The 56150-nt window shown below is 70.1% G+C and carries 51 protein-coding genes and 2 pseudogenes (1 of these 53 running past the window's edge); 18 read left to right on the top strand and 35 right to left on the bottom strand.

What is annotated here, in order from left to right:
* Both F3J10_RS11625 and F3J10_RS11620 read left to right on the top strand, forming a co-directional pair.
* Positions 1–587 (top strand): annotated as a pseudogene (locus F3J10_RS11625) (cobalamin biosynthesis protein CobT) (its annotated part extends 370 nt beyond the left edge of the window); the annotation flags it as partial.
* Positions 588–993: 406 nt separating this feature from the next.
* Positions 994–1278, top strand: a complete 285-nt coding sequence (locus F3J10_RS11620) for a hypothetical protein (protein WP_166916382.1) — start codon at positions 994–996, stop codon at positions 1276–1278.
* 149 nt (positions 1279–1427) lie between these two features.
* Here the strand turns inward: F3J10_RS11620 and F3J10_RS11615 are convergent, their stop codons facing one another.
* From F3J10_RS11615 to F3J10_RS11605, 3 genes are all read right to left on the bottom strand, one after another.
* The gene (locus F3J10_RS11615) at positions 1428–2690 is read right to left on the bottom strand and encodes a Zn-dependent hydrolase (protein WP_025100685.1); all 1263 of its coding nucleotides are present in this window, start codon (positions 2688–2690) and stop codon (positions 1428–1430) included.
* Positions 2680–3228, bottom strand: coding sequence for an L-2-amino-thiazoline-4-carboxylic acid hydrolase (locus F3J10_RS11610; RefSeq protein WP_167242140.1), 549 nt, complete (start codon positions 3226–3228; stop codon positions 2680–2682). The genes F3J10_RS11615 and F3J10_RS11610 overlap by 11 nt, the downstream gene beginning before the upstream one ends.
* A gap of 187 nt (positions 3229–3415) precedes the next feature.
* Entirely contained in the window at positions 3416–4618 is a 1203-nt protein-coding gene (locus F3J10_RS11605; protein ID WP_167242139.1) for a branched-chain amino acid ABC transporter substrate-binding protein, read from the bottom strand.
* Positions 4619–4798: 180 nt separating this feature from the next.
* Here F3J10_RS11605 and F3J10_RS11600 point away from each other — a divergent pair, with 180 nt between their 5' ends.
* Positions 4799–5740, top strand: a complete 942-nt coding sequence (locus F3J10_RS11600) for a LysR substrate-binding domain-containing protein (protein ID WP_025100688.1) — start codon at positions 4799–4801, stop codon at positions 5738–5740.
* Positions 5741–5918: 178 nt separating this feature from the next.
* On the opposite strand, the gene F3J10_RS11595 is transcribed toward F3J10_RS11600, so the two are convergent.
* A complete protein-coding gene (locus tag F3J10_RS11595; RefSeq protein WP_166916390.1) occupies positions 5919–6794 on the bottom strand; it encodes an alpha/beta hydrolase in 876 nt (291 codons plus the stop codon).
* A gap of 536 nt (positions 6795–7330) precedes the next feature.
* Between F3J10_RS11595 and F3J10_RS11590 the strand changes: the two genes are divergently transcribed.
* Both F3J10_RS11590 and F3J10_RS11585 read left to right on the top strand, forming a co-directional pair.
* Positions 7331–9139 (top strand): nitrite/sulfite reductase, encoded by a 1809-nt coding sequence (locus tag F3J10_RS11590; RefSeq protein ID WP_167242138.1) that lies wholly within the window; start codon positions 7331–7333, stop codon positions 9137–9139.
* A complete protein-coding gene (locus tag F3J10_RS11585; protein WP_167242137.1) occupies positions 9136–9591 on the top strand; it encodes a DUF934 domain-containing protein in 456 nt (151 codons plus the stop codon). Before F3J10_RS11590 ends, F3J10_RS11585 begins: the two co-directional genes overlap by 4 nt.
* Positions 9592–9625: 34 nt before the next feature.
* Here the strand turns inward: F3J10_RS11585 and F3J10_RS11580 are convergent, their stop codons facing one another.
* From F3J10_RS11580 to F3J10_RS11540, 9 genes are all read right to left on the bottom strand, one after another.
* The gene (locus F3J10_RS11580; protein WP_166916304.1) at positions 9626–10726 is read right to left on the bottom strand and encodes an alpha/beta hydrolase; all 1101 of its coding nucleotides are present in this window, start codon (positions 10724–10726) and stop codon (positions 9626–9628) included.
* Positions 10727–10863: 137 nt separating this feature from the next.
* Positions 10864–12186, bottom strand: a complete 1323-nt coding sequence (locus F3J10_RS11575; protein WP_167242136.1) for an MSMEG_0569 family flavin-dependent oxidoreductase — start codon at positions 12184–12186, stop codon at positions 10864–10866.
* Between the two features lie 51 nt (positions 12187–12237).
* Positions 12238–12522, bottom strand: a complete 285-nt coding sequence (locus F3J10_RS11570) for an MSMEG_0570 family nitrogen starvation response protein (protein WP_167234056.1) — start codon at positions 12520–12522, stop codon at positions 12238–12240.
* Between the two features lie 2 nt (positions 12523–12524).
* Positions 12525–13763, bottom strand: coding sequence for an MSMEG_0565 family glycosyltransferase (locus tag F3J10_RS11565; RefSeq protein WP_167242135.1), 1239 nt, complete (start codon positions 13761–13763; stop codon positions 12525–12527).
* Entirely contained in the window at positions 13760–14746 is a 987-nt protein-coding gene (locus F3J10_RS11560; protein WP_167242134.1) for a sll0787 family AIR synthase-like protein, read from the bottom strand. The genes F3J10_RS11565 and F3J10_RS11560 overlap by 4 nt, the downstream gene beginning before the upstream one ends.
* Positions 14743–15303 carry an MSMEG_0567/Sll0786 family nitrogen starvation N-acetyltransferase gene (locus F3J10_RS11555; protein ID WP_167242133.1) on the bottom strand — a complete coding sequence of 187 codons (561 nt, stop codon included), beginning with the start codon at positions 15301–15303 and terminating at the stop codon, positions 14743–14745. Before F3J10_RS11555 ends, F3J10_RS11560 begins: the two co-directional genes overlap by 4 nt.
* A gap of 2 nt (positions 15304–15305) precedes the next feature.
* Entirely contained in the window at positions 15306–16418 is a 1113-nt protein-coding gene (locus F3J10_RS11550) for an MSMEG_0568 family radical SAM protein (protein ID WP_017921106.1), read from the bottom strand.
* Complete coding sequence (locus F3J10_RS11545; RefSeq protein WP_167242132.1) at positions 16369–17382, bottom strand: Nit6803 family nitrilase; 1014 nt, start codon at positions 17380–17382, stop codon at positions 16369–16371. Before F3J10_RS11545 ends, F3J10_RS11550 begins: the two co-directional genes overlap by 50 nt.
* Positions 17383–17401: 19 nt before the next feature.
* Entirely contained in the window at positions 17402–17884 is a 483-nt protein-coding gene (locus F3J10_RS11540; protein WP_013689249.1) for an MSMEG_0572/Sll0783 family nitrogen starvation response protein, read from the bottom strand.
* Positions 17885–18263: 379 nt separating this feature from the next.
* On the opposite strand from F3J10_RS11540, the gene F3J10_RS11535 reads away from it, so the two are divergent.
* Positions 18264–19655 carry a PLP-dependent aminotransferase family protein gene (locus F3J10_RS11535; RefSeq protein ID WP_167242131.1) on the top strand — a complete coding sequence of 464 codons (1392 nt, stop codon included), beginning with the start codon at positions 18264–18266 and terminating at the stop codon, positions 19653–19655.
* Between the two features lie 78 nt (positions 19656–19733).
* On the opposite strand, the gene cyoD is transcribed toward F3J10_RS11535, so the two are convergent.
* From cyoD to cyoA, 4 genes are read right to left on the bottom strand one after another with little or no spacing between them, the layout of a single operon-like run.
* Positions 19734–20114 (bottom strand): cytochrome o ubiquinol oxidase subunit IV, encoded by a 381-nt coding sequence (cyoD, locus tag F3J10_RS11530; protein WP_166913544.1) that lies wholly within the window; start codon positions 20112–20114, stop codon positions 19734–19736.
* Positions 20111–20716, bottom strand: coding sequence for a cytochrome o ubiquinol oxidase subunit III (gene cyoC, locus F3J10_RS11525; protein ID WP_013689246.1), 606 nt, complete (start codon positions 20714–20716; stop codon positions 20111–20113). Before cyoC ends, cyoD begins: the two co-directional genes overlap by 4 nt.
* Entirely contained in the window at positions 20713–22722 is a 2010-nt protein-coding gene (cyoB, locus tag F3J10_RS11520; RefSeq protein WP_167232748.1) for a cytochrome o ubiquinol oxidase subunit I, read from the bottom strand. The genes cyoC and cyoB overlap by 4 nt, the downstream gene beginning before the upstream one ends.
* A 5-nt stretch (positions 22723–22727) precedes the next feature.
* The gene (gene cyoA / locus F3J10_RS11515; protein ID WP_167242130.1) at positions 22728–23825 is read right to left on the bottom strand and encodes a ubiquinol oxidase subunit II; all 1098 of its coding nucleotides are present in this window, start codon (positions 23823–23825) and stop codon (positions 22728–22730) included.
* A 176-nt stretch (positions 23826–24001) separates the two neighbouring features.
* On the opposite strand from cyoA, the gene F3J10_RS11510 reads away from it, so the two are divergent.
* A complete protein-coding gene (locus F3J10_RS11510; protein ID WP_167242129.1) occupies positions 24002–25393 on the top strand; it encodes a PLP-dependent aminotransferase family protein in 1392 nt (463 codons plus the stop codon).
* 141 nt (positions 25394–25534) lie between these two features.
* On the opposite strand, the gene F3J10_RS11505 is transcribed toward F3J10_RS11510, so the two are convergent.
* Positions 25535–25741 carry a hypothetical protein gene (locus F3J10_RS11505; protein WP_240154753.1) on the bottom strand — a complete coding sequence of 69 codons (207 nt, stop codon included), beginning with the start codon at positions 25739–25741 and terminating at the stop codon, positions 25535–25537.
* A 251-nt stretch (positions 25742–25992) separates the two neighbouring features.
* On the opposite strand from F3J10_RS11505, the gene vapB reads away from it, so the two are divergent.
* Both vapB and F3J10_RS11495 read left to right on the top strand, forming a co-directional pair.
* Positions 25993–26268 (top strand): type II toxin-antitoxin system VapB family antitoxin, encoded by a 276-nt coding sequence (gene vapB, locus F3J10_RS11500; RefSeq protein ID WP_052142853.1) that lies wholly within the window; start codon positions 25993–25995, stop codon positions 26266–26268.
* Positions 26265–26693, top strand: a complete 429-nt coding sequence (locus F3J10_RS11495) for a type II toxin-antitoxin system VapC family toxin (RefSeq protein WP_025102224.1) — start codon at positions 26265–26267, stop codon at positions 26691–26693. Before vapB ends, F3J10_RS11495 begins: the two co-directional genes overlap by 4 nt.
* Before the next feature lie 72 nt (positions 26694–26765).
* On the opposite strand, the gene F3J10_RS11490 is transcribed toward F3J10_RS11495, so the two are convergent.
* Positions 26766–27662: a LysR family transcriptional regulator gene (locus tag F3J10_RS11490; protein ID WP_167242128.1), complete on the bottom strand. Its 897-nt coding sequence runs from the start codon at positions 27660–27662 to the stop codon at positions 26766–26768.
* A gap of 137 nt (positions 27663–27799) precedes the next feature.
* On the opposite strand from F3J10_RS11490, the gene F3J10_RS11485 reads away from it, so the two are divergent.
* The 3 genes from F3J10_RS11485 (at position 27800) to F3J10_RS11475 (ending at position 32227) form a co-directional block, all read left to right on the top strand.
* Positions 27800–29272 (top strand): M20 family metallopeptidase, encoded by a 1473-nt coding sequence (locus F3J10_RS11485; protein WP_167242127.1) that lies wholly within the window; start codon positions 27800–27802, stop codon positions 29270–29272.
* Between the two features lie 97 nt (positions 29273–29369).
* Positions 29370–30671: an MFS transporter gene (locus tag F3J10_RS11480; RefSeq protein WP_167232738.1), complete on the top strand. Its 1302-nt coding sequence runs from the start codon at positions 29370–29372 to the stop codon at positions 30669–30671.
* A 446-nt stretch (positions 30672–31117) separates the two neighbouring features.
* Positions 31118–32227, top strand: coding sequence for an aromatic ring-hydroxylating dioxygenase subunit alpha (locus F3J10_RS11475; protein ID WP_013689234.1), 1110 nt, complete (start codon positions 31118–31120; stop codon positions 32225–32227).
* Positions 32228–32295: 68 nt separating this feature from the next.
* On the opposite strand, the gene F3J10_RS11470 is transcribed toward F3J10_RS11475, so the two are convergent.
* The 5 genes from F3J10_RS11470 to F3J10_RS11450 all read right to left on the bottom strand — a co-directional run bounded on the left by F3J10_RS11470 (position 32296) and on the right by F3J10_RS11450 (position 37923).
* On the bottom strand, positions 32296–33309 hold the full coding sequence (locus tag F3J10_RS11470) for a homoserine dehydrogenase (protein WP_025098275.1): 1014 nt from the start codon (positions 33307–33309) through the stop codon (positions 32296–32298).
* A 48-nt stretch (positions 33310–33357) separates the two neighbouring features.
* Positions 33358–33792 (bottom strand): VOC family protein, encoded by a 435-nt coding sequence (locus tag F3J10_RS11465; RefSeq protein ID WP_013689232.1) that lies wholly within the window; start codon positions 33790–33792, stop codon positions 33358–33360.
* Between the two features lie 142 nt (positions 33793–33934).
* Positions 33935–35485: an amino acid racemase gene (locus F3J10_RS11460; protein ID WP_167242126.1), complete on the bottom strand. Its 1551-nt coding sequence runs from the start codon at positions 35483–35485 to the stop codon at positions 33935–33937.
* Positions 35482–36795, bottom strand: coding sequence for a dicarboxylate/amino acid:cation symporter (locus tag F3J10_RS11455; protein ID WP_167242125.1), 1314 nt, complete (start codon positions 36793–36795; stop codon positions 35482–35484). Before F3J10_RS11455 ends, F3J10_RS11460 begins: the two co-directional genes overlap by 4 nt.
* A 225-nt stretch (positions 36796–37020) precedes the next feature.
* Positions 37021–37923, bottom strand: coding sequence for a LysR substrate-binding domain-containing protein (locus F3J10_RS11450; RefSeq protein ID WP_167232729.1), 903 nt, complete (start codon positions 37921–37923; stop codon positions 37021–37023).
* Positions 37924–38115: 192 nt separating this feature from the next.
* On the opposite strand from F3J10_RS11450, the gene F3J10_RS11445 reads away from it, so the two are divergent.
* Both F3J10_RS11445 and F3J10_RS11440 read left to right on the top strand, forming a co-directional pair.
* Positions 38116–38703: a TonB C-terminal domain-containing protein gene (locus F3J10_RS11445; protein WP_167242124.1), complete on the top strand. Its 588-nt coding sequence runs from the start codon at positions 38116–38118 to the stop codon at positions 38701–38703.
* A 351-nt stretch (positions 38704–39054) separates the two neighbouring features.
* The gene (locus tag F3J10_RS11440; protein WP_167242123.1) at positions 39055–40047 is read left to right on the top strand and encodes an alpha/beta hydrolase; all 993 of its coding nucleotides are present in this window, start codon (positions 39055–39057) and stop codon (positions 40045–40047) included.
* Between the two features lie 116 nt (positions 40048–40163).
* Here F3J10_RS11440 and F3J10_RS11435 read toward each other — a convergent pair whose 3' ends face one another.
* The 3 genes from F3J10_RS11435 to F3J10_RS11425 form a co-directional block, all read right to left on the bottom strand.
* Entirely contained in the window at positions 40164–41543 is a 1380-nt protein-coding gene (locus F3J10_RS11435; RefSeq protein WP_167242122.1) for a tripartite tricarboxylate transporter permease, read from the bottom strand.
* Positions 41540–42088: a hypothetical protein gene (locus F3J10_RS11430; RefSeq protein WP_240155526.1), complete on the bottom strand. Its 549-nt coding sequence runs from the start codon at positions 42086–42088 to the stop codon at positions 41540–41542. Before F3J10_RS11430 ends, F3J10_RS11435 begins: the two co-directional genes overlap by 4 nt.
* 97 nt (positions 42089–42185) lie before the next feature.
* Entirely contained in the window at positions 42186–43469 is a 1284-nt protein-coding gene (locus F3J10_RS11425) for a hydroxymethylglutaryl-CoA reductase, degradative (protein WP_025098267.1), read from the bottom strand.
* A 168-nt stretch (positions 43470–43637) separates the two neighbouring features.
* Between F3J10_RS11425 and F3J10_RS11420 the strand changes: the two genes are divergently transcribed.
* On the top strand, positions 43638–45050 hold the full coding sequence (locus F3J10_RS11420) for a PLP-dependent aminotransferase family protein (RefSeq protein ID WP_025098266.1): 1413 nt from the start codon (positions 43638–43640) through the stop codon (positions 45048–45050).
* 7 nt (positions 45051–45057) lie between these two features.
* On the opposite strand, the gene F3J10_RS11415 is transcribed toward F3J10_RS11420, so the two are convergent.
* On the bottom strand, positions 45058–45972 hold the full coding sequence (locus F3J10_RS11415; protein ID WP_167233319.1) for a helix-turn-helix transcriptional regulator: 915 nt from the start codon (positions 45970–45972) through the stop codon (positions 45058–45060).
* Positions 45973–46138: 166 nt separating this feature from the next.
* Here F3J10_RS11415 and F3J10_RS11410 point away from each other — a divergent pair, with 166 nt between their 5' ends.
* Positions 46139–46474 carry a hypothetical protein gene (locus F3J10_RS11410; RefSeq protein WP_167242121.1) on the top strand — a complete coding sequence of 112 codons (336 nt, stop codon included), beginning with the start codon at positions 46139–46141 and terminating at the stop codon, positions 46472–46474.
* Positions 46475–46507: 33 nt separating this feature from the next.
* Positions 46508–47887: an SLC13 family permease gene (locus F3J10_RS11405; RefSeq protein ID WP_167242120.1), complete on the top strand. Its 1380-nt coding sequence runs from the start codon at positions 46508–46510 to the stop codon at positions 47885–47887.
* 753 nt (positions 47888–48640) lie between these two features.
* Here F3J10_RS11405 and F3J10_RS11400 read toward each other — a convergent pair.
* The 5 genes from F3J10_RS11400 to F3J10_RS11380 form a co-directional block, all read right to left on the bottom strand.
* Positions 48641–49504, bottom strand: a complete 864-nt coding sequence (locus F3J10_RS11400) for a DMT family transporter (protein WP_167242119.1) — start codon at positions 49502–49504, stop codon at positions 48641–48643.
* A 290-nt stretch (positions 49505–49794) separates the two neighbouring features.
* Positions 49795–50709 carry an anti-sigma factor gene (locus F3J10_RS11395; protein ID WP_166913529.1) on the bottom strand — a complete coding sequence of 305 codons (915 nt, stop codon included), beginning with the start codon at positions 50707–50709 and terminating at the stop codon, positions 49795–49797.
* 265 nt (positions 50710–50974) lie between these two features.
* On the bottom strand, positions 50975–52042 hold the full coding sequence (locus F3J10_RS11390; RefSeq protein WP_167242118.1) for a catalase family peroxidase: 1068 nt from the start codon (positions 52040–52042) through the stop codon (positions 50975–50977).
* 120 nt (positions 52043–52162) lie between these two features.
* Positions 52163–53119, bottom strand: a complete 957-nt coding sequence (locus F3J10_RS11385; protein WP_167242117.1) for an anti-sigma factor — start codon at positions 53117–53119, stop codon at positions 52163–52165.
* Positions 53116–53667 (bottom strand): RNA polymerase sigma factor, encoded by a 552-nt coding sequence (locus F3J10_RS11380; protein ID WP_013689217.1) that lies wholly within the window; start codon positions 53665–53667, stop codon positions 53116–53118. Before F3J10_RS11380 ends, F3J10_RS11385 begins: the two co-directional genes overlap by 4 nt.
* A 459-nt stretch (positions 53668–54126) precedes the next feature.
* Here F3J10_RS11380 and tssA point away from each other — a divergent pair, with 459 nt between their 5' ends.
* Positions 54127–55194: a type VI secretion system protein TssA gene (gene tssA, locus F3J10_RS11375; protein ID WP_025098258.1), complete on the top strand. Its 1068-nt coding sequence runs from the start codon at positions 54127–54129 to the stop codon at positions 55192–55194.
* Positions 55195–55254: 60 nt separating this feature from the next.
* On the opposite strand, the gene F3J10_RS11370 is transcribed toward tssA, so the two are convergent.
* Together F3J10_RS11370 and F3J10_RS11365 are read right to left on the bottom strand one after the other, a co-directional pair.
* Positions 55255–55653 carry a hypothetical protein gene (locus tag F3J10_RS11370; RefSeq protein WP_167242116.1) on the bottom strand — a complete coding sequence of 133 codons (399 nt, stop codon included), beginning with the start codon at positions 55651–55653 and terminating at the stop codon, positions 55255–55257.
* 161 nt (positions 55654–55814) lie between these two features.
* Positions 55815–56150, bottom strand: a pseudogene (locus tag F3J10_RS11365) (serine/threonine protein kinase); the annotation flags it as partial.

The following is a 56150-nucleotide window of genomic DNA, read 5'->3' as shown; positions in this document are numbered from 1 at the left end:
TCGAGCTGGCGCGGCTCTGCGCGGCGGCGCTGTGCGATGCGCTGATGCAGCTCGGCTTCGCCTGCGAGGCGCTCGGCTACAGCTCGGTCGACGATCCCGCGATGCGCGCCTGGCGCGATCGCTGGCTGGCGCAGGGCCACTCGCCGCGCGGCTACAACCGTTTCGTCGAGCGGCTCGACCTGGAGATCTACAAGCGCTTCGATTCGGACAATCCCAGCGGGCTGGCCCGCATCGACTGCGGCCACGAGAATCCCGACGGCGAGGCGCTGGGCTGGGCCGCCGAGCGCCTGCTAGCCCGCCGCGCCCGGCGGCGCATCCTGATGGTGTTGTCCGACGGCTACCCGGCCACCGGCGACGGCGACCCCGCCCTGCTGCGCGCCGACCTGCGCGCGCGCATCGCCGAGATCGGCGCGCGCGGCGTCGAATTGATCGGCGTCGGCATCCTCGACGACGCGGTCGAGACCTTCTACCCGACCAGCACCGTGGTCGAGCGGCTGCCGGACCTGCCGGCGGTCGCCTTCGAGACGCTGGGGCGGGCCCTGCTCGGCGAACGCGGGCGCGCCGCCTGGTCGGCCGGCTTCGCCTGAGCGAACTTCGGTGCCAGGCGACTGCACGACATGGCGCGACGAAGCCCCGTCGCCGCGCCCAGGGCCGGCATGGCGGCACGCGCCGCTCATGGCCATCTCGCGGCAAGCCGCCTCGACATGGCGCCGATCCGGTGCCCGACCCTCGAACGCTCCCCGCTCGATCGCGTCACGCTCGTTGACAAGCCCGCGCGTCCGAAACCCGCGCGAAACCCCGGCCAGCCAAGCCCGCCGGACCTGTCGCGGGCTTCCCCGTCCATCCCGATCGCCCGGCTTCGTCGCCCATTGTTCACACAACGGAAACGAACTGTTCGGCAAGCCGGCGATGATCGGATCGACGAATTCGCGGATACTTCCGCCATTCCCCGTGCAGCGCCCCGCGCTGCCGCCACCCAGCAAAGAACCCGCCATGTCTGCCAGAACCCCGTTCGTCGTCATGATCGCGGCCTGCCTGACGCTATGGCTCGGTGCATGCTCGAGCGTGTCCGAAGTCAGCGCGACCGACAAGCCGCACGTCTATACCGTCAACACCAGCGCCCACGGCGCCGTGCTGTCCTGGGCCGCCGCCCATCGCAAGGCGGTCAGCACCGCCGACGCCTATTGCGCGCAGCAAGGCATGCGCGCCAGCCCCGGCTTCGAGCACGTCTCCGAGCGCGAGGCCAAGCTCACCTTCGAGTGCCATCCGACGCTGTAAACGAAGAAGAGCCGGCTGCTCGCGCGTGCCGGCCCCTCGTTTCAAGCTCGCTGTCTTCCCCGCTGGTCCCGCCCGGGCAAGGTTTCCCGCTCGATGCCCGGATCGCCGCAATCCACGAGGCATCGACCGGCTCGCCCGAGCCGGCGGCTTCACACCTCGTCCGTCACCGGCTCCATCGCGCTGGCCAGCACCGCGTGCAGCAGCACGTTCGCGCCGGCTTCGGCCCAGGCGGGCGTGATCGCCTCGGCCTCGTTGTGGCTGAGCCCGTCGATGCAGGGCACGAAGATCATGCCGGTCGGCGCCACCCGCGCCAGGTAACAGGCATCGTGCCCCGCGCCCGAGACGATGTCCTGGTGCGAGAGGCCGAGCCCCGCCGCCGCCTCGCGAACCGCCTCGATGCAGCGCGGCGCGAACGGCACCGGCGCGTAGTCGAAGATCTGCTCGAGGCGCGCGCCCAGCCCGCTCTCGCCGGCGAGGCGCGCCACTTCCGCGCGCAGCTCGGCATCCATCTCGGCCAGCACCGCCGCGTCGGGATGGCGGAATTCCACCGTGAAGAAGCATTCGCCCGGCACCGTGTTGCGCGAGTTCGGCCGCGCCTCGATCATGCCGACCGTGGCACGCGCGTCGGGCGCGCGGCGCCGGCCCAGCGCGTCGACGAAGCCGATCACGCGTGCCGCGCCGACCAGCGCATCGCGGCGCGCGTCCATCGGCGTGGTGCCCGCATGCGCGTCGACGCCGCTGAAGCTCAGCTCGTACCAGCGCTGCCCCTGCCCCGCCGTGACCACGCCGATGGTGGTGCCGGCGCGTTCCAGGATCGGCCCCTGCTCGATATGCAGTTCATAGGCGGCATGCACGGCATGGCCGCCGACGGGCGCCTCGCCCGCGTAACCGATCGCGGCCAGCGCCTCGCCGAGGGTGGTGCCCTGCCGGTCCGCGCGGGACAGCCCGTAGTCGAGCGTGAACACGCCGGCGAACACGCCCGAGGCGACCATCGCCGGCGCGAAGCGCGAACCTTCCTCGTTGGTCCAGAGCACCACCTCGACGGGCCGCTCGGTCTCGATGCCGGCGTCGTTCAGCGCACGTACCACTTCCAGCCCGCCGAGCACGCCGTAGATGCCGTCGTAGCGGCCGCCGGTCGGCTGCGTGTCGGCGTGCGAGCCCGTCATCACCGGCGCCGCGTCGGCCACGCGCCCGGCGCGGCGCGCGAACACGTTGCCCATCCGATCGACGCGGATCGTGCAGCCCGCCTCGCGCGCCCAGGCCACGAACAGGTCGCGCGATTCGCGATCGAGCTCGCTCAGCGCGAGCCGGCAGACGCCGCCCTTGGGCGTCGCGCCGATCTCGGCCATCCGGTCGAGCGAATCCCACAGACGCGCGCCGTCGACGCGCAGGCTCCCGACTTCATTCGTCATGCTGGCTCTCCTGGTCAACGGCCGACGGGTTCCCGTCGCGCATTCGATAACGGAAATCGCAGCGCTTGCCGCCCTGCATGATGGTGCTGGTGCGCGTCAGCGCCACGCGCGGATCGTAGCCGCGGATGAAGTATTCGTCGCGCGCGCAACTGAGCAGATGGCCGATCTCGCCAAGCCCCATCGCGTGATACATCTCCGCGTAGGCGCAGCGATGCACGTCGTAGTCGTAATGCCCGGCATCCTCGCGCCGCACCTCGACGTCCAGCGCGTCGTCCTTCTCCCACAGCACCTGCAGGGCGACGAAGGAGGCGATGCTGGTGCCGCCGGGCTCCTGCGCGGCGAAGGACTGGCCGGCATCGACGGCCGCGCCGCGGATCGCCTCGGCGATCACGGCCTGCGCGCGCTCGATGCCGAACTCGCGCTTCATGATCTCGTAGATCGGCTTGATGATTTCCGCCTCGATCCTGCGTCGCGCGAGGATGCCCAGGCGATGGTCGGCCGCGTCGCTCGGCGCGGCCGATGGGTTCGGCTCGGTCATGGGAACTCCTGACTGGGGGTGATTCGTTATTTGTGTTCGATCCGGATATCGCGGGTGCCGCCTGCGCGCCGCCGGGAACACGGCGCGCCCGAATCCGCTGCGATCCGGCATGGCAAACGCGAACGGGCAGCCGCCGATCCTCGATCGGCCGCCGCCCGTTCGCCTTCATGCCAGCTTCATGCCGTGCTCAGTGCGCGGCTGGCGCGCCGGCGCCGGAACCGCCGCCGAGCACGTCCACCACGTTCCACTTGCCGCCCTGCACGCGATAGATCGTGTAGGCCGGATCCTTCAGGTTGCCCTGCTCGTCGAAGGCGATGCGCCCCGTCACGCCCTGGCGGTCGACCTTGTGCAGCGCCGTCACCAGCTTGGCCGGATCGGTCGACTTGCTCTGCTCGGCCACGGCGATCAGGGTCGCGGCGGCGTCGTAGGCGAACGGCGCGTGCAGCTCGATCGGCGCGTGATAGCGCGCGCGGTACTGCGCGTCGAAGGCCGGGCCGCCCGGCATCTTCGCCAGCGGCCGGCCCGGTTCGAGCGCGGTCACGCCCTCGCCGTCCTTGCCGGCCAGCGACAGGAAGGTCTGGCTGACGAAGCCGCCCGCGCCGAGCAGGGTCGCGTCGATGCCGAGCTGGTGCATGCGGCGCGCGATCGGCGCGGCCTGCGCGTCGAGCCCGCCGAAGAACACCAGGTCCGGGCGCTTGCTCTTGATGGCGGTCAGCACGCCGCTGAAATCGGTGGTCTTGTCGGTGACGTACTGGCGATCGACGATCGTGCCGCCGTTCGCCTCGACGCCCTTCACGAACTGGTCGGCCAGCCCCGAGCCGAACGAGGTGCGATCGTCGAGCACGGCGATGCGCCGGGCGTGCAGCGTCTTCACCGCGTAGGCGCCGGTATAGGCGCCGCCCGTGTCGTCGTGGCCCATGATGCGGAAGGCGGTGGCGTAACCCTGCTGCGTGTACTGGTGCCCCGTCGAGGCCGGCGCGATCTCGGGGATGCCGGCGTCGCGATAGACGCGCGCGGCCGGCACGCTGCAGCCGGTGTTCCAGTGGCCCACCACGCCGATCACATGCTGCTCGACCAGGTCCTGCGCGACCGTCACGGCCGTGCGCGGATCCGACTGATCGTCGACGGCCACCAGCTTGTAGACCACCGGCTTGCCGTTGATGGTGGGATGGCGGCGGTTCGCATCGTCGAGCGCGAGCTGCGCGCCGTTCTGCAGATCCTTGCCGATCCGCGCCGAGGGGCCGGTCAGCGGCGCGGCCAGGCCGATCAGCACGGTTTGCGGCGCATCGGCGGCCTGGGCGGCACGGGCGGCCGGCGCGGCGAACCACAGCGCGAGCGCCGCGGCGGAGACGGCGAACGCTGCGCCGGCGAGGGGGACGGTTTTCTTCATGGGAAAGGTAGCGTGTGGCGGACGATTAAAACATGAAAAATACTAAATAGTCACACCCTGACCGGCAAATATCCTTTGATTGAATACTTATGCGAACCAGGCCATATCGCTTAAAACTCTTTACCCACAAGGGATTCGAGCATTTTGCCGGCTCCAGGATTATTCGATAGAATTCAAAACATGAAAAATATCGAACAATTGCCGAACGATCCGCCGCTGCGCGCGGTACGCGCCTTCGAGGCCTTCGCGCGGCTGGGCTCGGTCACGGCGGCGGCGGCCGAGCTCGACATCACGCCCTCGGCGGTCAGCCACCAGCTGCAACTGCTGGACGCCTTCATCCTCACGCCGCTCACGGTGCGCGAGGGACGCACGCTGGCGCTGACCGACGAGGGCCGCGACTACTACCGCTCGATCAGCGCGGCGTTCTCGGTGCTGCGCAGCGCGACCGGCTTCGTGCGCGATCGCTCCTCGCTGCGGCAGATCACCATCAGCCTGATCCCGCTGTTCGGCATCGGCTGGTTCGTGCCGCGCCTGCATCGCTTCCTCGACCAGAACACCGATGTCGACGTCAACGTGCGCTACGCGAACCACCGCAACTATCGCAGCGACGCCTCGGATCTATCCATCCGCTTCGGCGCCGGCGCCGCCGACTGGCCCGGCTACCGCTGCGAGAAGCTGCTGCCCGGCGCGATGGTGCCGGTCTGCCATCCGGCGTTCCGGCGCCGCTTCGGGCCCTTGCGCAAGCCGGCCGACCTGGCGACGGTGCCGCTGGTGCACGACGAGGACCGCAGCACCTGGGTCAACTGGCTGCGCAATGCCGGCGTGCGCAACGTGCCGCCGGTGGTGGGGCCGATGTTCGAGGACGGGCAATTGACGCTGAGCGCGATCCGCGCCGGGCTCGGCGCGGGGCTGATGCGCGCGCCGCTGATCGAGGCCGAACTGGCCGGCGGCGAGCTGGTGCAGTTGTTCGACACCGCGCTCGACGACGGCCGCGACTACTACCTCTGCACGCGCGACGACCTGGACCTGCCCGACGGCGCGCGGCGGCTGGCGCAATGGCTGCGGGTGACGGCGGCCGAATCGATGCGGCGGCTGGCGGCCGCAGCGGCCACGCAACGCTGAGCGGCGAAGGCAGGCAAGGAAGGGGGGAGAAAGGAAAACGACGGCGAGCTGGACGCTCGCCGCCGTCGTGCCCGTCGTGCATTAGGCCGGTCAGGCCCGGCGATCAATCGCGCCGGCCGGGATCGATGGCCGATCCGAAGCCCGGGCCGGCCATCGCGAGCACCGGCCCGCAGCCGCCTCAGCGATCGCCGAGGAAGTGCTCGACCGCGAAATTGAAGGCCTCGGGATCCTGCAGCATCGCGAAGTGGCTGGTGTTCGGCAGGATCTGCAGGCCCGCGCCGGGAATCGTCGCGGCGATGTACTCGGTGTGCTCGCGCTTGATCGCCTCGTCGTGGTCGCCGTCCATCACCAGCACCGGCGTCCTGATCGACTTCAACTGCTCGTCGCTCCAGTTCGGCTGCGAGGCCCACATATGGCTGATCTGCTCGACGAAGGCATCGTATTCCTTCGGCGTGGGCGACAGGCGGCGGTATTCGTCGCCGCCGCGCTTGATGAAGGCGGCGAAGGTCGGGTTCTTCTCGACATCGGGCATCACGCCGTCGGTCTTGGTGTTCGCCGCGAAGGCCACCACCTTGCCGACCCGGTCGGGATGGCGGATCGCCATGTCGATGCCGATGATGGCGCCGTCGCTCCAGCCCACGATATCGGCGCGCGGCAGCTTCAGCTTGTCCATCAGCGCGACCACGTCGTCGGTCATCAGGTCGTAGCCGAAGGGCTGCTCGTTGCGCGAGCTGCGGCCGTGGCCGCGGCTGTCGAGCACGATCACCTTGTGGTGCTTCATCAGCGACTTGACCTGGTAGCCGAAATAATCGGAATTCGACAGGCCGCCATGCACCAGGATCACCGGCGAACCATGGCCGATGGTGGCGTAGTAGAGACGGATGCCGTTGACCTCGGCGATGCCGTGCTGCTCGCCCGCCACCGGCGCCGGGGTGGGCGGCAGCGTCTGCCAGCGCGGCTCGGCCGCCTGCGCGTGGGCGAGGGTGAAGGCCGCGACGGCGCCGAGGACGAATCGTTGCAGATGCAGCCAGCTGCGGTTCTGGAAGAGGGACATGGCGGAAGGCTTCGCGCTCGAAATGGGAAAACCATTATAGGAGCGGATGCGCCGGCATCTCTCACGAAATATCAGCAGACAGACATGTCCGTCGCGCCATCGCATCCCCGAGGCTGCTCAGGAATGCGATGCAATGCGTGGGCGTCACGAGCGGCGCGATGTGTCCATCGTCCGCGGCAATGAGGGCTCCGGCACCCAGGTGTCGGAGCGGTTGCCTGCCGCGCCACAGGCATGCGGCCGCAAGCTCTGCGGGTTTAGGGGTGATGACCCGGGCACTCGCGCAGTAATCCCGGCACGGCACCGGACGAAGGGGCGACACGGTGCCGTGCTCTGGAACGGATCATCGCGTGCCCCGCGCCACGCGTACAGCAGCAGCCGGAACCAAAACGAGCGCAGCAGTTCGGGGCGCGCCCACGCGTCGCGAACCATCGCAACTGCTGCGCCGTTTCGCGCGCGATCTGCTGCTTGTCCGGGCGCGGCGCGCCACGTAAGGTCGGCGCTTCAGGGCGCGCCAGCCCCGCTCTCCCCCACTCATCATGTATCGATACACCGAATTCGACCGCGCCTTCGTGCGCAGCCGCGCCGCGCAATTCCGCGACCAGCTCGAACGCTGGCAGGACGGCCGGCTCGACGAGGAAGCATTCCGCCCGCTGCGCCTGCAGAACGGCTGGTACGTGCAGCGCCACGCGCCGATGCTGCGCGTGGCCGTGCCCTATGGCGAGCTGTCGAGCGCCCAGCTGCGCGTGCTGGCCCGCATCGCGCGCGACTACGACGTGCCCGAGCCCGAGGTCTATCGGCGAGCGCTCGACGCGCAGCGCGCGCTCGGCACCACGCGCCTGCCGACGCGCCATGCGCACTTCACCACGCGCACCAACGTGCAGTTCAACTGGATCCCGCTCGCGCGCGCCGCCGATGTGATGGACCTGCTCGCCACGGTCGACATGCACGGCATCCAGACCAGCGGCAACTGCATCCGCAACATCTCCTGCGATGAGCGCGCCGGCGTCGCGCCCGACGAGATCGCCGATCCGCGCCCGTTCGCCGAGATCATGCGGCAGTGGACCACCCTGCATCCCGAGTTCGCCTTCCTGCCGCGCAAGTTCAAGATCGCCATCACGGGCGCGGCCGAGGATCGCGCCGCCACCGCCTGGCACGACGTCGGGCTGCGGCTGGTGCACGACGCGCGCGGCGAGCTGGGCTTTCGCGTCACGGCCGGCGGCGGCATGGGCCGCACGCCGCTGATCGGCACGCTGATGCGCGAGTTCCTGCCCTGGCGGCAGATCATGAACTACATCGAGGCGATCGTGCGCGTGTACAACCAGTACGGCCGTCGCGACAACAAGTACAAGGCGCGCATCAAGATCCTGGTGAAGGCCGAGGGGCAGCGCTTCATCGACGAGGTGGAAGCCGAGTTCCGGCAGATCGTCGAGCACGACGGCGGCCCGCACACGATTCCCGAGGCCGAGCTGGCGCGCGTGCAGGCCTCGTTCGTCACGCCCGCCTCGCTGGCGCGGCGCGCCGCCGATCCGGACGCGGCCGCGCGGCTGGCCGAGGCGGCCGCGCGCACGCCGGCGCTGGCCGGCTGGCTGGCGCGCAACGTCGCCGCGCATCGGGATCCGGCGCTGCGCATCGTCACGCTGTCCTTCAAGCGCACCCTGCAGGCGCCCGGCGACGCCTCGGCCGACCAGCTCGAACGCGTCGCAGGCCTGGTCGACCGTTTCTCCGCCGGCGAGGCGCGCGTCACGCACGCGCAGAACGTGGTGCTGCCCTGGGTGCACGCCGACGACCTGCTGGCGCTGTGGGAAGCGGCGCGCGCCGAGGGCCTGGCCAGCGCCAACGTGCACCTGCTGACCGACATGATCGCCTGCCCCGGCGGCGATTTCTGCGCGCTGGCCAATGCGCGCTCGCTGCCGATCGCCGATGCGATCGCCGAGCGCTACCAGGATCTCGACGAGCTGGAGGATCTCGGCGAGATCGACCTGCATATCAGCGGCTGCATCAATTCCTGCGGCCATCATCACAGCGGCCATATCGGCATCCTCGGCGTCGACAAGGACGGCCGCGAGTGGTACCAGCTCACACTGGGCGGCGCCGACGGCTCCGCGCGCGGCGGCCAGGCGCGCGCCGGCAAGGTGATCGGCCCGTCGTTCTCGGCGCGCGAGGTGCCGGACGTGATCGACGCGGTGCTGTCGGCCTATCTCGGGCTGCGCCTGCCAGGCGCGGCGGGCACCGGCAATGAAGGCCGCCGCGAAACCTTCGTCGAGACCGTCGCCCGCGTCGGCCTCGAACCGTTCAAGGCGGCGGCCGATGCCGCGCGCATCGTCGAGGAGGCACCTGCCGCATGAACGCACCCGATCCACTCCTGCTGCTGACGGCAGCGGAACACGCGGCCCAGGGCGGCGACGCAAACGGCGAGGTGCTCGCGCTGGCCAACGATGCCGACGTGATCGAGCAGGCCGAGGCGATCGCCAAGGCGAGCCGCGTGGAGCTGCATTTCCCGAGCTTCACCGATGGCCGCGCCTACAGCCAGGCCTATCTGCTGCGGCGCCGGCTCGGCTTTCGCGGCGACCTGCGCGCCACCGGCGAGGTGCTGGCCGACCAGTTGATGCTGATGCAGCGCACCGGTTTTTCCAGCGCGGTGCTGGCCGAGGGCGTCGCGCCCGAGGACGCGCGGCGCCAGTTGGCGCGCTTCCCGGCCTTCTACCAGGGCGATGCCAGGCGGGACGCGCCCTATCGGCGCGAGGGGGAAGACGGCACGGCGGCGGACGCGGCGGACGCGACGGCGCCATCCGCCTGACGCAAGCCGGGATGACCGTCCCGGCAATCGCGCTTCAACCCTGCCCGCCCATCGCCGGGCAGGAAGCCGGAATCGGCTGCCCCAGCAGGACCGCCCTGCCGCATTCGGAGGTGAACATGCGCAGGTTGTCGTGGCCGACGCCGGGCACCTCCACCAGCGTCTGCGCGAAGTCGGAAGGATGCCGCGCGCGCAGGTAGTCGAAATAAGCCAACCCGCGCGCGAGCCGGTTCGGTCCCTGGGCCATCGCCGCGCAGGAGCGATCGATGAAGTGCGTGGCGGGATCCGTGTCGGCCGTGCCGAGCAGGTAAACCACGTCGCGCGCCACGTAACGGCGCTCGAAATCGGCCTTGCCCTGCGCCGTCACATAGGGCGGCGCGCCGTCGAAGCCGTATTTCCAGCGGTTCACGCCTTCGCAATCCGCCGGCGGCGCCGACGCGGCAGCCGGCCGACGATCGTCGAAATAGAGGTAGCTGGACGGATTCGCCACCACGTAGCGAACCGCCACGCCCAGCCTGGCGAGCGCCTCGTCGCCATGGCCAACCACCGCGTAGCGCTGCAGCAGTTGCGCGCCGGCCGAATGCCCCGCCACCACCACGCTGCCCAGCGCCGGATAGCGCCGGCGATCGGCGAAACGCGCCAGCAGCGCGTCGAGCACGGCCATCGATCCGAGCGGCGCCGGCTGGCGCGCCGCCTCGCCGGCCTTCCAGCCGCGCTGGGACCAGGCCAGCGTCTGTGGCGGCAAGTCGAAGGCCCGCGCATCCGCGCGCGTCAGGAACTGCGGCGCGACCACCAGCACGTGCTTGCCGGCCTCTCCCGCCTGCGCGATCACCTGCTGCCCCGTGGCTTCATAGACGTCGGCATTCCTGAGCGTGCCGTGCAGCACGATCAGCACGCGCGTGACGTCGGGCGCGGGCGCCTCGAGATCGCGGTTCGCATAAACGGGCAGCTCGCCGCTGCCCTGGGCCGTGTCGATATGCAGCCGCTGCGGCGCGACGGCCTTGACCGGCGCATCGAGCCGGGTGGCCTGCCGGCGCGCCGACGCGTCGCCGGGCGGCTGCGCCAGCGCGGCGAGCGTGGCCGACACGAAAGCGACCACGAGACCGGCACGAAGACGATACGGGGAGGTTCGAAGCATCGGTGGTGGCCCTGGGAGCGCGATTGGAGGATTGAACACCGGATCGAAGCGAAACCCGTCGCCGAAAAATATTTCCTTCCGTTACAGCCCGCCGCCCCGCCTCGCCCACCCCGCCCCACCTCGCCCGCGCCGCCAACTCAGGCCGTCACGCCCTCGGCCACCACCCGCGCCGCGTCGGTCGCCGTGCCCGTCACCCCGGCGATCCGCTCCACCAGGTACTCCGCATCGCGCGCGATGCCCGAGAAGCGTCCCGATCCCCAGGTATGCAGCCAGGGCAGGCCGACGAAGTAGAGCCCCGGCGCCTCGGTCACGCCGCGCCGATGGGCCGGGTAGCCGCGGCCGTTGAACACCGGCACGTCGATCCAGCCGAAGTCGGGCGTGAAGCCTATGCACCAGACGATCGCGGCGATCCCGCTATCGGCCAGGTGCAGCGCCGCGCGCTCGGCGGCCGGGCGCCAGCTCGCTTCGTAGCGCGTCGGCGGCGGCGCGGCGATGCCCTGCTTGGCGATGAAGGCATCGATGCTGGCGTTGATGCCGTTGTAGGTCTCGTCGGCGCGATCCAGGCACTCGCCCAGGTTGGTCGCGAAACGCAGCGCGCCGTCGCGGTAGTCGTCGAGGCGGCCATACAGCTCCATACCCTCGGCCGCGAAACGGCGCAGGTCGATGTCGCGGCCGCCGTCGCGCCCCGTCACGTAGTGATTGGTGTTGTCGCGCACGCCCTCGCGCAGCGGATGCTTCTCGACCGGCATCTCGTAGTAGTGCATGTCGGCCAGCCAGTCGACCACGTCGCGACCGCGATAGAAGCGCGCGCAGCGCGGCGCGTCGCCCACCGCGAGCGTCACGCGCCGCCCGGCCAGGTGCAGGTCCTCGGCGATCTGCGCGCCCGACTGGCCCGAGCCGACCACCAGCACCCCGCCCTCGGGCAGCGCCGCCGCGTTGCGATAGGCCGAGGACTGGATCTGCGCGATCGAGGCCGGCAGCCGCTCGGCCAGGCGCGGCACGATCGGCGTGTGATAGCCGCCCGAGGCCACCACCACCTGGTCGGCCGTGTAGGCGCCGCGCGTGGTGAGCACCCGGTAGCGCCCGTCTTCCTCGCGCGTCACGCGCAGCACGCCGGTGTGCTCCAGCACCGGCGCGTCGACCATCGCGACGAAGCCGTCGAGGTAGTCGATGATCTCGTCGCGGGTCATGAAGCCGTGCGGATCGTCGCCGCGATAGGGATGGCCCGGCAGTTGGCACTGCCAGTTCGGCGTGACCAGGCAGAACGCGTCCCAGCGCTGCTGCCGCCAGCCGTGCGTGACGGTTTCCTTCTCGAACACCAGGTGCTCGATGCCTGCCTGCTTCAGGTAGTAGCTGATCGACAGCCCCGCCTGGCCGCCGCCGACGACCAGCACGGGGTAATGCGGAATCGCCTCGGGCGCGGCGGACGAGGCGTTATCGGAAATCGCGGAAGTCGACATGTTTGGGCTCCTGAAGATAGGCGGACCGGGTTCCGGGCACGGACGGCCGGTTCATTCGAGCGCGAGCACGGTCACGCTGGCCTCGGCCTGCTGACCGAAGCGCTCGGCCAGCGCCTCGATTCGGGCGAGCTCGTCCATCGCGGCCGAGCAGGCGAAGCCGAACTTGGCGCGCACCCGCTCCGAGGCGATCCCGAGCGATTCGCGCGAGCGCGCGACGAAGTCGGCGAGCGGGTACTCGCTGCCGGGCGTGAAGTAGTCGGCGACGACGGTGGACGGCGAATAGCAGCGCGTTTCCGTGGCATCGGGCCAGCGGACCCGGAAGTGCATGACGGGCATGATCAGGTTTCCTGTTGTGCGGTGATGAGGGGAGGATCGGCGAGTTCGACGGCCGGCTCGCGCTCGCGCGCTCGCAGCCAGTCCAGGTAGATCGCCAGATGGGCGGCCGCGCTGGCGGCCCAGCCGAAGCGCGCCAGCAGCGCCGGCACCGCCTCGCGGAAATCGGGCAGCCGCTGGCCGTCGAGCGCGTCGCGCAGCGCGGCGGCGATCGAGGCCGGCTCGCCGGGGTCGGCCCACACGGCGGTGCGCGCGTCGAGATGCTCGGTGAAGGGCGCGATGCGCGACACCACCACCGGCCGCCCCGCCGCCAGCGCCTCGAGCACCACCAGCCCGAAGCCCTCGTGCAGCGAGACCATCGACACCACGTCGGCCGCATGCAGCAGCGCGACGATCTGCGTGTCGTCGAGCGTACCCGTCGCCACCACCGCCTCGCCGGCGCCGATCTTCAAACCCAGTTCGGCAGCGCGCGCGACGAAGCCGCGTGTATAGGCATCGTGGTCGAGCAGGCTCGCGCCGCCGGCGATCACCAGCTGCATGCGCGGTTGCGCGCGCCGCAGCAGCGCGAAGGCTTCGAGCAGCGCGCGCGTGTTCTTGCGCGCCTCGATGCCGCCGATCGCCAGCACGATCGGCCCCGCCTCGCGCAGACCGAAGCGCCGGCGTATCGCATCGATATCGCCCCTGTTGGCGCTGCCGAAGCGCTCGACATCGACGCCATTGGCCACCTGCAAGGCCGCCACATCGTGTTCGTCGCGCATCCGCGCGGTCCATGCCGCGCTCACGCACAGCACGCGATCGGCATCGCGCCAGGCGCGCCGCTGCCAGGCGGCCAGGCGCGGATCGGCGAAGGTATCGAGATGATGGACGGTGCGCAGGAAACCCAGGATCGCGCCTTCGGCCTTCCATTCGGCCAGCGCGTTGCCGCTGATGCTGTCCTGCGCGTGCAGCACGTCGAAGCGGGCCAGCTCGCGGCGATCGAAGGCGGCACGGATCGCGGCGATCCGCGTGGCCACCATCGACACCGTATCGGCAGCCTTCGCCGGCGTGGGCGCCAGCACCACGCGATAGGCCTCGCCTTCGCCGTCGCGGCGGAACATCCGCTCGCCCGGTTCGGCCGGCGCCACCACGCTGACCTCGTGCCCGGCCGCGCCGAGCGCGCGCGCCAGTTCCAACGTATGGACCACGCCGCCGCGCGGATTCACCGAATGCGTGAACAGCCCGATCCGCAGGCGCGCCGCGCTCATCGCGCCGCTCCCGGCGCGGCGCCGATGAAGGGCGTCTCGCGCAGGTCCCACAGGCGCCCGGTTTCGCCGCCTTCGGCGAGCACCAGCTCGCGCGACGCATCGACCACGCCGATCGGCGCGCAGGCCAGGCCGCGCGCGACGAAGCGCTCGACCACCTGCGCCACCCGCGCCTCGTGCACCGACAGCAGGAAGCCGTAGCTGGGAAAGGCGCCGAGCCAGCGATCGAAATCGACGCCCTCGGGACGCGGCACCGCGTCCAGATCGATACGCGCGCCGACCTGCGAGGCCTCCAGCAACATCAGCGCGGTGCCCAGCAGGCCCGCCATGCTGATGTCCTTGGCGGCCTCGCACAGGCCGTCCTCGGCCAGCACCGGCAGCAGCTCCAGGTCGCCGCGCAGCCGCGCGCCCGGTGCACCCACCGAGGCGTTCCAGAACGGATAGGGATCCTCGAAGCGCCCACGCAGGTCGACGGCCATCAGCAGCCGGTCGCCGGGGCGCGCCGCGAAGCTCGACAGCAGCCGGCGCGCGCGGCCGAGCACCGCCACCGCGAGCTGCGCGCTGCCGGCGCGCGCGTTGCTGTGGCCGCCGACGATCGGCACGCCGTAGGCGGTCGAGGCGGCGGCCATGCCGTCGAGCACCGCGCGCGCGGCCTCGAGCCCCTCGCTCCACAGCGCGTCCACCACCGCGATCGGCCGGCCACCCATCGCATAAATATCGCTGAGGTTGACCATCACGCCGCTGTAGCCGGCGAACCAGGGCATGGCCTCGACGAAGTCGGCCACCAGCCCCTCGATCGCGAACAGCAGGTAGCCGTCGCCATCGGCGATCGCCGCGCAATCGTCGCCCACCGCGACCGCCTGCGCGAGATCGGCCGCGCCGTTCGGCAGGGCCCGCGCCAGCGCGCCGACCACGCCCGCGATATCGGTCTTGTGCGCGAAACCGCGGCTGGCGCGCAGCCCGGCGATCCGCTCGGCGAGGCTCATCGCGCGCCTCCCGCCGGCATCACGAAACCCGCGTATGGCGTGGCGCAGGGCGGGTAGTGAGCGAGATCGGCCAGCATGCGGTGATGCAGGCGCCCGTGCAGCATCTCCTCGCCGAGCGAGCGCCAGTGCAGGCGCTCGAACAGCGGCACGTTCTGCACCTGCACGTGCGCGTGGAACTCGCGGCAGCCCAGCGCGTGCGCGCTGCTCACCGCGAGCCCGATCAGGGTGGTGCCGATGCGGCCATGAGTGCGGAACGCGGCATGCACCGCCAGCCGCGAGCCGAGCCAGATGCCCGGCGCCGTTTCGTGGATGCGCACCGTGCCCACCACCTGGTCGGGCAGGCCGGCGCAGCCGCTCACGGCCACCAGCAACTGCGCGCGCTCGTCGGCCTCGTCGCGATCGTCGCCGACGAACACGCCCTGCTCGACGCAGAACACCGCGCGGCGCAGCCGGTAGGCTTCCCCGATCTCCCAGGGCAGCGCCGCCCACTTGATCCGGTATTCGGCGGGCCGGTAGGCCAGCGCCGCGCCGTTCTCCCACATCGCGTCGCAATCCATGCTCAGGCCTCGTAGGTCGACAGCGACGAGCAGGCGCCGCATTTCCCGCAGCCGGCCTTGATGTCGGCCGAGCGCAGCCCCGCCGCGCCCAGCATCGCGCCGAGGGGCGCCAGCACCTCGCGCATGAAGGCCGGCGACGGCGCGGGATGGCTCTCCAGCGGCGTGCCGCTGATCGGCACGAAGGGCACCACGAAGGGATAGACGCCGCGCGCGATCAGGTCCTCGGACATCGCCAGGATCGCCTCGGGCGTGTCGCCGAGCCCGGCCAGGATGTAGGTGCTGACCTGCCCGCGCCCGAACACCGCCACCGCCGCGTCGAAGGCGTCGAGGTAGCGCGACAGCGGCACGCTGGCCTTGCCCGGCATGATCCGCTCGCGCACCGCCGGCGTGACGGCCTCCAGGTGCATGCCGAGCGTGTCGATGCCGCTGGCCTTCATGCGCGCGAACCAGGCGTCGTCGTCGGGCGGCTCGCACTGGCCCTGGATCGGCAGGTCGACGGCGGCACGGATCGCGAAGGCGCTGTCGCACAGGATGCTGGCGCCGCGATCGCTCGCGGCCGGCGTGCCGGTGGTCAGCACCATGTGCTTCACGCCGTCGAGCAGCACCGCCGCGCGCGCCACTTCCGCCAGTTGCTCGGGCGTCTTGCGCGCGATGGTGCGTCCCGCCGCCAGTGACTGCCCGATCGAGCAGAACTGGCACATCTTGCGGCGGCTCTCGTAGCGGATGCAGGTCTGCAGCACCGTGGTGGCCAGCACGTCGGCGCCGTGCAGGGTGGCGATCTGCGAATAGGGCACGCCGTCGAGCGTCTGCAGCGCGTAGAAGCGCGGCTGCGCCGGAAAGCGGATCTCGGCGATCGGGATGCTGCCGCGCGTGAGCGTGCTGGCGCCGAGCGCGTCCGGCGCGCCCGCCACGTAGGGCGAATCCCAGGCGGTGCTGGTATGCACCGGCACCATCACGGTCACGCCGTCGACCGTCACGGCCTTGTGGTCCGAGGGCCCGGCGCCGCCGCGGCGGCTCGCGACGCCGGCCTTCGGGTCGACCAGGCGCAGCCCGACCGATTGCAGCTCAGTGATCAGTTGCCGGCTCTGCACCGACGGTTTCGCGATGGCGTTCATCGACAGCTCCTGCGGGGAAGGGATAGGCCGGCGCCATGACCGTGACGGGCATGGCGGGCCGGTCGTTGATGGCGAGGCTGAGCAGCTCGGGCCGCGCGTAGTGGCCGACCGAATCCATCATCCGCTTGCGCTTGGTGATCAGCGACAGGTCGAGGTCGGCGATCACCAGGCCCTCGCCCTCGCGCAGCGGCTCGGCCAGGTGCTGGCCCTCGGGCGAGACGATGGCGCTGTGGCAGCCGCCGCGCAGCGCCTTCTGCAGGCCCGGGTCGGGCGTGATCGACTCGATCTGCGCGTCGCTGAGCCAGCCGGTGGCATTGACCACGAAGCAGCCCGATTCGAGCGCGTGATGGCGGATCGTCACGTCGATCTGCTCGGCGAAGATCGGCCCGACCAGCGAACCCGGGAACTGCGCGCAGTGGATCTGCTCGTGCTGCGCCATCAGCGCGTAACGCGCCAGCGGGTTGTAGTGCTCCCAGCAGGCCAGCGCGCCGACGCGGCCGACCGCCGTGTCGACCACCCTGAGCCCGGCCGCGTCGCCCTGCCCCCAGATCATCCGCTCGTGGAAGGTGGGCGTGAGCTTGCGGCGCTTGAGCAGCAGGCTGCCGTCGGCGTCGAACACCAGCTGGGTGTTGTAGAGGCTGCCGTGGTCGCGCTCGTTGACGCCGAGCACCACCACCATGCCGTGCCGCCGCGCGCGCTCGGCCACCGCCTCGGTGACCGGCCCCGGCACCACCACCGCCTCCTCGTAGAGCCGCATGTGCTCGGCGCCGGAAGCCACCGGCGGGCGCACGAAGGAGAAATACGGGTAATACGGCACGAAGGTTTCCGGGAACACGATCAGCTGCACGCCCTTGGCGGCGGCCTCGTCGATCGCCGCGCAGACCTTGTCGAGCGTCGCGGCGGCGCGCGCCAGATCGGGAGCGATCTGGGCGGCGGCAGCGCGAATCACGGATTTGTCGCTCATGCTGGCTCCCGCGCGTGGCTCAGACGGTCCAGGTGTGGATGATCAGCGCGTCTTCCTTGCGATGGAGCAGCTGCAGGTCGAGCACGTCGAGCGGGTTGATCGGGCGGATGCCCTCGATCAGCGAGGCCTCGCCGTGGCCATAGAGGGCCTGCAGCGCGAAGCGGCATGCATAGACCTTGCCGCCCTCCTCCATGAACTTCAGCAGTTGCTTGTTGAAGTTCAGGTGGCCGGGGAAGGCCTCGTCGCCGAGCGTGGGGAAGCCGCGCTGCAGGCCCAGCGTCACGCCGGGGCCGTACAGCAGCACCGAGGTCTCGAAACCCTTGCGCTGCAGCCGCGTGGCCTGCAGCAGGTTGACGAAGCCGATCGAACCTTCGAAGGCGACCGTGTGGAAGGTCACCAGCGCCTTCTCGCCCGGCTCCGCCTTCACGTCCTCGAATACCTTCTCTTCGTAATCGACCAGCACATCGCCTTTCTGGTGTTGCGGGTGGTTGACGGCGGGCATCGTGTTCTCCAGGTGTCGGTGGGGTTTCGGGTGCTCGGGCGGCTGCCGCCCGCACGCCATGTCTCACGCAACCGCCATGCCGCCGGGCCGCGCGGCGATGCGATCAGCATCCGATCATCGAGCACGCGGCGTCGCGAAACGCGCGATCGTCCCCCGTGCCAGGCGCGCCGACGCGGTGCCCGAGCCCGCGCCGCGCGGCCGGCGCGCACCGCGCTGGCGCAGCGCGATGCGCCTCGCGCGTGCATGCCTGCATCAAAAACGATCTGTCACCCGATCAATGCGATCGGTTTCGATTCGGCATCCGATCGATTTTTTTTCGCGCGAATTCGCGTGTTAACGTCGGACGTATCGAGGTCAACCGCCCGCAGGGACGCCCGCCATGGATCACTCGCTCGCCCATTGGTCGAAACGGCTGGCCGAGAGCCGCCAGCCCGCCTATCTGCTGATTCCGGAATTGATCGAGGAGGACGTGGCGGTGGGCCGGCTCAAACCGCGCGACCGCATGCCGGGCCTGCGCGAGCTGGCCGACGCGCTGCGCCTGAACTACACCACGGTGGCGCGCGCCTACGCCGAGGCGCGCAAGCGCGGCCTGCTCGACAGCCGCGCCGGCAGCGGCACCTTCGTGCGCGGCCCGACCCAGACCTTGCCGCTGTCGGGCGGCGGCAGCGTCGAGATGTCGATGAACATGCCGCCCGAGCCGCCGGCGATGGCCGCGCGCCTGGCCGAATCGGCCGCCGCGCTGCATGCGCGCGCCGATCCCTACCAGTTGCTGCGCTACCAGGATTTCGGCGGCGCGCCCGCCGATCGCGCCGCCGGCCGTGCCTGGCTGGGCCGGCGGCTGCCGGGCTGCAACGGCGACGCAGTGCTGGTCTGCCCCGGCATCCACAGCGCGCTGGTGGCCCTGGTCTCGCTGCTGGCGCGCCCCGGCGACACGCTCGCGCTCGACGCGCTCGCCTATCCCGGCATCAAGGCGATCGCCTCGCAGCTCGGCGTGCGCCTGCAGGCGCTGCCGCGCGACGAGGACGGCCCGCTGCCGCATGCCTTCGAGTCGCTCTGCAAGAGCCACAAGCCGGCCGCGTTCTACTGCAACCCCACCCTGCAGAACCCCAGCACGCTGACCATCCCCTTCCACCGCCGCGAAGCGCTGGCCGACGTGGCGCTGCGCTACAACGTGCCGATCGTCGAGGACGACGCCTACGCGATGCTGCCGCAAGGCGCGCCGCCGCCGCTCGCCTTGCTCGCGCCGGAGCTGACCTACTACGTGACGGGCATGTCGAAGAACCTCGGCGCGGGGCTGCGCATCGCCTACCTGCTCGCGCCCTCGGCGCGGCAGGCGCAGCGCATCGCCGGCGCGCTGCGCGCCACCACGGTGATGCCGAGCCCCTACACGATGCTGCTGGCCACCCAGTGGGTCAACGACGGCACCGCGCTGGCGATGCTGGAGGCGATCCGCGCCGAGGGCGGCGCGCGCATGGCGATCGCCGCCCAGGTGCTGCGCGACTGGCGCTTCGACGCGCATCCGAACGGCTTCCACCTGTGGCTGCCGATCCCCGCCGACTGCCATCGCTTCGCACCCGAGCTGGCCCAGCAGTTGCGCAATCGCGGCGTGGCGGCGGTGGCGGGCGCGGCCTTCTCCACCGACGGCAACCCGCCCAACGCGATACGCCTCTGCCTGGGCGGCCCGCAAACGCCCGAGGACTGCCGCGAGGCGCTGCGCCTGGTGGCCGACGCGCTCGGCGATCCGCACCACCTGGCCACGCCGACCATCTGAGCGGCGCGTGCATGAAAAAAGGCGCAGTGCCCGGGGGCAAAGCGCCTTTGCAACGGCCGCCGTATCAGCGGCGACAACTCAGTCCTTCGCCATCGCGCGCTCGATCGTGATGTGCGTCGGCATCATGTTGACGTTGGCATTGTGGATCACCCACAGCGAGAGCCCGACGATCACCGCGATCAGGAAGCCCGTGCACAGGAAGATGCCCGTGTTGGCGCGCTGGCTGCGCGCCGTGCCGATATGCAGGAAGTAGAACAACTGCACGATCAGCTGTGCGATGCAGGCGATCACGATCGCGGCCAGGCCCCAGCCGCGCGGCACGATGTCGGTCATCACCGCGCCGAACGAGACGAAGGTCAGCAGTACCGACAGGATCATGCCGATCACATAACCCTTGAGCGTGCCGTGCGAGGCATCGTGCGCATGATGCGCGGCGGGCGCGTGGGACGTGGGCTTCATACGAACTCCCGCAGGTAGACGAAGGTAAACACGCAGATCCAGACCAGGTCCAGGAAGTGCCAGAACATGCTGAGGCAGGCCAGGCGACGCTGCACCATGCCGTTCAGGCCGAACTTCCAGACCTGGTGCATCATCACGCCGATCCACAGCAGGCCGCAGGTGACGTGCAGGCCGTGGGTGCCCACCAGCCCGAAGTAGGCCGACAGGAAGGCGCTGGTATGCGGGCCCGCGCCGTCGGCCACCAGCTTGGCGAACTCGTGCACTTCCATGCCGATGAAGCCGGCGCCGAACACGAAGGTGATCGCCAGCCAGGCGATCACCGCGCCGCGCCGGCCGGCGTTCATGGCCAGCATCGCCAGCCCGAAGGTGAAGCTGCTGACCAGCAGCAGCATGGTTTCGCCGAGCACGTAGTCGAGCTCGAACAGGCCCTGCCCGGTGGGGCCGCCGGCCGTGGCGTTGGCGAGCACCCCGAAGGTCGCGAACAGCGTCGCGAAGATCAGGCAGTCGCTCATCAGGTAGATCCAGAAGCCGACGGTGGTCTTGCCGCCGTCGTCGTGGTGGCCATCCTCATGGCCGTGCGCAAGGGTCTGGGCGCTCATCATGCGACCTCGGTTTCATTGAGCGGCACCACGGGAACGTGACGCTGCAGTTGCGCGAAACGCGCGTTCTCGATCCGCTCGACTTCGGCGGCGGGGACGTAGTAGTCGGTGTCGGTGTCGTAGCTGCGCGCGATGAAGGTGCCCACCATGCCGAGCAGGCCCAGCACCACGAACGGCCACATGTGCCAGACGAAGGCGAAGCCGAACACGGCGCTGAACGCGGCGATGATCACCCCCGCGCCGGTATTGCGCGGCATGTGGATGTCCTCGTACTGCGTCGGCTGGCGATAGGCGCGGCCGCTGTCCTTGTCGTCCCAGTGCTGCTCGACCGAGGTGATGGTCGGCACGATCGCGAAGTTGTAGAACGGCGCGGGCGAGGAAGTCGACCATTCGAGGCTGCGGCCGTTCCAGGGGTCGCCCGTCTCGTCGCGCAGTTCGTTGCGGCGGCGCACGCTCACATAGATCTGCACCAGCATCGCCAGGATGCCCATGCCGACGAACACCGCGCCGACCAGCGCGACCACCAGCCAAGGGTGCCATTGCGGCACCGAGTAGTGGTTCATGCGGCGCGTCATGCCCTCGAAGCCGAGCACGTAGAGCGGCGTGAAGGCCAGCCAGTAGCCGATCAGCCAGCACCAGAACGAGACCTTGCCCCAGAACTCGTCGAGCGTGAAGCCGAACACCTTGGGGAACCAGAAGCTGATGCCGGCCAGGCAGCCGAACACCACGCCGCCGATGATCACGTTATGGAAGTGCGCCACCAGGAACAGGCTGTTGTGCAGCACGAAGTCGGCGCCCGGCACGGCCAGCAGCACGCCGGTCATGCCGCCCACCGCGAAGGTGATCATGAAGCCGATGGTCCACAGGGTCGCGCTGTGATAGCGGATCCGGCCGCGGTACATGGTGAACAGCCAGTTGAACAGCTTCACGCCGGTGGGGATCGAGATGATGGTGGTCATGATCCCGAAGAAGGCGTTGACGTTCGCGCCCGAGCCCATCGTGAAGAAGTGGTGCAGCCAGACGAAGAAGGACAGCACGCCGATCGAGGCGGTGGCATAGACCATCGACTTGTAGCCGAACAGCGGCTTGCCCGAGAAGGTCGCGATGATCTCCGAGAAGGCGCCGAAGGCCGGCAGGATCAGGATGTACACCTCGGGGTGACCCCAGACCCAGATCAGGTTGATGTACATCATCGCGTTGCCGCCGAGCTCGTTCGTGAAGAAGTGCATGCCCAGGTAGCGGTCGGCGGTCAGCAGCGCGAGCGTGCCGGTCAGCACCGGGAACACGGCGACGATCAGGATGTTGGTGATCAGCGCGGTCCAGACGAACACCGGCATCTGCATCAGCTTCTGGGTCGGCGCGCGCATGCGCAGGATCGTGACGATGAAGTTGATGCCGGTCAGCGTGGTGCCGAGCCCCGATATCTGCAGGGACCAGATGTAGTAGTCCACCCCCACCGTCGGGCTGTAGCCGAGCTCCGAGAGCGGCGGATAGGCCACCCAGCCGGTGGCCGCGAAATCGCCGACGAACATCGAGACCATCACCAGCCCCGCGCCCACCACCGCGAACCAGAAGCTCAGCGAGTTCAGGAACGGATAGGCCACGTCGCGCGCGCCGATCTGCAGCGGCACCACCACGTTCATCAGGCCGATGATCAGCGGCGTCGCCACGAAGAAGATCATGATCACGCCGTGCGCGGTGAAGATCTGGTCGTAGTGATGCGGCGGCAGGTAGCCGGCCGCGTCGTTGTTGGCGACCGCCTGCTGCGCGCGCATCATGATCGCGTCCGCGAAGCCGCGCAGCAGCATCACGATCGCCATCACGATGTACATCACGCCGATCTTCTTGTGGTCGACCGAGGTGAACCATTCGCGCCACAGGTAGGTCCATTTGCCCGCGTAGGTGATCGCGCCGAGCAGGGCCGCGCCGAGCACGAGCACCACGGCCAGGGTGCCCATGATGATGGGTTCGTGCCAGGGAACGGCATCGAGTGTGAGCTTTCCAAACATGATGTTTACCGGGTAGCCAGGATCGGCGCCTTGGCGGCGCCGGGGGAAAGGGAGATCGCGCCGGCGCCGGCCGACTGGATGGTGGCCGGGATCACGCCCGGCGAGGCCGCCGTGCAGCTCGGGTTGGCCGAGCCTGCGCGCATCGCGGTGGCGACGATGTTGTCGAACAGGTCCGGCACCACGCTCGCGTAGAGCGTCGGCGCGTTCTTCTCGCTGGGCTGCGCGAGCCGCGCGTAGGCCGCCGCGTCGAGCGACACGCTCGCGGCCCTGGCGCGCGCGATCCAGGCATCGAATTCGCCGCGGCTGGTGGCGTAGGTCTTGAAGTGCATGTCCGAGAAGCCGGGGCCGCTGAAGGCCGCCGACTGGCCCAGGTAGGTGCCGGCTTCATCGGCGATCAGGTGCAGGCGCGTCTGCATGCTCGGCATCGCGTAGACCTGGGTGCCGAGCTGCGGGATGAAGAAGGAGTTCATCAGCGATTCGGCGGTCAGGCGGAAATCGACCGGCGTGCCGACCGGCACCGCCAGTTCGTTGACCGAGGCGACGCCGTAGTCGGGATAGATGAACAGCCACTTCCAGTTCAGCGCGATCACCTCGACGCGCACCGGCTTCTCGCCCGACTCGATCGGCTTGTAGGGATCGAGGCTCAGCGTGGTGCGCCAGATCAGCCCCGCGAGGATCACCACGATCACGCAGGGGATCGACCACACCACCACCTCGATCGCGGTCGAATGCGACCAGCGCGGCGCGTAGGTGGCGCTGCGGTTCGAGGCGCGATAGCGCCAGGCGAACCACAGCGTCAGCGCGATCACCGGGATCACGACCAGCAGCATCAGGCCCAGCGCGATCAGGATCAGCTGCTTTTCCTGCACGCCGATGTCGCCTTTCGGGTTCATCAGCACGCTGCTGCAGCCGCCGAGTAGCAGCAGGCCCGCGGCCGGCGCGAGGCGCGCCAGCGGCGCCAGCGCCTTCAGCGCGCCGCGACCGCGACCGCGGCCGGCAGCGGCACGCGAGGGCGGCGCGAGCGAATCATGGCAAGGGGACGAGGGGGACAGCGGTGGTCCCGATTCGACATCGGGCCGGGTTCTGGAGGATGGAGTGCGCATGGAATGTCCGTGTTGGCCGTGCACGCAAATCCGTCCATCCGCATCGCTGCCCGTCGCTGCCGGCCCCCGGAACGCGCGGCCGGCAAGGCCGTGCATACAAGTCGCATCATGTATGGATTTACGCGCTTCGATGTCGGATGGTAGAGTAAGACATCACGCATACAAGCCGCGACAGAATGACGCAAAAACACTCGAATCCGATCGATGTATGGAACTCGGCGCTGGTGGCCGGACAAGGGCCGCGCTACCTGCAGATCGCCAACTTCATCGAGCACGCGATCGCCGACGGGCGCCTGCAGCCCGGCGATCGCGTGCCGCCGCAACGGCAGGTGGCCGCCCGGCTCGGCGTCGACCTGACCACCGTGACGCGCGCCTTCAACGAGGCGCGCCAGCGGCACCTGCTGGAGGCGCGCGGGCCGCTCGGCACCTTCGTTGCGGCGCCCAAGGTCCAGCTGGCGCAGCGCGTCGACCTCAGCATGAACATCCCGCCGCCGCCGGCCGGCGTCGACCTCGAGATGCTGCTGCGGCGTGGCATGTCGCAGGTACTGCTGCGCAGCGACATCGATCTCCTGATGACCTACCACGTCGGCGGCGGCAGCGAGGCCGATCGCGAGACCGCAGTCGGCTGGCTGCGGCCGATGCTGGGCGACCCGGCGCGCGCGCGCGTGGTGGTCGCCCCCGGCGCGCAGGCCACGCTGGCCGCGCTGATCATCGCCATGACGGCCGCCGGCGACACCATCGCCTGCGAGCCGGACATCTACCCGGGGCTGCCGCTGGCGGCCTCGCAACTGGGGCGCGTGGCCAGGCCGATCGCGGTGGACGCGCAGGGCATGCGGCCCGATGCGCTCGAGGCGGCCTGTCGCGAGCCCGGCGGGGTGCGGCTGATCTACCTGAATCCGACGCTGCAGAATCCGACCGGCACCACCATGCCGGCGCCGCGTCGCCAGGAACTGCTGAAGGTGGCGCTGCGGCACGGCGTGCTGATCGTCGAGGACGATCCCTACTGGCTGTTCGCGCCCGACGCGCCGCCGCCGCTGGCGAGGATCGCGCCGGCCCAGGTGGTGTATGTGTCGACGCTGTCGAAATGCCTGTCGCCGGGGCTGCGCACCGCCTTCGTGGCGCTGCCCGACGAGAGCCTGCGCGACGCCTTCCTGAGCGCGCTGCGCTCGTTCTCGCTGATGGCGCCGCCGCTCACCAACGCGCTGGTCACGCAGTGGATCAACGACGGCTCGGCCGCGCAGGTGCTGGGCGGCGTGCTCGGCGAGGCGCGCGAGCGGCAGCGCGCCGCCGCCCAGGTGCTCGGCGCGAGCAATGGCGACGGCGCCGGCATCCATCTCTGGTACCCGCTGCCGAGCTACTGGGCGCCCGGCGAGCTAGCCGCGGCGGCCAGCGCCGAGGGGCTGGCGGTGGCGCCGTCCACCGCCTTCCATCTCGGCGGCCAGGCGCCCAACGCGATCCGCGTCTCGCTGGGGGCCACGCCCGATCGAACCCAGCTGCACGCGGCGCTGCGCCGGCTGTCGGTGCTGCTGGCCAGCGACATCTCGAGCGGGCGCGGCCTGATCGTCTGAGCCAGGCCCCCGCCGCCGGCCGCGAAGGCGAGCGAGGTCACGAAAACGAAACAGCCCGGTCGAGGCAGGATCGCTTCGACCGGGCTGTTTGCTGGTGCCGCGCGCGGATCAGGCGGCGGCGGGCTTCGATACGCCGATAAGTCAGACTTCGAGACCGGGCTTGCGCGTGGTCGGCGCCGGCGCGGCGGGCATCGGGGCCGGCGTGCGGGCCGGGGCGACCGTCCTAGCGGGCGGCGCCACCGGCACTAGGTACAGCACCGGCTGCGGCATCCGCATCAGGACCACCGGCGGCCCGGCGAACATCGCGTCGAGCGGCGCGCCGGCCATGATCGCTGCACGAAGTCGCATCGGTTTTCCTCCTGTCGTTATCGCTCGTCGGGACGGGCGGCGAAAATCTCGCGCGGAAATCTTGTTGGAGGAGGCTTAAACGGGGCTTAAGAAACGCGGCCACAATTTGGCCACGACGACCAGCTTGGCTGTCACGCCTTTTGAACCATTCGCTGTCCGGCGCGCGGATGACGCGTGCGCGCCCGCGCCTCTTGACATATGCCAACATATGGCATTGAATGGCAAGGTCTATAGTCAGGCGGAGAAAGGTCATGCGTACCGTATCCATTTTCAGAAACTCACGAAATCAAGCGATCCGCATCCCCAAAGACCTCGAATATCAAGGGATAACGGAACTTGAAATCAGGCGCGACGGCGATACGCTCATATTGCGTCCGGTCAGACCCTCCTGGACCTCGTTCGCCGAACTGGATCGTGGCGAGATATCCGACTTCCTTACCGACGATCGCCGTGATGTGATTGCATCCGAGGGACGCTTCGATCTCGGCGATGACGATCTGAAGCCGGAATCGGGGCCCGACCGGTGACGCATCTCTACATGCTCGATACGAATATCTGTTCGTACATCATTCGAAAGGCCCCCTCCTCGGTTCTCCAGCGGCTTGAAGCCTGCGTCAATGCCCAACATCGGATCGTTATCTCCGCCATTACCTATGCGGAAATGCGAGACGGCACGCTTGGCAAAAAAGCGTCTCCCAAATTACCCGGGATCATTTCGGAATTCGTATCGAGGCTCGACGGCGTGCTGGCTTGGGATGCCGCGGCCGTCGATACGGCGACGCGAATTCGCATGGACCTCAACGCCAGGGGCACGCCGATCGGATACAACGATGCGTCGATTGCCGGCCATGCCCTCTCGTCCGCCGCCATTCTCGTGACACATAACGCACGCGAATTCGAGCGCGTCGCCGGCTTGCGAATTGAAGATTGGGTTAATTCCAGCCCCGCCTAACGTCCCTGACCTGCAACCCCGCGAAATACCCCCAGCGCAAACGCCCGGGATCACTCCACCACCGCCCCCCGCTCACGCCTCCCCGAGCTGCGCGATCAACTCGGCCAGCAGGCTCCTGGCCACCGCCGGCAGGCGACGCTCGCGCATGCTCATCACGCGCAGCCGGCGTTCGTTCAGCAAGGGCTCGTCGATCACGCGCGCCAGCAGCGTGCTGCCCTGCGCGAGCCCCTTGAGCGCCACCGCGCTGCCGAGCGTGACGGCGCCGGTGCGCGCCGCGAAGGCATGCAGCACGGCCGAGTTGTTGCTCGACAGCAGCGGCTCGATGCGCACGCCGCGCGCCGCGCAGCACAGGTCGAACAACTGCCGCACCGTGTTGCCGCGTTCGAGCAGCGCCAGCGGCCAGGCGCGCAGGTCCTCGAGCGTCAGCGCCTCGTGCGCGGCCAGCGGATGCGCCGGCGCGAGCAGCGCGCGCACCGGCATGTCGATCTCGTATTCGATGCTTACCGCGGGCGTGCCGCCGCCCGAGAAGGCGATGCCCAGATCCACCTCGCCGACCGTCACCCAGTGCTCGACCTGGGCCGGCGTGCCCGAGCGCAGCTGGTAGCGCGCCAGCGGCACGCGCTCGTGATGGCGAGCCAGCACCTCGGGCAGGAACGAACGCGTGAAACCCTCGGTGCAGCCCAGCCGCACCAGCCCGCCCGCCTGCTCGCGCCCCGCCGAGATCTCGCCGATCACCGCCTCGGCCTCCAGCAGCGCGCGCCGCGCATGCGCGGCCAGCAACTCGCCCGCCTCGGTCAGCACCATGCCGCGCGGCATGCGCTCGAACAACGGCGCGCCGACGTCCTGCTCGAGCTTGCTGATCTGCCGGCTGATGGCGGAGACGGCCACGTGCAGCGTGTCCGAGGCCGCCGCCAGCGAACCGGTGCGCGCCACCTCGACGAAATACCGCAATGCGATGCCGTGCAGCATGCCCCGTTCTCCCCGGCGCGAACGCGCCCTGCCTTGCCATTTCGGCAAGTCTATTCGACATCTTTGTAATTGTTGCGAATTTTTGGCGTTCCTAGAGTGGGGCATTCCAGCCTTCCGCCTTGCCAGGAGCGACCCCGATGTCCACCACCCAATCCGCCCGTAACCCGCGCCAGCAGGCGCTCGACCTCGCCGTGCGCGCCCACGACGGCGGCGCGCTGCTGGCCGATCTCGCGCGCCGCGTGGCCTTTCGCACCGAAAGCCAGGAGCCCGCGCGGGCCGAGGCGCTGCATGCCTACCTGAGCGACGAGATCGCCCCGGCGCTGGCCGCGCTCGGCTTCCGCTCGCGGCTGGCCGACAACCCCGCCGGCGCGCGCGCGCCGTTCCTGATCGCCGAGCGGATCGAGGACCCCGCCCTGCCCACCGTGCTCAGCTACGGTCACGGCGACGTGGTGCGCGGCTACGACGCGCAATGGCGCGCGGGCCTTGCGCCCTGGCGCGTGACGGTCGAGGGCGATCGCTGGTACGGACGCGGCACGGCCGACAACAAGGGCCAGCACTCGATCAACCTGGCCGCGCTGGCGGCCGTGATCGAGGCGCGCGGCGGCCGGCTCGGCTACAACCTCAAGCTGATCTTCGAGACCGGCGAGGAAATCAGCTCGCCCGGGCTCGACGCGATCTGCGCGCGGGAGCGCGAGGCGCTGGCCGCCGACCTGTTCCTCGCCTCCGACGGCCCGCGCGTGAGCGCCGAGCGCCCGACCCTCTTCCTCGGCTCGCGCGGCGGCCTGAACATCGAGCTGGGCGTGGCGCTGCGCGAGGGCGGCCATCACTCGGGCAACTGGGGCGGCGTGCTGCGCAATCCCGGCACGGTGCTCGCGCATGCGATCGCGAGCCTGATCGACCGGCGCGGCGCGATCGCGGTGGAGGGCCTGCGCCCGCCGCCGATCCCCGCCGCGGTGCGCCGCGCGCTGGCCGACATCGAGCTGGGCGGCGACGAGAACGCGCCGGCCATCGATCCCGACTGGGGCGAGCCGGGCCTCACGCCGAGCGAGCGCGTGATTGCCTGGAACACCCTGGAGGTGCTGGCCTTTCGCACCGGCAACCCCGAGGCACCGGTCAACGCGATCCCGCCCGACGCGAAGGCGATCTGCCAGTTGCGCTACGTGGTCGGCACCGACACCGCGAACGCGCTCGCGCATCTCGAGGCCCACTTCGCCCGGCACGGCTTCGACGAGGTGCGGGTGACGGTCTCGCAGCGCTCGCCCGCCACCCGGCTGGACCCCGACGATCCCTGGGTCGAGTGGGCGCTGGGCTCGCTGCGCGCCTCCACCGGCAAGCCCCCGGCGCTGCTGCCCAATCTCGGCGGCACGGTGCCCAATCACGTGTTCGCCGACACACTCGGGCTGCCGACGCTGTGGGTGCCGCATTCCTACCCGGCCTGCGCGCAGCACGCGCCGAACGAGCACCTGCTGGGCTCGGTGGCGCGCGAGGCGCTGGCCGTGATGGCCGGGCTCTGGTGGGACCTCGGCGAGGACGCGGCGCGCATCGTCGCCGAACGTCGCGCGCGCGACGCCCGGCGCACCAGCGCCGCGCCAGCCGCCGCCTCCGCGTAAGGACCGGCGCGCCGCGCGCCACATCTGCCCGGCATCGCCGCCCTCCCGCGCGGCGACGCCGGCCTCCGCCGTCGTACCCGAACCGATCGAGCGTCCCATGAACCGCCCCGTTCCCTCCCCCGCCCCCGCGCGCAAGCCGCCCAGCCTGGTGCAGATCGTCGTCGCGACCTCCGCCGGCAATGCGCTCGAGTGGTTCGACATCGCCGTCTACGCCTTCTTCGCGGTCTATATCGGCCAGCACTTCTTCCCGGCCCGCAACGAAACGGCCTCGATGCTGCTGACCTTCGGCTCGTTCGGCGCCTCCTACCTGGTGCGCCCGCTCGGCGGCCTGGTGCTGGGCGCCTACGCGGACCGGCGCGGCCGGCGTGCCGCGCTGATGCTGACGGTCACCCTGATGATGATCGGCACCGGCCTGATCGCGGTGATGCCGGGCTACGCGAGCATTGGCATCGCCGCGCCGCTCGGCGTGTTCGCCGCGCGCCTGATCCAGGGCTTCTCGGCCGGCGGCGAATTCGGCGCCTCCACGGCGATGCTGATCGAGCACGCGCCGCACCGGCGCGGTTTCCTGGCGAGCTGGCAGTTCGCCACCCAGGGCCTGGCGCTGCTGCTGGCCGCCTCGTTCGGCTACGGCCTGGCGCGGGTGCTGTCGCCGGCCGAGCTGGCTGCCTGGGGCTGGCGCCTGCCGTTTTTCTTCGGCGTCCTGATCGGCCCGCTCGGGCTCTACCTGCGCCGCTTCCTGGAGGATGCGCCGGCCTTCCTCGAGGGCGAACGCTCCGAGTCGCCCGCGCGCGACCTGCTCGCCACCCACAAGCGCGCGGTGCTGGTCGCGATCGGCGCGCTCAGCGTGTCGACCGCCGTCAACTACCTGCTGCAATACCTGCCGACCTTCGCGATCCGCCAGTTGCACCTGCCCACCTCCACCAGCTTCGCGGCCACCATGGCCGGCGGCGCGATCCTGACCGTCGTCACGCCGCTGGCCGGCCATCTGTCGGACCGCATCGGCCGCCGCCGGCAGATGGCGGTGGTCGGCATCCTGTTCGCCGTCACCGCCTGGCCGGCCTTCTCGTACACGGTCGCGCACGTCTCGGTGCCGACCCTGTTCGCGCTGGTCTGCTGGCTGGCCCTGCTCAAGTCGATCTACTTCGGCGCGCTGCCGGCGCTGATGTCGGAGCTGTTCCCGGCCGCGACGCGCTCGACCGGCATGTCGGTGGCCTACAACATCGGCGTGACCGTGTTCGGCGGCTTCACGCCCGCGATCGTCACCTGGCTCACCAGCGCCACGGGCGATCGCAGCGCGCCCAGCTTCTACCTGGTCCTCACCGCGATGATCAGCCTGGCCGCGCTCGCCTCGGCCGGCCGCAAGACGACGCCGCTGGGCCGGCGGCCCGCCGCGGCCTGAAACTGGCGCACGCCTGAGCCTGAGCCTGAGCCTGAGCCTGAGCCTGAGCCTGAGCCTGAGCCCGAGCCCGAGCCCGAGCCTGAGCAGGCGCAGGCGCAGGCACCGACATCCACGCCGAGCACCGGCTCCGAGCACCGGCTCCGAGCACCCGCATCGGAGCCGGCGCCGAATGCCGGGACCGCTTCCATGCCCTTCCCGGCCCCGCTTCGCCCCGATCGATGTGCATGCATCGAACCACCCGGCAAGCTTGCCGCCGGCCCCGCGCAGCCGGCACTCCATAAGCAGCGATCCATCCCCGACCCGGCACCCATTTCCCCCTAGGGGTTTGTCACCATCCCTTCACACCGCCCCCGCATCTCGGCCGGTTTCGCGTAAACTGCGCCGGATCACTCCCTCGCGTCCCCACGCGATGGTCGAAGCATCCGGAATGCAAGGAGATGTCACGCATGCACGCAGTGCCTTTACCGACCCAGAACGTGATCGACTCGACCGCCACGCAGCCCGTGCGCGATCTGCGCCGCGTGCCGATCCATCCCGACTTCTGGTATCCCCTGGCCTGGTCGCGCGAACTGAAGCGCGGCAAGACCCTCGGCGTGCAATTCGCGGGCGACCCGATCGTGTTGTTTCGCGGCGAGTCGGGAACGGTTTTTGCGCTGGAAGACCGTTGCGCGCACCGCCAGGTGCCGCTGCACGCCGGCGTGGTCGACGGCGACGCGCTGCGTTGCGGCTATCACGGCTGGACCTACGATTGCAGCGGCAAATGCGTGGACGTGCCCTACCTGGGCAAGGAGCGCCTGCCCAACGGCGTGCGCGCCTACCCGTGCCGCGAGGTGCGCGGGCTGATCTTCGTGTTCACGGGCGACCCCGCCCTGGCCGACGAGAAGCCGGTGCCCGAGCTGCCCACGGTGGCCGACCCGAAGTACAAGACGCGCCGCTTCGGCCGCGCGGTCAAGTGCCATTACTCGTTCATGCACGAGAACCTGATGGACATGAACCATCAGTTCCTGCATCGCCGCGAGATGGGCCAGATGAAGGCGCGCTCGCTGGGACGCCGCCGCGGCGAGGGCTGGGTCGAGGTCGACTACACCTTCTCGCGCGCCGAGGGCAAGCAGCCGATCGGCGAGGCGCTGGTGTTCGGCGCCAGCAAGAAGCCGCAGGACCAGAGCGACAAGAGCGTGATGACGATCCGCACCGAGTACCCGTACCAGACGCTCAAGATCCTCTCGAGCGAGGGCACCCTGGTGATGGACCTGTGGATCGTCTACGTGCCGCTCGACAAGCAGCAGCGCACCAACCGCACCTTCGGGCTGCTGTCGATCCGCAAGCCCTCGGTGCCCTTCGCGCTGGACCTGGCCTGGCCGCTGCTGGTGTGGTTCACCGAGCGGATCTTCAAGGAGGACCGCTGGATCGTCGAGCGCGAGCAGGAAGCGCACGACATGCAGGGCGCCGACTGGAACCACGAGGTGTTCCCCGTCATCAACGACCTGCGCGACGTGCTGCGCAACAACGGCGGGCGCACCGTGATCCCGATCCGCGAGCTGGGGCCGGCGGCCTGACGGACAGGCGGACAGGCGGCAACGGAGCGAAGGCAGGCGAAACGCCTGCCTTTTTTATTGCGCGCGGCTCAGCGCCCGACGACGCCGAGCATCAGCAGGTGCTCGAAATCCTTCAGCGCGGCGGCGGCCGTCGCCAGCGGGCTGGTGCGGCCGATCGCGAGCAGCTCGCCCATCGCATCGGTCTCGATGCGCACCGCCTTCATGCCGGCACCGATCCCCGCGAAGGGATGCGCGGCCTCGTAGGTGGCCAGGCGCACCGAAGCCTCCACCCGCCCCTCGCCCCCCGCGCGCCGCTCGATGCGGCCGACCAGCTTCGGCACCAGGCCATCCGCGCGCCAGCGCGCCAGTTGCCCGGCCTCGATCGGCGCGATGCCCTCGCGCGCGATCTCATCGAGCGCCAGCCGCGCGCCGAAACCCGCGTTGGCCAGGATGCAGACCTTGCAGGCCGTGTCCCAGCCCTCGACATCGAAGCGCGGATCGGGCTCGGCCATGCCGGCGCGCTGCGCCTCGGCCAGCGCATCGGCGAAGGCGATGCCGGCCATCATCCGGTCCAGCACGTAGTTGGTGGTGGCCGTGAAGATGCCTTCCATCACGCGCACCTCGCAGCCGGCCGCGTTGTAGTCGAGCAGGTCGATGGTCGGCAGCGCGGCCGAGGTCGCGCCGCTGATCTTCAACTGCACGCCGTTCGCATCGGCCAGCGCGCGCAGGCCCGGGTAATCGAGCACCAGCGCGCCCTTCGAGATCGCGATGCCGTGCGCGCCGGCCGCGAGCGCCGCGCGCAGGTAGCCGAGCGCGGCGCCGCCGGTCAGGTAGTCGGTCGGGCCGGCCTCGATCAGCACGTCGGGCCGCGCGGCGGCCACGAAGGCCTCGCCCGTCAGCGCCGCGTCGAGCGGCGCATCGGCGGCGAGCGGATCGCGCAGGCCCTCGCGATCGACGCGAGCGCCGCGCGAGCGGCTGATGCCGACCAGCCGCACCTCCACCCCGTAGCGCTCGCGATAACGCGCGCGGCGCGCCGCCAGCAGTTCGGCGACGGCCCGGCCGATCTGGCCGAAGCCCGAGATCGCGACATGGCAGCGTGACATCGGCGCTCCAGGACGATGAGGAGGGACGGGGCGAAGGACTGGGCGGCCTTACTTCGCGAACAGCTTGCCGAGATCGGCGAAGGCCTTGAATTCGAGCGCGTTGCCCGACGGATCGAGGAAGAACATGGTGGCCTGCTCGCCGGGCTCGCCCTTGAAGCGGACATACGGCTCGATCACGAACTTCGTGCCGGCCGCGCGCAGCTTGTCGGCCAGCAGGTGCCATTGCTCCAGCGTCAGCAGCGCGCCGAAATGGCGGACCGGCACGCCGTGGCCGTCGACGGCATTGGTACGCGCCACGCCCGTTTCGTCCGGCGCGAGATGCGCGACGATCTGGTGGCCATAGAGGTTGAAGTCGACCCATTCGGCCGAGCTGCGGCCCTCGGGGCAGCCGAGCAGCTCGCCGTAGAATTCGCGCGCGGCCTCGAGGCTGTGGACCGGGAAGGCGATATGGAAAGGCAGCAGCGGGGCGGCGGAAGCGCTCATCGATCGAAACTCCGTAACGAGGTATCAAGGGGACATCGGCCCGCCGCGCGCGTCGGCGCGGCAGATCAGTGACACCGATGTTACCGATTACGATCTTCGATGAAAAACGATATTTTTCCGATCTGAGTATCGATTTATTCGATCAGAAGGAGCGCTGCGGTTCCGCCTCGTTCGCCGCCTCGTTCGCCGCCTCATTTGCCGCCTCATTTGCCGCCTCATTTGCCGCCTCATTTGCCGCCCTGGTCGCCGCCGCGACGCAGGCCCTGGCCAGCACCTCGGTCGGGTCGACCAGGCTCACGCGCGCGCCGGCGGGCCCTGCGATCTCGCCTGCCGGCAGCAGCAGCGGCAGTTCGGTGCAGCCGAGCAGCACCACCCGCGCGCCGGCCGCGACCAGCGCATCGAGCGCTGCCTCGATGTCCTCGCGGCAGCGGCCCTGCACGAACCCGGCCTTGACGCCCGCCTCGCCGTAGATCGCCGCCATCACGCGCGCCTGCAAGGCCGGCGGCGGCACGATCTGCGCGAACCCCTCGGCGGCCAGCGCCTCGCGATAGACGCCGCTGGCGAGCGTGCCCGAGGTGGCCAGCACGCCGATCTCGCGCGCCTCGGGAAAACGCTCGCGCAGATGGCGCGCCGTCACTGTCAGCATGTTGACGATCGGGATCGACAGGCGCGGCTGGATCCGCTCGACGAAGGCATGCGCGGTATTGCAGGGGATCGCCACCAGCTTCGCGCCGCCTTGCTCCAGGCGCTTGCAGGCGGCATAGAGCGAGACGGTCGGATCGGGGCCCTCGCCGACCAGGTGCGCGGTGCGATCGGGGATCTGCGGATTCTGCTCGACGATCAGCTTCAGGTGGTCCTGGTCGCGCGCGGCCGGCGTGTGCTGCACCAGCTTGCGCAGGAAATCGACGGTGGCCGCCGGCCCGACGCCGCCGACCACGCCGATCCGGAACGGCTCGGCCTGGCCGCCATGCGCGCCCTCGCGGTCGGCGGCGAGCACGCGCCGCGCATAGACCTGGTTCGGGTCGACCAGCGGCACCGGCAGCGGCCCGAGCGCGTCCAGCACCAGGGCGATCTCGGTCAGGCCCGGCACGATCACCTCCGCGCCCTGCTCGATCAGCGAGGCGCAGGCACGCCGCAGCAGCTCGACCGGGCGCCCGTCGAGCGCGCCCTCGCGAATGCCGTCCGCGCCATAGACCGCTTCCGTCACCGCATCGATGCCATCGACCTCGCCGGGATGGCAGAGACTGAATTCCGGCGCCGCGAAGTAGCGCTCGAACAGGCGCCGCTCGCGCGTCGCCGCCGAGGCGAGCACGCCGATGCGATGCGCGCCCGGCCACGCGCGGCGCACGTGCTCGCGCACCGCCTCGACCAGGTCGACGATCGCCAGCGAGGTGTTCGCGCGCAGCTCGTCGAGGAAGGTGTGGCTGAGGAAGCAGGGCAGCACCACGGTGGTCACGCCGCGCTGCTCGAACTCGCGGATCAGGTCGAACACATGGAGCTTGCGCTCGGCGCTCGCCTCGCGATCCGGGGCCGTGCCGCGCAGCGGATGCTGGGCCAGGATCGCATCGATCGGCATGGTGCCGGCCGCGCGCATCAGCTTGGCGTACAGGTCGGCGCCGGCCAGCGGCCCAAGCCCGCCGACGATGCCGAGGCGCCGCGCCGGCGCGCCGGCCGGAAGGCTCGCGCCGCTCATCGCGCGTCGCCCGCGAGCGGCTCGAGACGCGGCAGCTCGCTCGACACCGGCCCCGGCTCCGTCGCTTCGGCCAGCTCGCCCGCCGCGCGCCGCGCTTCCCACTTCGCGATCACGGCGGTGGCCACGCTATTGCCGATCACGTTGGTCATGGTGCGTCCCATGTCGAGGATCTGGTCGATCGCCAGCACCAGCGCCACGCCCGCGGCGGGCAGATGGAACAGCGGCGCGACCGCGGCGACCACCACCACCGAGCCGCGCGGCACGCTGGCCATGCCCTTGCTGCTCAGCATCAGGACCAGCAGCATCAGCAACTGCTGCGAGACCGGCATGTCGATGCCGAAAGCCTGGGCGATGAAGATCGCGGCGAAGGACTGGTACATCATCGAGCCGTCGAGGTTGAAGGCGTAGCCGAGCGGCAGCGTGAAGCCCACCACCTTCTTCGGCACGCCGAAACGTTCGAGCTGCTCGGTCAGGCGCGGATAGGCGGCCTCGCTGCTGGCCGTCGAGAAGGCCAGCATGGCCGGCTCGCGCACCGCCTTCAGCAGGCGGCCGACGTCGCGCCCCAGGAACAGCCAGCCGACGCCCACCAGCAGCAGCCACAGCACCACCAGCGCCGCATAGAAGGCGCCGATCAGCCGGCCATAGGTGAGCACCACGTCGAGCCCGCGCAGCGTGACGGCCGAGGCGATCGCGCCGAACACGCCGAACGGCGCGGCGCGCATCACGTAGCCGGTCAGCCGCAGCATCACCGGCACCAGGCCGTCGATCGCGCCGACCAGCAGGGCCACGCGCGGGTCCTGCCTGAGCGCGCCGAGCCCGAGCCCGAAGAACAGCGAGAACACCAGGATCTGCAGGATGTCGTTGCGCGCCATCGCGTCGGGCAGGCTGGTGGGAAAGGCATGCGTGAGCACGTCCTTCAGGTTCAGCCCCGCCGTGTTGAGCCCGGCGACGCTTTCCCCGGCGCCCGCCGCCAGGTGCAGGCCGGCGCCGGGCTGCAGCGCGTTGGCGAAGGCCAGCCCGATCAGCAGCGACACGAAGGAGGCGCACAGGAACCACAGCACGGTGCGCAGGCCGATCCGGCCCACGTCGCGGCCGCCGTCCATGCCGGCGAGCCCCGACACCAGGGTGGCGAACACCAGCGGCGCAATGATCATCTTGATCAGCCGCAGGAAGATGTCGGTGAGGATCGAGAAGTAGCCGGCGATGTCCCGGGCTTGCGCGGCATCGGCCGCCGTCGCGTGGCAGTAGCCGCCGGCCGCGATGCCGAGCAGCATGCCGGCCGCGATCCATGGAGTGAGGCGTGATTTCATGTCCGTCCCTGGAGGCGCCGGGCGAACCTGGAGGTCCTGCGGCGCGTGTCGATGAGGAAACGTCGGGGTTCGACGCGGGCGACGGACGAAAGCGGAAAGCAGCTTGCCTCGACCGTCAGGACGAATGGTAGGGACGGTCAAAAAACCCGCGATGCGGGTCCGGCATGCGCGTATGCGTGATTCGCATAGGCAGGGAAATCCCGGGGGCAGCCGCGGCAGGGAGCCTCAGATCGAGGCGCGCAGATGCTGCCAGAGCGTATCGACGAAGGCGCCGCGGTTGCTGGTATCGCGATAGACACGCAGCTCCACCTCGAGCTGCCAGGCGGCCGGCCCCGCCGGCACCAGCTCGCCGGCCGCGAGCTCGCGCGCGATCGCGCTGCGCGGCAGCCAGGCCAGGCCCTCGCCCTCGACCACCAGCTTCTTGAGCACCTCGGCCATGTCCGACTCGAAGTGCAGCCGCAGCATCGGCGTGGCCGGCGCGCGCGACAGCAGCAGCGCCTGGCAGCGCCCGAAATAGCTGGTTTCCGTATACGAAATCAACGGCAGCGCGGCCTTGCTGGTGCCCGGCAGGCGAAAGCGCGGCGCGGCGCGCGGCGTGGGCTGGCTGACCGGCAGCAGCGTATCGAGGCCGACCGTGAGGTGCTCGTAGCGCGCGGGGTCGAGATGCAGCGGGAGCTCGGGATGGTGGTAGGCGAACATCAGTTCGCAGTTGCCGTTTACCAGCGAGAGGATCGAATCGTGGACATTGGCCGGCACCACCCGCGCGCGCACCTCGCCGAAATGGCCCGACAAGGCCTTCAGCCAGCCCGGCAGGAAGTTCAGCGCGATGGTGTGGCCGGCCGCGATCTGCAGGCCGCGCCCGGCGATGCGCTGCTCGGTGCGGATGATGGCGCGCGTGTCGTGCAGCTTGTGCAGGATGTCGTCGGCGGCCTCGCGAAACAGGCGCCCGGCCGGCGTCAGCACCGGCGGGAAGCTGCTGCGGTCGATCAGCTCCGCGCCGATCCACTGCTCCAGCGACTGGATGCGGCGGCTGAAGCCCGATTGCGTGACGTTGCGGAACTCGGCCGCGCGCGAGAAACTCTGGTATTGCGCGAGGGCGATGAAGTCCTCGATCCATTTGATTTCCATGCGCGTCGCCGATAGCTTGGGGATGATGGGAAGTCGATCGAGCGCATTCTACGACGCGGCGGCGCCGCTGCCCGCCAGGTAAGCCGAATCGCAAACTGTTACCGCCGGCGCGGCCGGCGCTTGCCCCCGCATCGCGATGGTGCTGGAATAGCGCTCATTCCTATGACAACGAACAACGAATCGAGAGAGACCATGACCATCAGATCGCCGCGCAGGAATCGCGCTGCCGGGAGCGCCTCCGCCTCGCTCACCTCGCTTGCGCTCATCGCCTCGCTGGCGCTGGCCGGCTGCGCCGCCAACGACCCGCCGATGCCCTCCCCCGACCAAATCGCCTCGATCTGCCTGAAGCAGGCCGCGCAGGGCGGCGATCCTGTTTCGCTGGCGCACCTGAGCGCGCTGCAATGGCAGCGTTACGTGGGCTGCCGGATCGGCGGCAGCCTGTATGTGGCACGTCCCGCCGTCGACGGTTATCCCGAGGCGGTGCTGTCGACGCGTTTCTCCCGCAGCGGCGCGGTCGAATCGTCCGAGCTGCAGCCCGCCAACGGCGGCGGCGACCCGGCCTGGAACGCCGCGGTCACGCAGGCGCTGGCGAGCGCCTCGCCGCTGCCCTCGCTGGGCACGCCCAACCAGACCGCGCGCATCGACCTGCATTTCAGCCCGCGCTGGAAGCTGGCGGGCCTGACCGGCGGCGCCGGCCTGTCGAGCAGCAGCCACTGGAGCGTGGAGCATTGCACTGTCATGGCCGCCGGCGCGAAAAGCTGCACCGGCCCCACCGACTGAGTAGCGGCCCCGCGCGGGGTGATCGGCACCCCGCCGCCATTCTTCGCGTTTCGCGAACGATCCATTCGCTCCCCGGCGTATTCCTGCAAGTCCTTCGCGCCCCTAGACTTCCTCTCCATGCGATCCGATCCCTGGATCGCGCGGTCCTGAGGAAATCATGGCGCTTCAGCCTCGTTGGTTGTCCCCGCATCCATTTCTCGTGACGGCCTCATGGCCGGCACGACGTCGGGTACACGATCGACGCTGATACGGACTACCTTCAGCGGCCGGCATGACGGATCAATAGTTCGTCATGCAAATCAAAATCGGCACGATTTTCCTTTCCATCACATCGCCCCTGGAGCCTTCACGATGACATTCCCGACCCTCGCCGGCCTGGCCGCCGCTTGCGCCCTCACGTTCGCCACGCTCTCGCCCGCCGCGCAAGCCGCCGGCACCGTCGCGTCGACCGGCGCCCCTGCGGCAAGCGCCGATGCCGTCAGCTATCACACCGTCGACGTGAACGGCGTGAAGATCTTCTATCGCGAGGCCGGCCCGAAGAACGCCCCCACCGTGCTGCTGCTCCACGGCTTCCCGACCTCGTCGCAGATGTTCCGCAACCTGATCCCGCAGTTGGCCGACCGCTACCACGTGATCGCGCCGGACTACCCCGGCTTCGGCCAGAGCGACATGCCGCCGCCGGATCGCTTCAGCTATACCTTCGACAATCTCGCCAAGGTGATCGACGGGTTCACCGAAACCCTCGGCCTGACGCGCTACGCGCTGTACGTGCAGGATTACGGTGCGCCGGTCGGCTACCGGATCGCCGCGGCGCATCCCGAGCGCGTCACCGCGATCGTCGCGCAGAACGGCAACGCCTACGAGGAGGGCATCGCCGGCGATTTCTGGAAGCCGCTGAAGGCCTACTGGGCCGATCGTTCGGAGGCCAATGCCGAGCGCCTGCGCCAACTGCTGCAGTTGAAGGTGACGCGCTGGCACTACGTGGACGGGACGCGCGAGCTCAGCCACCTGGACCCCGGCACCTGGACGCTCGACCAGGCCTATCTCGATCGCCCCGGCAACCAGGAGATCCAGCTGGACCTGTTCTACAGCTACGGCAGCAACGTGGCGCAATACGCGCAGTGGCAGGCCTATTTCCGCGAGTACCAGCCGCCGATGCTGATCGTCTGGGGCAAGAACGACAAGGCCTTCCCGCCGGTCGGCGCGCGCGCCTATCTGCGCGACCTGCCCAAGGCGGAGCTGCACCTGTTCGATACCGGCCATTTCGCGCTGGAGGAGGACGGCGCCGAGATCGGCCGGCTGATGCGCGCGTTCCTGAAACGCAACGTGCCCGCCACGCGCTGAGCGGCTTGCCGCCGGCAAACCGGGCCGCGGCGGCATGCTCCGGGCGGCGGTGCCGCCGCGCATCCCGCGCACGCGGCGCCGCCGCCCGGGCGCCGTGCACGCGACACGGCGCTCGCCTACACCAGCTTCATCAAGGCCGGCACGCCAAGCACGGCCGCGTAGTAGCCCATGAACTGCACGCCGGTATTGAAGCCGAACAGCCTCGACAGCACGCCGCCCACCAGCCCCACCGTGAGGATCACGGCCAGCCCCGCCAGGCCGCCCTCCCACACGCCGATCACCACGATCAGCCCCGAGAAGGTGGCGATGATGGCCTCGTGCGAAAGCTTGCGCGCCACGAACGATGCCGCGCGATGCGCGTAGTTCATCGCCAGCGGATAGGCGATCAGCGCGGCCAGCAGCACCGCGAGCAACCCGTAGCCGAGGAAGGCCCAGGCCGACATCAGCGTGTGCAGGTTGTGGACCTGCCCGCAGGCCGTGTCGACGAAGAAGCGCGGCGGCGCATTGAACAGCGGCGCGGCCGGTCCCGCCGCCACCGGGCTCAGCGGCAGCCCGAAGGCGATCAGCGGGATCAGCGCCTCGGCGATATAGGTGGCCTCGGTCACGCCGTTGCGCGCGGCGATCACCGTGGTCAGGCGCGGATAGGCATGCTTGACGCGCGCGCCGACGATCTCGCCGGCCACCACCGTCATCGCCACCGGGCTGAACACGAAGGTCGCGCTCGACAGCGCGGCGGTGCCCAGCGTCCAGCCGGCCTGGCTGCGATCGAGGATGCGCAGCGGGTTCGGGAACCAGCCGCGCCAGCCCTTCAGGTCCGGCGCCAGCGAGAAGGTGGCCAGCCCCTCGCGCCGCATCGCGCGGCGCGCCGGCGGCGAGAGGATCGCGAACAGGTCGGCGATCAGCGGGCCGATCGCGATGCCGAGGAAGTAGCTGACCGAGAGCTTCACGCCGTACCTGCCGGTCAGCGTCTGCAGCGCCACGATCAGCAGCACGAAGGGCACCAGCAGCAGCACGCAGGCCCAACGCCCGGCCGAGGCGTAGGCGATCACGCAGGCGGCGGCCAGGAACACCCAGGGCGCGGCCTTCGAGATCGCGCCGCCGAACGGCGCCAGCAGCACCGCGAACAGCACCGCCAGCGGCACCGCCACGCAGGCCGCCACGATCGCGCCCGAGATCATCTTGCGCAGCGCGATATGCGGCACGCCGAGCGCGCGCAAGGCGGTGGCCTGCTGCAGCAGCGGCGCGGCCATGGTGTCGCCGGGAATGCCGAGCAGCGCGGTGGGGATCGCGTGCGTCATGTGCTTGGCCACCGCGCCGGCCAGGAAGAAGGTGAACACGCCCGCCGGCGGCACGCCGAGCAGGGCCACCAGCAGGGTCAGCGGCGCGATGGTGGTGGTCTCGTCGGTGCCGGAAACCAGGCCGATCGCGGCAAAGGCGATCGCGCCGAGCAGGCCCATCGCCAGCGCCACGGAGAAGTCGGACAGCAGCGGGGTCATGAGCGGGCTCCCGGCTTTGCTGCGGCGGCAGCGGCGCCCGCCTCGGCGGCGGCGCGGCCCGCGCGTCGCTCGTAGGCGGCGAACACGGCAGTCAGGCCCAGCTCGTCCATCTCGGCGCGCGCGGCCGGGCTCAGGTCCTCGAGCGAGCCGAGGCCGCCCGATTCGGCATCGAGCTGGGCCAGCACGCGCAGGCGCGCCGCCTCGTCCACCACCTGCTCGACCACCACGCGCTTGGGCGCGAACAGCTTCGCGCAGATCACGCCGGCCGCCAGGCAGCCGCCCAGGCCGACCAGCATCGCGTAGGCGCGCGCGATCTGCGGATCGGCGACCAGCGGCGCCAGCAGCGCGCGTCCCGCGAGGAAGGCGCCCAGCGCCACGCCCACGCCGATCGCCACCGACCAGCCCAGATGGCGCAGGTCGACCGTATCGCCCCACACCTCGGCCAGCGGCGCCGCGGTCGCCGTCTCGGTCGCCGTCTCGGTCGCCACCGCGCGCCGCGCGGACACGGCCGCCAGCGCGGCGGAATTGCCACCCATCTCGTTCATGCGTCTCCTCCTTCGGCAGGCCAGCTGCCGTCGCGGCCGGGGTGGATCCCCGGTCCGCCTGGTTATGTGCCCGCGCCTTCCGACGACGGGCCGCCGCTCAGTCGCGCGGGCCGGCCAGCAGCTCCAGCGCGCGATCGGTGCGCACGTCCCTGGCGGCCGCCATCTTGCGCGCGACCCAGTCGATGTCGGCGCCGCTCGCGCCGGCCGCGATCGCGATATTGCGCGCGTGCAGCGCCATGTGGCCGCGCTGGATGCCTTCGGTGGCGAGCGCGCGCAGCGCGCCCATGTTCTGCGCCAGGCCGACCGCCGCGGCGATCTCGCCGAGCCGCTGCGCGCTCTGCACGCCGAGGATCTGCAGCGCCGCGCGCGCCAGAGGGTGGGTGCGCGTGGCGCCGCCCACCAGCCCGACCGGCATCGGCAGCTCGATGGTGCCGACCAGGTCGCCGTTGGCGGCCTTCTCCCAGGTGGTCAGCGAGGTGTAGCGCCCGCCGCGGCTGGCATAGGCATGCGCGCCCGCCTCCACCGCGCGCCAGTCGTTGCCGGTGGCGACGATCACCGGATCGATGCCGTTCATGATGCCCTTGTTGTGGGTGGCCGCGCGATAGGGATCGACGGCGGCCAGCAGGTAGGCGTCGATCACGCCGTCGATCACCGCCTCGCCCGAATACTCGCGCGTGGCCAGCGTGGCCGCCGAGTAGCGCACGTGCGCGCGGGCCAACCGCAGGTCGGCCAGGTTCGACAGGATGCGCAGCCGCACGGTGCCGCCGGTGAGCGCCTCGATGCGCCCCGCCACCGCCTCGGCCATGGTGTTGACGGTATTGGCGCCCATCGCGTCGCGCACGTCGACGATCAGGTGCGCGACCACCATCGCGCCGCGCGGCGTGTCGGGAAACACCTGCACCTCGATGTCGCGGCAGCCGCCGCCGAGCTTCACCAGCACCGCGTCGCGCGCATTGGCCAGCTCGATCAGCTCGTCCCTGGCGGCCAGGATGGTCTGGCGCGCGCCATAGGGATCGTCGATGCCGAGCACCTGCACCTGGGCGCGCATCAGCGGCCCGGTGCTGGAGGTGCGGAAACCGCCCGCCTCGCGCGCCAGCTTGGCCATGAAGGAGGCGGCCGCGACGATCGAGGGCTCCTCCACCGCCATCGGCACCAGCACGTCCTCGCCGTTGATGCGGAAGTAGCCGGCCACCGCCAGCGGCAGCTCGAAGGTGCCGATCACGTTCTCGATCATGCCGTTGGCCACCTCGATCGGCAGCGCGCCGGGCCGGGCCAGCAGCGCGTGCTGCGCGTCGTCGAGGCCGGCGGCCGCGGCGATGCGAGCCAGGCGCTCGGCGGGAGTCAGGGAACGGAAATCGGGCAGGGCGGAATCGATGGGCATCGCGGGCGTCTCCATGTCGGGTGGCGCGGCCTCGCGTTTTCCGGTGTTGCGGGGCCGCTTCGAATGGACGAATAATAGGCGCGCTGTACCTTAATGAAAGGTACAGTTCCCCACAACACTCGATGCACTGTACCTGGCACAGTGCGCCGGCCCGATGGAGCGGACGCGATGATACGGCGTGCAGGAACCACCTTGTCCGAGGGCATCGCGGACAATCTCGCCAGACAGATCGAGGAAGGCATCCTGCCGGCCGGCAGCAAGCTGCCCTCGATCAGGGAATACGCCGATGCCTCGGGCTGCTCGAAGAACACGGTGGTCAGCGCCTTCGACATCCTGACCGCCAACGGCCTGATCGAGCCGCGGCGCGGCTCGGGCTTCTTCGTCTGCCGGCGGCCCGGCGGCGGTAGCGGCGCGGCGGCCGCGGCCATCGCCGAGAGCGAGGGCAGCGCCACCACCCTGGACCGCGCGATGGACGTGGTCTGGCTGATGCGCGAGCAGTTGCACGAGAGCGCCAACGTGCTGAACCTGGGCGAGGGTTTCCCGCCCGTCGACTGGCTCGCCAAGACGCGCCTGGACCTTTACCACCAACGCGTGGTGCGCACCGGCGTGGCCTCGCTGTTCCGCTACGGCAGCCGCTACGGCTACCTGCCGCTGCGCCAGTCGCTGCAGCAGAAGCTGGCCGGCTACGAGATCGACGCGCAGCCCGCGCAGATCGTGCTGACCCACGGCGCCAACCAGGCCATCGACATCGTGCTGCGCTACTTCGTGCGGCCCGGCGATGCGGTGCTGGTCGACGATCCCGGCTACTACCCGCTGTTCGGCAAGCTCAAGCTGAGCGGCGCGCGCATCGTCGGGATCCCGCGCGAGACCGACGGCCCCTCGATCGCCGCGCTCGAGGCGGCGCTCGCCGAGCATCGCCCGCGGCTGTTCTTCACGCAGTCGGTGGGCCACAACCCCACCGCCACCGACACCAGCGCCGCCAAGGCGCATCGCATCCTGCAACTGGCCGAGGCGCACGACCTGATGCTGGTGGAGGACGACGCGCTGGCCGACCTGAAGCCGCGCACGCTCACGCGCATCGCCACGCTGGACCAGTTGCGCCGCACCATCTACGTGGGCAGCTTCGCGAAATCGGTGTCGGCCGCGCTGCGGGTGGGCTTCCTGGCCTGCGAGGCGGGCCTCGCCAGCGACCTGGCCGACGTCAAGATGCTGATGCACGTGAGCAGCTCGGAATACTGCGAGCGCACGCTCGACGCGATCGTCAGCGACGGCCATTTCCTTCGTCATACGAATTTCCTGCAGGACAAGCTGCGGCGCGCCACCGAGGCCGGCATCCTGGCGCTGCGCCGGCTGGGCGCCGAGATCTTCCGCGAGAGCGAGCAGAGCCTGTATCTGTGGGCCTCGCTGCCGGGCTGGCCCGATTCGATGCAGCTCGCCCAGGCGCTGCTGGAGCGCGGCGTGATCCTCGCGCCCGGTGCCGTGTTCGCGCCCGGCGCGGACCGGCTCTCGGCCTATTGCCGCTTCAACGTGGCCTACCTGGCGGACAAGCGCTTCGTGGCGGCGCTCAAGGCGGTGGGCTGAGCAGCACCTACACGCGCTCCAGCAAGTCCCGCAGCAGCTTGGCCCCGGCCCTGCCCTTCGCCGCGTCGGCCCACAGCCGGTCGATCATGCGCCGGTACATCGCCACGGCATCGCCCGAAGTGGTGATGGTGGCGATGCCGGTGCGGATGTTCGGCAGCTCGCCGAGCCGGAACGGCGAGACCGCGACCTGCGCCTCGTGCTCGCCCTCGAAGATCTGGAAGGTCTCGTTCGGCAGCGCGTCGGCGACGATGCCGATCCTCACGCCCGCCGTCTCGTCCTCCAGCATCCCGACGATGCGCATCACCTCGCGCCGCGCCGCGAGCTTGCGTTCGAGCTGCACGCCCGGCGGCAGGCCGAGCCGGCCCACCAGCCCGTGATGCAGGAACTGCTCGATCTGGCGCAGCCCGATCAGGCTGGTCACGTCCAGCGGCGTCGCGCGGTAGGCGGCCTTGCGCTCGTCGAGGATCGCCATCACCTTCGACAGCGTCTGCGTCCAGGCCGCGTCGGCCAGCGCCGGCGGCACGCTTTCCTCCAGCATGCGCCGCAGCCAGCCGGCGTAATCGTCCGAGGTCAGCAGGAACGAGAAGGGATCGAAGTGCGCGACGATGCGCCGTGAGCGCCGCTCGATCTGCCGCATCCGCTCGAAATAGCTGATCGCCGAATCGTGGTACTCGACCTCCACGCCCAGCAGGTTCGCCAGCGACACGCCGAACAGCGTGGCCAGCCGCTCCAGCGTGTCGATCTTGACGATCTCGCCGCGCTCGAGCTTGTAGACGGCCGCACGCGAGATGTCGAGCCGCTCGGCCAGGTCCTCGCTGCGCAGCTCGGCCGCCATCCGGTAGGCGCGCAGGCGCTCGCCGATGCTGTCGAAATCGAAGCGCGCGCCTCGAAGACGCTTCTTGCGGGGACCGGCTGCGGGCATGCGGGACCTTGGGGGCTCGGAAAGGAAAACGGCACGATATTACGCGAAAGCGTCGCGCGAAACGTGCCGGCCCGGCTTCCTCCTGTCCCGAAAAACGGCGCTTGCATTCGCTGCTTGCCGCAGTTAGTCTAAATATTTAGACGACAGGCACAAGCAAGGGCAAACCATGAAGCTTTCCGAAGGGGTGCAATGGCTGGCGCGCGAGATCGCCGGTTTCGCCGAGCTGGAGGCCTTCGAGGCCTGCTGCCGCGACGCGGCCGGCCGCGCGGGACGCGAGGCGGCGGCGCTGCTGTTGATCGCGCGGGCCGCGGCGGCCTTCGCCGAGCGGCAGGACGGCGTGGCCGTGCAGACGGCCACGATGCACGCGTTCCTGACTCGCCTGCATGCCGAGGCGCAACAGCTGAACGAGGCGAGCGAGCGCTCGGACGCGGCCCTGTTCGAGGCCCTGAACCGCTTCGCCGCCAATCTCTCGCACGCCGATTTTTGTCTCAATTGTCTATAAAAATAGACAATTACCCTTTCCAGCAGGAGTGCCATGCAGGCCAGACTCGCCACCCTGAACACCGGCGCAAACATCGCCCTCGCCCTGCTCGCGGCCGGCCTGGGCGCGATCGCGATGCTCGCCGCGCGCGGCACGCTGGCCCCGCACGACGCCCGCATCGTCGCGATCGTGTTCGCCTGCATCGTGCTGTGGGCCACCAACGCGATCGCCAGCCTGTGGGTCTCGCTGCTGTTCTTCTTCCTCGCGGCCACCTGCACCCGCGTGCCGGCCGCCGCGATCTTCTCGGGCTTCGGGTCCAGCGCGTTCTGGCTGGTGTTCAGCGGCGCGGCGATCGGCTTCGCGCTGAAGGACAGCGGCCTGAGCGCGCGGCTCGGCGGCGCGCTGGCGCGGCGCATCGGCGCCTCCTATCCGCGCGCGCTGATGGCTTTCGCCGTGCTCGGCTTCGCGCTCTCGCTGGTGATGCCCTCGACCTTCGGGCGCATCGCGATCCTGGTGCCGATCGCGCTCGGCTACTGCGAGGCGGTCGGGCTCGGCCCCGAGTCGAACGGCCGGCGCGGCATCCTGCTGCTGGTGATCGTCGGCGCCTATGAGCTGGCCGCCGCGGTGCTGCCGGCCAACCTGCCGAACGTGATCATGGCCGGCATCCTGGAGCAGTCGCATGGGCTGCGGCTGCGTTTCTCCGACTATCTCGCCTGGTTCTTCCCGGCCGGCGCGATCCTGCGCGGCGCCGTGCTGGTGCTCGCGGCCTGGCGGCTGTTTCCCGATCGGATCGACACGACAGGCGCGGGCGCCACGCCGCCGGCCGCGCTGTCGCGCCGCGAATGGCATGCCATGACGCTGCTCGCGATCACGCTGGCGGGCTGGTTCAGCGATGCCTGGCACCACGTCGCGCCGGGCTGGATCGGGCTCGGTTTCGCGCTGGTCTATTTCGCGAGTTCGCCCGCCGACGCCCTGGAGCGCTTCACGGCCTCGCTGAAGATGGAGTTGCTGTGGTTCATCGCGGCCATCATCGGCTTGACGGCCCTGGTCGACCAGCTCGGTGCGCGCCTGCCGGGCATGGCCGCGCTCGACGTGCTGCGCGACAGCCCGATGCTCGCTTATGCCGCGCTCAGCGCCTTGTCGATCCTGCTGTGCTTCGCGGTCACCTCGAATGCGGAGCCGGCGCTCTATGTACCGATCGCCTCGCAAGCGCTCGCGCAAAGTGTCTACCTGAAGGCCGGCTTGCTGGCGCAGGTGATGGGCTACGCGACCACGGTGCTGCCTTACCAGTCGCCACCGATCGTGTTCGGCATCGCGCTGGCCAGGCTGGAGCGGCGCGCGGCGCTGCGCTATTGCGTGGTGACGGCGGGATTGGGCGTGCTGTGCGTGATCCCGTTCAACGCGCTGTGGTGGCGATGGCTCGGGGTGCTGTGAAGGGAAAGCGGGGATGCCGCGCGTGATCGCGGCGATGGGATGCGTTCCTTCGACGAAGGAACAGGGCAATGCGGGAAAAACGCCGCTGCGCGAAGCAGGCGAGGCTGGCTGCCCTGCCCGCTGCCGTCGCGGCCGATCGTCGAGCGGTTGCCGGTTCGCGCTGCATCCATCGAGAGGATGCTGCCCCGGCGGGGACGATCGGCAGCGCGCAAGCTTCGCGCTACCGGCTGGCGCAGGCCATGGCGAGCAAGGCCTGGACTGCGCGGAGCCCGGAACCCGAATTCAGCCCCGGACTCGATACGCGGCTTCGGTACCACGAGGAGTCGATACGCCGTCGCAGCCAAACGCCGCGCCGCTCCGTATCGCCCCGCCGGCGGCCGAGCCGCCCGCCATTACATGCGGCGGTGTGCTTCGGCGATCAGTTCGCAGGTACGGACGTGGATTTCCCACGCGCGGGCCAGGCCGCTGCGCAGTTGGGTAAACCATTGGACCAGAGCAGGAGTCGATGCAGTCGCAGCTTTCATGATGACCTCAGGGTTAGTGCCTAGGGGAAAACCCGTATTATACGGATCGCTCGCTGCACTGCAACAGGCAATACCCTTTTCGCAACAGATTGGCTGCGGCAGGGCGCCGCGGCCGCCAAGCCAGGCGCGGCCTCGGCGGATTCGGCCCGCTTTCTCCTGAAAATGGGGATGAGTTGCGCGCCCAGGCGGGAAGCGGGCGCGTGGCCCGCGCGCCGCGCATCGGGCCGGCTCAGGCAAACGTCGCCGGCGTCACTTTCAGCAGCACCACCCCCACCAGAATCGCCGCGCCCCCCAGCCACTGCGCCGCGCTCGGCCGCTCGTGCCGGATCACGAAGCCGAGCAGCACCGTCACCGCGCTGGCCAGCGAGCTGAGCACGGTGACGATCGCCACCTGCCCGGTGGCGGCGCCCAAGGCCAGCGAGAGGAAACCAAGCAGGCTGAACAGGCTGATCGACAGCAGCAGCGCCACCAGCGAGGCGGGCGGCGCCGAGAGAGCGCGCCGCCGCGCCAGCAGCAGCAACAGGATCGCCACCGCGGTGAGGTAGTAGACCCACAGCGCGCTGGCCACGCCCAGCCGCTGGACCGCGAAGGCGCCCTGCAGCCAGAAGCCGAGGCCGAACATCAGCGCGGACAGCAGGGCGAAGCCGATCGAGGCCGGCGCCTCGGCCTGGCCGCCGGCGGACTTCGCCATGCCCGCGAGGCTGGCGCCCGCCACGCACAGCGCCAGCCCGATCACCGTGAGGCCGGTGATCGACTGGCCGCCGAGGATCGCCAGCAAGGTGGTGACGGCGCCATAGAGCGACACGATCGGCGCCACCACCGAGGCCTTGCCGATCGACAAGGCCTTGAGCAGCGAGGCCATCGCGGCCAGGTTGCAGATCGCCGCGACGATCGCCACCAGCAGCCCCGCGTCGAGCGCGCCGATGCGCAGCCAGGCGGGATGGAAGGCGAGCACGACGCTCAGCAGCAGCAAGCCGATCGACTGGCTGTACAACAGCGAGCGCGTCACGCCCACCCGGCGCGCCGCCTGCCCCGCCATGAAGTCGGTACTGCCCCAGCACAGGGCCGAAATCAGCCCCATCAGGATTGCCATGTGATTGTTCTCTCCGCGCGAGGCGATGACGGCGACGATGGGTGCTTGCCTCGCCATCGCCGTCACCGGATTGGCCCGGCCGCCAGTATCGATTCGCGCGCGCAGCCACGGCAAGCACGCGGCTCACGAGAAATTCTCACAAGGCCGGCAGCCGCGCGGCAGCGGCGTCCCGGGCGAGCGGACGAGAAAGACCCTGTCGCCGTATCGGCGACACGCGCATCAGGAAGGGAAGGAAAACCGGCGGGAAGGTGCTGCATCGGCCGCGCAGGACACGCGGCCGGCTCGGAACATTAGCCGAGAAAATCGACGCGCGCCTCGCGCACCGCGAACATCGCATCGACATGGCTGCCGGAGATCTGCCGCGCGATGGCCTCCAGATCGCCTGAATCGGGCTTGCCGATCAGCGCGTAGGACAGCTCGTTCTGGCGCCAGGCCACCACGGTCATGCCGTGCATCTCGTGCTTGGCGATGCCCTGGTCGGGCCGCGCATCCTTCATCACGCACAAGGCGACGGGCACGCCGTGCTCGGGCAGGTAGACGATCTGGACCAGCGGCTTGCCGTCGTAGCGCAGGCGGTCGACGGCCTTGAAGCGCATGCCGGCCATGCTGAGGTCGGGCACGCGCAGGCGGATGCCGTCGTCGCTGCGGATCTCGCCGACGATCTTCGCGGAGACGGCCGGATCGGGCGTGAGGTTCGCGACGGTATCGCGCGTGTAGAGCTGCTGGTAGTCGGCCGCGACGCTGATCCACGGCTTCTTCGCGTCGCCGGCCGCCAAGCTCGGGCCGCTGCCGGCGCCGAAACCGCCGGCCGCGAACTGCTGCACCAGCCCCGCGCAGAACGCGCCGGCCACGAAGGCCGCCGCCAGCCACAGCATCGGGCGATTGCGCCGCGCCGGCAGGGGCACCACCTTGGCCGAGGCGGGCACCGCTTCCTGTTCGCGCGGCTGAGCCTGGGCTGCTGCCGCCGCCGACTGCGCCTGCGCGGCGCTCGCCATCGCCTCGATGCGCAAGCGCAGCGCATCGGGCAAGGGCGGCAGCTTCTGCGCGGCGAACGCGTCCTGGTACGGCAGGCGCGACGCACGCAGGCGCGCCACGCTCTCCCGCAGCTCGGACGATTCGGCCAGCGCCTGCTCGACCGATGCCGCGCCGGCCGCATCGAGCTCGCCGTCGGCATACGCGATCAATGTGCTGTCGTCGGGTTTCATGGACGAAGAGGAAACTCAGGTGGGCCCAGGTAGACCGTTTGTATCGGTAACATCACCGACCGGCCGGTCTTGTTAGCAAACCTCTATGATAACCATAGTTCCGCTTTATGAGCATATCAACAGGGAAGCGGAACAGCTTTCCGACCCTGCCTGCCGGGCCGGTATTCGTAGGACGATCTTCAGCATCGCCAAGCAATTTGCATGATGCCCGTTTGCGCGCATCGCTGCATGCTCGCGGGCGCTGCATCACGTGCCTCGCCCGGCCTCAATGCGCGCGTGCCTCCTCGCGCGTGCGCCGGTCGTAGGATTCGCGATAAGTCGAGGAGCGCGCGGCCAGCAAGGGATCGCGCGAGGGCGCGAGCCCGTCCGGCAGGATGGTCGGATCGAACACGATATCGCGGCAGGGTCCGTCGAGCTGCGCCTGCGCATGCTCGATCACGAAGCTGCCGGCATCGATGCGCAGCCGGCGCGGCGAGGGCGCCCAGGCCTGGGTCGAATCGTCGAGCGGGTCGCCCGGCATCGCCACGTTCAGCACCAGGTGCCAGCGCAGCGGGCCGTTCGCGAGCCGCATCGCCAGGTCGTAGGCGAGGAAATCCGGGTCGCGCTGCTCGCGCAGGTCGACCGGCCGATACGGCGCCTCGGGCACCACCTCCCAGCGCACGTGGCGGCGGATCCGGTGCGCATCGCTGGTCACGAAGCTGCTGATGCCGTAATAGGTGGCGTTGTCGAAACGCGAGGACGGCGGATGGCGCTCCACGTAGGCGCGAAACGCGCGCGCCTCGGGATGCGCGGCGAGGAAGGCCTGCATCCCGGCCGGATCGGCGCGGCCCGTGCGCGGGTCGCGCGCGTCGGCGCGCAACTGCTCGTAGAGCGCCTGCGGCGTGCGCACCGCGAAGATCGGCGCCGAGTTCATCGCCAGGCGCCAGTCGGCGCCATGCGGCAGGCTCACGCGCAGCGCGAAGCTGCGCACCATGCCGGCGCTGTCGTCCTGCCCCGGCTCGCTGCCCGGCATCGACAGGCGCCCCACCACCGGATAACGGCCCGGCGCGAACACGCTGGCGCGCGACAGCAGTTCGCCGCGTCCGTTGCTGTCGAAATGGCCCGTCACGCAGATGCCTTTCGCGTGATTGCGGCGAAAGCCCGGATGCGGGGTGCTGGTGGCCTCGAAGGCGTCGACGATGCGCGCGGCCGTCAAACGCCCGCTCAGCCAGCCGCCGCACCAGGCGAACAAGCCGACCAGCAGGGCCGGCGCGCCGAGCACGAGCGCCCAGCGCCACACCAGCGAGAAGCCGCGCGGCGCCGCGGCGCGCGAATCGGAACGAGGGGGCATCATCGATCGCCGGCCGCGAGCGCGACCCGATCGGCGCGCGCAGCCGCGCGCGGAAGAACGAAAGAAGCGGCCGGCGCGGCGGCTAGCGCCACGGCCGGCTCCCTCCCGTCGAGCACAGCTTGCTCAGGACGCGGAACGCTCATGCACCCCGGTATCGGCGGCGCTGATGGTGGTCGACACCTGGCCGTTGTAGAGCTGCTTGCCGAGCGCATCGAGATCGACGTCGCCGGGCGCGGCGATCAGCGCATAACCGAGCTGGCCGCGCCGCCACGACACCACCGACATGCCTTCCACCTGCGCGCTCGAAGGCGCGGCGTCGGCCTTGGCCTCCTTCAGCACGCACAGCGCGACCGGCTTGCCCTGCTCGGGCAGGTAGACGATCTGCACCAGCGGCTTGTCGTGGAAACGCAGCCGCTGCACGCGCTTGAAGGTCAGGCCCTGGCTGCGCAGATCCGGAATCTGCAGGGCCAGCTTGTCGTTATCGTGGATGTCGGCGACGGTGGTGGCGGTCGCGCCCATGTCGGGCTGCAGCGCCGCGATGGTGTCGCGCGAATAGAGCTGCTGGTAACCGGCCGCGGCCTTGATCCAGGGCGTCATGCCGGAATCGTTCGAGGCGGCGAGGAAGCCGCCGCCGCCCGACAGGCGCGGCGCGAACTGCAGGGCCAAGCCACAGCAGAAGGCGCCGGCCACGAAGGCCACCGCCAGTTTCGGCCAGGAGAAGCTCGGCAGGCTGCGCGTGCGCGGCTTGAGGCGATGCACGTTCGGCCCCAGCGATGCTTCGGAATCCTCGTCATCGGCGTTCGCGGCGGCGGCCGTCGCCTGCGGTGCCGCGACCGACGCGCCCTCGCCGGCCAGGTGGCGGCGAATCAGTTCGTCGACGCTGCGCGTGAGCGATTCCGGCACCGGCGGCAGCGACTGCTGGTCGAAGGCCTCGCCATAAGGCAGTTGCGAGGCGCGCAGCATGGCCACGCGCGAGGCCAGTTCCTCCGAGGAGGCGATCGCCTCCTCGATGCGGGCGTTTTCCTGGGGCGTCAGTTCGCCGTCCACATAGGCCAACAGGCTGGCGTCATCGATCTTCATCGCGCAGCTCGCTGGTTGGCGGTGGAACGGGGGCTCGCCTCGCGCTGGCCGAACTGCGCGCCGATGGTCTGGCGGGCGCGCGACAGGCGGCTCATGATGGTGCCGATCGGCACGCCGAGCACCTCGGCCGCCTCGGCATAGCTGAGGCCTTCGACGGCCACCAGCAGCATCACGATGCGCTGCGCCTCGGGCAGGCGCTCGACCGCCGCGATGATCTCGCCGTTCATCAAGGTTTCCTCGGGATTGCGCGCGCCCGGATCGGGCACGGTCTCGAGGAAGTTGTCGTCCCATTCCATGCTCGAGCGGCTGCGCACGTTGCGCGAGCGCAGCTCGTTGATCCAGGTGGAATGCACGATCGAAAACATCCAGCTCAGCGGGGACGTACCGGGCTGCAACTGGTGGGCGCGTTCGAGACCCCGCACGCAGGCGCGTTGGAGTACGTCCTCCGCGTCGTGCTGGTTCCCGCACAGGCGCAGGGAGAACGCCCAGAGCCGCGGCAACATGCCCGGCAGCAGACTGGGCAGACTCTCGACATCTGCTGTTGACATGGTTGACTGGCTGAAGACAGGATTGCCGGCTGGCACACCGGGCGAAAACTGGCCGTTTCCGGCTGGTTGACTGGCTCGCGGATTGTACAACGTCCGATTAACGTTTGCTGTTGCAAAACAAAAAGAACGAACTGACAACATAGGCAGTTTCCGTGACATTCGCAAGCGGCATCCATCGTCCCAAAGCCGCGCCGGGCGCGACATCCGCTCCCGCAGCTTACGGCCAACTAAACAATTCGACTGCATGACGCCAAACGATCCGGGCCGCCGTGCACCAGGCTGGCGCGGCGATTCGGTTGTAGATACATGAATTCGGCTCAACGCGGCATGGAATGCCGTTTGGCTTTCGACTTGATGACAGAACACGCGATGCGCCGGAATATTCCATCGCCATCGATCGTTCTGCATGGAGCGCCCTGTTTTCGGGGCACCGTCACGCAGGACCGGAGCGAAGCCACCATGACCCTTTCCGACTCGACCGACCCGAACCCGCTGCTCGCCGCGATCGACGACGCGGCGCCCACCGGCCCCGATCTCGAATACGACCCCGCCTTCACCGATCTCGAGCGGATCGCCATGCCCACCCCCGAGCGCGCCATGGGCGACAGCCTGAAGGCCGCCCAGGAGCCCGACTGGGACAAGGTCGCGCAAGCGGCCGAGGCGCTGTTCGCGCGCACCAAGGACCTGCGCGTGGCCGTGCACCTGACCGCCGCGCGCACGCGCCGCCAGGGCCTGGCGGGCTGGGCCTCGGGTCTGGCCCTGGTGCGTGAGCTGCTGGAACGCTACTGGGACGACGTGCATCCCCGGCTCGACGCCGAGGACGACAACGACTCGACCGCGCGCGTCAACGCGGTGATGCCGCTGGGCGACCCGCAAGGCACCCTGGCCTATTTCCGGGTGGTGCCCTTCGTGCAGTCGCCGCGGCTCGGCCGCTTCTCGCTGCGCGACCTGCGGGTGGCGACCGGCGCGATCACCGCCGCGCCCTCGGCCGACGGCTCGCCGCCGCCGACCCTGGTCGACCTGGAGGCCTGCTGCCTCGACTGCCCCGAGGAACAGTTGCCGGAATCGGCCGAGCTGCTGGCCGCCGCGCAGGATCATGCCAACGCGCTGATCGCCCTGCTGCGCGAGCGGCTCGGCACCGCGAGCCCCGATTTCGGGCTGCTGGCCGCCGATATCGCCGAGCTGAGGAAATTCGTCGATGCGCAACTGCTGCGGCGCTTTCCCGAGCGCGCCGCCGAGCTGGCCGCCGCCGCGCAGGCGGACGGCGCCGACGGCGGGATGCCGGCCGATGCGGCCACGGCCGCCGTGGCACCGCCGCCCGGCAAGATCTCGGGCCACGACGACGTGATCCGCCGCCTCGACGAGATCTGTGAGTATTACGAACGAATCGAGCCGTCCAGCCCGCTGCCGATCCTGCTCAAGCGCGCGCGGCGCCTGGTCGGCAAGAGCTTCGTCGAGGTCCTGCGGGATATCGCGCCGGGCGGGCTGTCGGAGCTGCAGACGCTGTCGGGGCCCGAGGCCGATTGAGCCGGCGTGCCAGCCGGGCCGGCCGAGGCCCGGCCCGGGCCCGCTTCGCATCGGTCACGCTCAACTCATCATCATGAACCAGTAGACCGCGGCCACCCCGAAGGCCATGCCGAGCAGCACCACCAGCCAGGTGGTCGCGCGCCCGGCATTCGCGGCCCGCGCGCGCCGCTTGCCCGGCAGCTTCGTGGCCGCGGCCGGCGCCAGGCGCGCCTCGCCGGCGCCGTCGAATTCCTGCGCCGGCACGGTGCGGCGCACCGTATCGCGTCCCGGCTCCCGCTCGATCACGGCCACGTCCTCGCCGGCCGCCACCGCCGTCTCCCCCGCGCCCGAGGTATCGCCGAGCGCCTCCAGCACGGCGCGCCGGCGCTGCCGGTAGCCCTGCCGATCGATCTCGCCGTGCCGGTGCATGTCGTCAAGCACACGCAATGCCTGGTTCGCCTGCTGCTCGCGTACGCCCATCGTCCCTTCCCTCATCGCCGGCCGCGCTTCGTCGCGACGCGAGCCAGCCTCGCTCGCGCCGCGCCGCGGCCTGTTGCTTCTCCGGCGGAATCATCCGCCGATTTGTCCATCGATCCAGCCATCGATTTGCCAGCCATCGATTTGCCCACCATCGCGCCCGCTCAGCCGCCGCTGCCGCTGCTGCCGCCCACCACCTGCGGCTCGGCATCGGAGGCCGCGCCGCCCTGGGCGCGGATCTGCTCCAGCACCGCACCCAGGCCGCCCTGCGGCAGCGCGGCGCCCGCGCCGAGATCGCGTTCGAGCTGCTGCATGCCGGCCGCATCGGCCGACAAGGCCGCCTGGTAGCGCGCATGCAGGTCCTGGTAATCGGGTTCGGCGAGCGGCTTGCCGCGCGCATCGAGGATCGCCGCCGCCACCAGGTAGCGCTGCGCGGCCGCGCCGAGCCGCGCGTCGCCCGGCACCGCGTCGGCGCCCTGCGAGACCAGCGCGGCCGCGTA

The sequence above is a fragment of the Burkholderia sp. Cy-637 genome, assembly GCF_011753175.1.
Taxonomy (GTDB): Bacteria; Pseudomonadota; Gammaproteobacteria; order Burkholderiales; family Burkholderiaceae; genus Burkholderia; species Burkholderia gladioli.
The sequence above is the reverse complement of the archived record's forward strand: the minus strand, read 5'-3'. Positions and strand labels throughout refer to the sequence as shown.

Coding starts and splice junctions, on each gene's coding strand:
- F3J10_RS11620 (WP_166916382.1), top strand. CDS start 994: ATGTCTGCCAGAACCCCGTTCGTCGTCATGATCGCGGCCTGCCTGACG.
- F3J10_RS11615 (WP_025100685.1), bottom strand. CDS start 2,690: ATGACGAATGAAGTCGGGAGCCTGCGCGTCGACGGCGCGCGTCTGTGG.
- F3J10_RS11610 (WP_167242140.1), bottom strand. CDS start 3,228: ATGACCGAGCCGAACCCATCGGCCGCGCCGAGCGACGCGGCCGACCAT.
- F3J10_RS11605 (WP_167242139.1), bottom strand. CDS start 4,618: ATGAAGAAAACCGTCCCCCTCGCCGGCGCAGCGTTCGCCGTCTCCGCC.
- F3J10_RS11600 (WP_025100688.1), top strand. CDS start 4,799: ATGAAAAATATCGAACAATTGCCGAACGATCCGCCGCTGCGCGCGGTA.
- F3J10_RS11595 (WP_166916390.1), bottom strand. CDS start 6,794: ATGTCCCTCTTCCAGAACCGCAGCTGGCTGCATCTGCAACGATTCGTC.
- F3J10_RS11590 (WP_167242138.1), top strand. CDS start 7,331: ATGTATCGATACACCGAATTCGACCGCGCCTTCGTGCGCAGCCGCGCC.
- F3J10_RS11585 (WP_167242137.1), top strand. CDS start 9,136: ATGAACGCACCCGATCCACTCCTGCTGCTGACGGCAGCGGAACACGCG.
- F3J10_RS11580 (WP_166916304.1), bottom strand. CDS start 10,726: ATGCTTCGAACCTCCCCGTATCGTCTTCGTGCCGGTCTCGTGGTCGCT.
- F3J10_RS11575 (WP_167242136.1), bottom strand. CDS start 12,186: ATGTCGACTTCCGCGATTTCCGATAACGCCTCGTCCGCCGCGCCCGAG.
- F3J10_RS11570 (WP_167234056.1), bottom strand. CDS start 12,522: ATGCCCGTCATGCACTTCCGGGTCCGCTGGCCCGATGCCACGGAAACG.
- F3J10_RS11565 (WP_167242135.1), bottom strand. CDS start 13,763: ATGAGCGCGGCGCGCCTGCGGATCGGGCTGTTCACGCATTCGGTGAAT.
- F3J10_RS11560 (WP_167242134.1), bottom strand. CDS start 14,746: ATGAGCCTCGCCGAGCGGATCGCCGGGCTGCGCGCCAGCCGCGGTTTC.
- F3J10_RS11555 (WP_167242133.1), bottom strand. CDS start 15,303: ATGGATTGCGACGCGATGTGGGAGAACGGCGCGGCGCTGGCCTACCGG.
- F3J10_RS11550 (WP_017921106.1), bottom strand. CDS start 16,418: ATGAACGCCATCGCGAAACCGTCGGTGCAGAGCCGGCAACTGATCACT.
- F3J10_RS11545 (WP_167242132.1), bottom strand. CDS start 17,382: ATGAGCGACAAATCCGTGATTCGCGCTGCCGCCGCCCAGATCGCTCCC.
- F3J10_RS11540 (WP_013689249.1), bottom strand. CDS start 17,884: ATGCCCGCCGTCAACCACCCGCAACACCAGAAAGGCGATGTGCTGGTC.
- F3J10_RS11535 (WP_167242131.1), top strand. CDS start 18,264: ATGGATCACTCGCTCGCCCATTGGTCGAAACGGCTGGCCGAGAGCCGC.
- cyoD (WP_166913544.1), bottom strand. CDS start 20,114: ATGAAGCCCACGTCCCACGCGCCCGCCGCGCATCATGCGCACGATGCC.
- cyoC (WP_013689246.1), bottom strand. CDS start 20,716: ATGATGAGCGCCCAGACCCTTGCGCACGGCCATGAGGATGGCCACCAC.
- cyoB (WP_167232748.1), bottom strand. CDS start 22,722: ATGTTTGGAAAGCTCACACTCGATGCCGTTCCCTGGCACGAACCCATC.
- cyoA (WP_167242130.1), bottom strand. CDS start 23,825: ATGCGCACTCCATCCTCCAGAACCCGGCCCGATGTCGAATCGGGACCA.
- F3J10_RS11510 (WP_167242129.1), top strand. CDS start 24,002: ATGACGCAAAAACACTCGAATCCGATCGATGTATGGAACTCGGCGCTG.
- F3J10_RS11505 (WP_240154753.1), bottom strand. CDS start 25,741: ATGCGACTTCGTGCAGCGATCATGGCCGGCGCGCCGCTCGACGCGATG.
- vapB (WP_052142853.1), top strand. CDS start 25,993: ATGCGTACCGTATCCATTTTCAGAAACTCACGAAATCAAGCGATCCGC.
- F3J10_RS11490 (WP_167242128.1), bottom strand. CDS start 27,662: ATGCTGCACGGCATCGCATTGCGGTATTTCGTCGAGGTGGCGCGCACC.
- F3J10_RS11485 (WP_167242127.1), top strand. CDS start 27,800: ATGTCCACCACCCAATCCGCCCGTAACCCGCGCCAGCAGGCGCTCGAC.
- F3J10_RS11480 (WP_167232738.1), top strand. CDS start 29,370: ATGAACCGCCCCGTTCCCTCCCCCGCCCCCGCGCGCAAGCCGCCCAGC.
- F3J10_RS11475 (WP_013689234.1), top strand. CDS start 31,118: ATGCACGCAGTGCCTTTACCGACCCAGAACGTGATCGACTCGACCGCC.
- F3J10_RS11470 (WP_025098275.1), bottom strand. CDS start 33,309: ATGTCACGCTGCCATGTCGCGATCTCGGGCTTCGGCCAGATCGGCCGG.
- F3J10_RS11465 (WP_013689232.1), bottom strand. CDS start 33,792: ATGAGCGCTTCCGCCGCCCCGCTGCTGCCTTTCCATATCGCCTTCCCG.
- F3J10_RS11460 (WP_167242126.1), bottom strand. CDS start 35,485: ATGAGCGGCGCGAGCCTTCCGGCCGGCGCGCCGGCGCGGCGCCTCGGC.
- F3J10_RS11455 (WP_167242125.1), bottom strand. CDS start 36,795: ATGAAATCACGCCTCACTCCATGGATCGCGGCCGGCATGCTGCTCGGC.
- F3J10_RS11450 (WP_167232729.1), bottom strand. CDS start 37,923: ATGGAAATCAAATGGATCGAGGACTTCATCGCCCTCGCGCAATACCAG.
- F3J10_RS11445 (WP_167242124.1), top strand. CDS start 38,116: ATGACCATCAGATCGCCGCGCAGGAATCGCGCTGCCGGGAGCGCCTCC.
- F3J10_RS11440 (WP_167242123.1), top strand. CDS start 39,055: ATGACATTCCCGACCCTCGCCGGCCTGGCCGCCGCTTGCGCCCTCACG.
- F3J10_RS11435 (WP_167242122.1), bottom strand. CDS start 41,543: ATGACCCCGCTGCTGTCCGACTTCTCCGTGGCGCTGGCGATGGGCCTG.
- F3J10_RS11430 (WP_240155526.1), bottom strand. CDS start 42,088: ATGAACGAGATGGGTGGCAATTCCGCCGCGCTGGCGGCCGTGTCCGCG.
- F3J10_RS11425 (WP_025098267.1), bottom strand. CDS start 43,469: ATGCCCATCGATTCCGCCCTGCCCGATTTCCGTTCCCTGACTCCCGCC.
- F3J10_RS11420 (WP_025098266.1), top strand. CDS start 43,638: ATGATACGGCGTGCAGGAACCACCTTGTCCGAGGGCATCGCGGACAAT.
- F3J10_RS11415 (WP_167233319.1), bottom strand. CDS start 45,972: ATGCCCGCAGCCGGTCCCCGCAAGAAGCGTCTTCGAGGCGCGCGCTTC.
- F3J10_RS11410 (WP_167242121.1), top strand. CDS start 46,139: ATGAAGCTTTCCGAAGGGGTGCAATGGCTGGCGCGCGAGATCGCCGGT.
- F3J10_RS11405 (WP_167242120.1), top strand. CDS start 46,508: ATGCAGGCCAGACTCGCCACCCTGAACACCGGCGCAAACATCGCCCTC.
- F3J10_RS11400 (WP_167242119.1), bottom strand. CDS start 49,504: ATGGCAATCCTGATGGGGCTGATTTCGGCCCTGTGCTGGGGCAGTACC.
- F3J10_RS11395 (WP_166913529.1), bottom strand. CDS start 50,709: ATGAAACCCGACGACAGCACATTGATCGCGTATGCCGACGGCGAGCTC.
- F3J10_RS11390 (WP_167242118.1), bottom strand. CDS start 52,042: ATGATGCCCCCTCGTTCCGATTCGCGCGCCGCGGCGCCGCGCGGCTTC.
- F3J10_RS11385 (WP_167242117.1), bottom strand. CDS start 53,119: ATGAAGATCGATGACGCCAGCCTGTTGGCCTATGTGGACGGCGAACTG.
- F3J10_RS11380 (WP_013689217.1), bottom strand. CDS start 53,667: ATGTCAACAGCAGATGTCGAGAGTCTGCCCAGTCTGCTGCCGGGCATG.
- tssA (WP_025098258.1), top strand. CDS start 54,127: ATGACCCTTTCCGACTCGACCGACCCGAACCCGCTGCTCGCCGCGATC.
- F3J10_RS11370 (WP_167242116.1), bottom strand. CDS start 55,653: ATGGGCGTACGCGAGCAGCAGGCGAACCAGGCATTGCGTGTGCTTGAC.